The organism is Providencia sp. Me31A (assembly GCF_050487165.1).
Lineage (GTDB): Bacteria > Pseudomonadota > Gammaproteobacteria > Enterobacterales > Enterobacteriaceae > Providencia.
Genome location: NZ_JBKQGZ010000017.1, coordinates 57,672 through 115,342 on the forward strand (window position 1 = coordinate 57,672; position 57,671 = coordinate 115,342).

Annotated in this window: 48 protein-coding genes (2 of these 48 cut by a window edge); 14 read left to right on the forward strand and 34 right to left on the reverse strand. The window is 41.8% G+C overall.

Going from position 1 to position 57,671, the window contains the following annotated elements:
- The 3 genes from ACLPIE_RS14845 to ACLPIE_RS14855 all read right to left on the reverse strand — a co-directional run.
- Positions 1–826 carry the 5' portion of a Dyp-type peroxidase gene (locus ACLPIE_RS14845; protein ID WP_430262560.1) on the reverse strand. The gene continues 74 nt to the left of window position 1, outside the view, so the window shows 826 of its 900 coding nt (coding positions 1–826); it begins with the start codon at positions 824–826; its stop codon lies beyond the left edge, outside the window.
- A 240-nt stretch (positions 827–1,066) separates the two neighbouring features.
- Positions 1,067–1,672 (reverse strand): RpoE-regulated lipoprotein, encoded by a 606-nt coding sequence (locus ACLPIE_RS14850; protein WP_430262561.1) that lies wholly within the window; start codon positions 1,670–1,672, stop codon positions 1,067–1,069.
- 91 nt (positions 1,673–1,763) lie between these two features.
- Complete coding sequence (locus ACLPIE_RS14855; protein WP_430262562.1) at positions 1,764–2,195, reverse strand: GNAT family acetyltransferase; 432 nt, start codon at positions 2,193–2,195, stop codon at positions 1,764–1,766.
- A gap of 136 nt (positions 2,196–2,331) precedes the next feature.
- On the opposite strand from ACLPIE_RS14855, the gene hemF reads away from it, so the two are divergent.
- Positions 2,332–3,249 carry an oxygen-dependent coproporphyrinogen oxidase gene (gene hemF / locus ACLPIE_RS14860; RefSeq protein ID WP_430262563.1) on the forward strand — a complete coding sequence of 306 codons (918 nt, stop codon included), beginning with the start codon at positions 2,332–2,334 and terminating at the stop codon, positions 3,247–3,249.
- A gap of 158 nt (positions 3,250–3,407) precedes the next feature.
- Positions 3,408–4,544 (forward strand): M4 family metallopeptidase, encoded by a 1,137-nt coding sequence (locus ACLPIE_RS14865; protein WP_430262564.1) that lies wholly within the window; start codon positions 3,408–3,410, stop codon positions 4,542–4,544.
- 118 nt (positions 4,545–4,662) lie between these two features.
- Here ACLPIE_RS14865 and rluF read toward each other — a convergent pair whose 3' ends face one another.
- The 22 genes from rluF to trmJ all read right to left on the reverse strand — a co-directional run bounded on the left by rluF (position 4,663) and on the right by trmJ (position 31,973).
- The gene (rluF, locus tag ACLPIE_RS14870) at positions 4,663–5,532 is read right to left on the reverse strand and encodes a 23S rRNA pseudouridine(2604) synthase RluF (protein WP_430262565.1); all 870 of its coding nucleotides are present in this window, start codon (positions 5,530–5,532) and stop codon (positions 4,663–4,665) included.
- Positions 5,533–5,695: 163 nt separating this feature from the next.
- Positions 5,696–7,174: a ribosome biogenesis GTPase Der gene (gene der / locus ACLPIE_RS14875; RefSeq protein ID WP_430262566.1), complete on the reverse strand. Its 1,479-nt coding sequence runs from the start codon at positions 7,172–7,174 to the stop codon at positions 5,696–5,698.
- A gap of 130 nt (positions 7,175–7,304) precedes the next feature.
- On the reverse strand, positions 7,305–8,477 hold the full coding sequence (gene bamB / locus ACLPIE_RS14880; protein ID WP_430262567.1) for an outer membrane protein assembly factor BamB: 1,173 nt from the start codon (positions 8,475–8,477) through the stop codon (positions 7,305–7,307).
- Positions 8,478–8,500: 23 nt separating this feature from the next.
- Positions 8,501–9,121 carry a YfgM family protein gene (locus tag ACLPIE_RS14885; protein ID WP_430262568.1) on the reverse strand — a complete coding sequence of 207 codons (621 nt, stop codon included), beginning with the start codon at positions 9,119–9,121 and terminating at the stop codon, positions 8,501–8,503.
- 10 nt (positions 9,122–9,131) lie between these two features.
- A complete protein-coding gene (hisS, locus tag ACLPIE_RS14890) occupies positions 9,132–10,409 on the reverse strand; it encodes a histidine--tRNA ligase (RefSeq protein WP_430262569.1) in 1,278 nt (425 codons plus the stop codon).
- A gap of 216 nt (positions 10,410–10,625) precedes the next feature.
- The gene (gene ispG, locus ACLPIE_RS14895) at positions 10,626–11,744 is read right to left on the reverse strand and encodes a flavodoxin-dependent (E)-4-hydroxy-3-methylbut-2-enyl-diphosphate synthase (RefSeq protein ID WP_430262570.1); all 1,119 of its coding nucleotides are present in this window, start codon (positions 11,742–11,744) and stop codon (positions 10,626–10,628) included.
- 158 nt (positions 11,745–11,902) lie between these two features.
- Positions 11,903–12,835, reverse strand: a complete 933-nt coding sequence (rodZ, locus tag ACLPIE_RS14900; RefSeq protein WP_430262571.1) for a cytoskeleton protein RodZ — start codon at positions 12,833–12,835, stop codon at positions 11,903–11,905.
- Between the two features lie 201 nt (positions 12,836–13,036).
- Positions 13,037–14,218 carry a bifunctional tRNA (adenosine(37)-C2)-methyltransferase TrmG/ribosomal RNA large subunit methyltransferase RlmN gene (locus ACLPIE_RS14905; protein ID WP_430262572.1) on the reverse strand — a complete coding sequence of 394 codons (1,182 nt, stop codon included), beginning with the start codon at positions 14,216–14,218 and terminating at the stop codon, positions 13,037–13,039.
- Positions 14,219–14,382: 164 nt separating this feature from the next.
- Positions 14,383–14,808, reverse strand: coding sequence for a nucleoside-diphosphate kinase (ndk, locus tag ACLPIE_RS14910; RefSeq protein ID WP_430262573.1), 426 nt, complete (start codon positions 14,806–14,808; stop codon positions 14,383–14,385).
- A 280-nt stretch (positions 14,809–15,088) separates the two neighbouring features.
- Positions 15,089–17,410, reverse strand: coding sequence for a peptidoglycan glycosyltransferase PbpC (gene pbpC, locus ACLPIE_RS14915; RefSeq protein WP_430262574.1), 2,322 nt, complete (start codon positions 17,408–17,410; stop codon positions 15,089–15,091).
- 74 nt (positions 17,411–17,484) lie between these two features.
- Complete coding sequence (locus tag ACLPIE_RS14920) at positions 17,485–22,524, reverse strand: alpha-2-macroglobulin family protein (protein ID WP_430262575.1); 5,040 nt, start codon at positions 22,522–22,524, stop codon at positions 17,485–17,487.
- 314 nt (positions 22,525–22,838) lie between these two features.
- Entirely contained in the window at positions 22,839–23,291 is a 453-nt protein-coding gene (locus ACLPIE_RS14925; RefSeq protein ID WP_430262576.1) for an enhanced serine sensitivity protein SseB C-terminal domain-containing protein, read from the reverse strand.
- A gap of 125 nt (positions 23,292–23,416) precedes the next feature.
- A complete protein-coding gene (gene pepB / locus ACLPIE_RS14930) occupies positions 23,417–24,712 on the reverse strand; it encodes an aminopeptidase PepB (RefSeq protein WP_430262577.1) in 1,296 nt (431 codons plus the stop codon).
- A gap of 172 nt (positions 24,713–24,884) precedes the next feature.
- Entirely contained in the window at positions 24,885–25,085 is a 201-nt protein-coding gene (iscX, locus tag ACLPIE_RS14935; RefSeq protein WP_004912658.1) for a Fe-S cluster assembly protein IscX, read from the reverse strand.
- Between the two features lie 439 nt (positions 25,086–25,524).
- Complete coding sequence (gene fdx, locus ACLPIE_RS14940) at positions 25,525–25,860, reverse strand: ISC system 2Fe-2S type ferredoxin (protein WP_042844637.1); 336 nt, start codon at positions 25,858–25,860, stop codon at positions 25,525–25,527.
- 2 nt (positions 25,861–25,862) lie between these two features.
- Complete coding sequence (gene hscA, locus ACLPIE_RS14945) at positions 25,863–27,713, reverse strand: Fe-S protein assembly chaperone HscA (protein ID WP_430262578.1); 1,851 nt, start codon at positions 27,711–27,713, stop codon at positions 25,863–25,865.
- A gap of 12 nt (positions 27,714–27,725) precedes the next feature.
- A complete protein-coding gene (gene hscB / locus ACLPIE_RS14950) occupies positions 27,726–28,247 on the reverse strand; it encodes a co-chaperone HscB (protein ID WP_430262579.1) in 522 nt (173 codons plus the stop codon).
- Positions 28,248–28,338: 91 nt separating this feature from the next.
- Positions 28,339–28,662, reverse strand: a complete 324-nt coding sequence (gene iscA, locus ACLPIE_RS14955) for an iron-sulfur cluster assembly protein IscA (RefSeq protein WP_004264913.1) — start codon at positions 28,660–28,662, stop codon at positions 28,339–28,341.
- Between the two features lie 213 nt (positions 28,663–28,875).
- A complete protein-coding gene (gene iscU / locus ACLPIE_RS14960; protein WP_004264914.1) occupies positions 28,876–29,262 on the reverse strand; it encodes a Fe-S cluster assembly scaffold IscU in 387 nt (128 codons plus the stop codon).
- Between the two features lie 24 nt (positions 29,263–29,286).
- Positions 29,287–30,501 carry an IscS subfamily cysteine desulfurase gene (locus ACLPIE_RS14965; protein WP_430262580.1) on the reverse strand — a complete coding sequence of 405 codons (1,215 nt, stop codon included), beginning with the start codon at positions 30,499–30,501 and terminating at the stop codon, positions 29,287–29,289.
- A gap of 123 nt (positions 30,502–30,624) precedes the next feature.
- Positions 30,625–31,122 carry a Fe-S cluster assembly transcriptional regulator IscR gene (gene iscR, locus ACLPIE_RS14970; RefSeq protein WP_430262581.1) on the reverse strand — a complete coding sequence of 166 codons (498 nt, stop codon included), beginning with the start codon at positions 31,120–31,122 and terminating at the stop codon, positions 30,625–30,627.
- Positions 31,123–31,241: 119 nt separating this feature from the next.
- The gene (gene trmJ / locus ACLPIE_RS14975) at positions 31,242–31,973 is read right to left on the reverse strand and encodes a tRNA (cytosine(32)/uridine(32)-2'-O)-methyltransferase TrmJ (protein WP_430262582.1); all 732 of its coding nucleotides are present in this window, start codon (positions 31,971–31,973) and stop codon (positions 31,242–31,244) included.
- 123 nt (positions 31,974–32,096) lie between these two features.
- Between trmJ and suhB the strand changes: the two genes are divergently transcribed.
- Positions 32,097–32,900: an inositol-1-monophosphatase gene (gene suhB / locus ACLPIE_RS14980; protein ID WP_430262583.1), complete on the forward strand. Its 804-nt coding sequence runs from the start codon at positions 32,097–32,099 to the stop codon at positions 32,898–32,900.
- Positions 32,901–33,067: 167 nt separating this feature from the next.
- Here suhB and ACLPIE_RS14985 read toward each other — a convergent pair whose 3' ends face one another.
- Together ACLPIE_RS14985 and glyA are read right to left on the reverse strand one after the other, a co-directional pair.
- Entirely contained in the window at positions 33,068–34,219 is a 1,152-nt protein-coding gene (locus tag ACLPIE_RS14985; protein ID WP_430262584.1) for a 3-phenylpropionate MFS transporter, read from the reverse strand.
- Positions 34,220–34,298: 79 nt separating this feature from the next.
- Positions 34,299–35,552 (reverse strand): serine hydroxymethyltransferase, encoded by a 1,254-nt coding sequence (glyA, locus tag ACLPIE_RS14990; RefSeq protein WP_430262585.1) that lies wholly within the window; start codon positions 35,550–35,552, stop codon positions 34,299–34,301.
- 462 nt (positions 35,553–36,014) lie between these two features.
- Here glyA and hmpA point away from each other — a divergent pair, with 462 nt between their 5' ends.
- Positions 36,015–37,214, forward strand: coding sequence for an NO-inducible flavohemoprotein (gene hmpA / locus ACLPIE_RS14995; protein ID WP_430262586.1), 1,200 nt, complete (start codon positions 36,015–36,017; stop codon positions 37,212–37,214).
- Between the two features lie 180 nt (positions 37,215–37,394).
- On the opposite strand, the gene glnB is transcribed toward hmpA, so the two are convergent.
- The 5 genes from glnB to ACLPIE_RS15020 form a co-directional block, all read right to left on the reverse strand.
- Positions 37,395–37,733, reverse strand: a complete 339-nt coding sequence (gene glnB, locus ACLPIE_RS15000; protein ID WP_004912721.1) for a nitrogen regulatory protein P-II — start codon at positions 37,731–37,733, stop codon at positions 37,395–37,397.
- 12 nt (positions 37,734–37,745) lie between these two features.
- Entirely contained in the window at positions 37,746–39,368 is a 1,623-nt protein-coding gene (locus ACLPIE_RS15005) for an NAD+ synthase (protein ID WP_430262587.1), read from the reverse strand.
- Between the two features lie 88 nt (positions 39,369–39,456).
- The gene (gene glrR / locus ACLPIE_RS15010; protein WP_430262588.1) at positions 39,457–40,797 is read right to left on the reverse strand and encodes a two-component system response regulator GlrR; all 1,341 of its coding nucleotides are present in this window, start codon (positions 40,795–40,797) and stop codon (positions 39,457–39,459) included.
- A complete protein-coding gene (qseG, locus tag ACLPIE_RS15015) occupies positions 40,784–41,611 on the reverse strand; it encodes a two-component system QseEF-associated lipoprotein QseG (RefSeq protein ID WP_430262589.1) in 828 nt (275 codons plus the stop codon). Before qseG ends, glrR begins: the two co-directional genes overlap by 14 nt.
- Positions 41,611–43,050: a sensor histidine kinase gene (locus ACLPIE_RS15020; RefSeq protein WP_430262590.1), complete on the reverse strand. Its 1,440-nt coding sequence runs from the start codon at positions 43,048–43,050 to the stop codon at positions 41,611–41,613. Before ACLPIE_RS15020 ends, qseG begins: the two co-directional genes overlap by 1 nt.
- A gap of 994 nt (positions 43,051–44,044) precedes the next feature.
- On the opposite strand from ACLPIE_RS15020, the gene ACLPIE_RS15025 reads away from it, so the two are divergent.
- The 6 genes from ACLPIE_RS15025 to fbpC all read left to right on the forward strand — a co-directional run bounded on the left by ACLPIE_RS15025 (position 44,045) and on the right by fbpC (position 51,967).
- A complete protein-coding gene (locus tag ACLPIE_RS15025; protein WP_430262591.1) occupies positions 44,045–44,671 on the forward strand; it encodes a response regulator in 627 nt (208 codons plus the stop codon).
- Positions 44,672–44,678: 7 nt separating this feature from the next.
- Positions 44,679–46,205, forward strand: a complete 1,527-nt coding sequence (locus tag ACLPIE_RS15030; RefSeq protein WP_430262592.1) for an MASE1 domain-containing sensor histidine kinase — start codon at positions 44,679–44,681, stop codon at positions 46,203–46,205.
- Positions 46,206–46,311: 106 nt separating this feature from the next.
- A complete protein-coding gene (gene uhpC / locus ACLPIE_RS15035; RefSeq protein WP_430262593.1) occupies positions 46,312–47,637 on the forward strand; it encodes an MFS transporter family glucose-6-phosphate receptor UhpC in 1,326 nt (441 codons plus the stop codon).
- Between the two features lie 14 nt (positions 47,638–47,651).
- Positions 47,652–48,683: an ABC transporter substrate-binding protein gene (locus ACLPIE_RS15040; RefSeq protein WP_430262594.1), complete on the forward strand. Its 1,032-nt coding sequence runs from the start codon at positions 47,652–47,654 to the stop codon at positions 48,681–48,683.
- Between the two features lie 139 nt (positions 48,684–48,822).
- On the forward strand, positions 48,823–50,901 hold the full coding sequence (locus ACLPIE_RS15045) for an ABC transporter permease (protein WP_430262595.1): 2,079 nt from the start codon (positions 48,823–48,825) through the stop codon (positions 50,899–50,901).
- Between the two features lie 16 nt (positions 50,902–50,917).
- On the forward strand, positions 50,918–51,967 hold the full coding sequence (gene fbpC, locus ACLPIE_RS15050; RefSeq protein WP_430262596.1) for a ferric ABC transporter ATP-binding protein: 1,050 nt from the start codon (positions 50,918–50,920) through the stop codon (positions 51,965–51,967).
- 114 nt (positions 51,968–52,081) lie between these two features.
- Here fbpC and ulaG read toward each other — a convergent pair whose 3' ends face one another.
- Together ulaG and ulaR are read right to left on the reverse strand one after the other, a co-directional pair.
- A complete protein-coding gene (ulaG, locus tag ACLPIE_RS15055) occupies positions 52,082–53,149 on the reverse strand; it encodes an L-ascorbate 6-phosphate lactonase (protein WP_430262597.1) in 1,068 nt (355 codons plus the stop codon).
- 114 nt (positions 53,150–53,263) lie between these two features.
- Complete coding sequence (gene ulaR, locus ACLPIE_RS15060; RefSeq protein ID WP_430262598.1) at positions 53,264–54,019, reverse strand: HTH-type transcriptional regulator UlaR; 756 nt, start codon at positions 54,017–54,019, stop codon at positions 53,264–53,266.
- Positions 54,020–54,421: 402 nt separating this feature from the next.
- Between ulaR and ACLPIE_RS15065 the strand changes: the two genes are divergently transcribed.
- The 4 genes from ACLPIE_RS15065 to ACLPIE_RS15080 all read left to right on the forward strand — a co-directional run.
- Positions 54,422–56,191 carry a PTS ascorbate-specific subunit IIBC gene (locus ACLPIE_RS15065; protein ID WP_430262599.1) on the forward strand — a complete coding sequence of 590 codons (1,770 nt, stop codon included), beginning with the start codon at positions 54,422–54,424 and terminating at the stop codon, positions 56,189–56,191.
- Between the two features lie 72 nt (positions 56,192–56,263).
- On the forward strand, positions 56,264–56,731 hold the full coding sequence (locus ACLPIE_RS15070; RefSeq protein WP_430262607.1) for a PTS sugar transporter subunit IIA: 468 nt from the start codon (positions 56,264–56,266) through the stop codon (positions 56,729–56,731).
- 50 nt (positions 56,732–56,781) lie between these two features.
- Positions 56,782–57,612 carry a Cof-type HAD-IIB family hydrolase gene (locus ACLPIE_RS15075; RefSeq protein WP_430262600.1) on the forward strand — a complete coding sequence of 277 codons (831 nt, stop codon included), beginning with the start codon at positions 56,782–56,784 and terminating at the stop codon, positions 57,610–57,612.
- Positions 57,609–57,671, forward strand: partial view of a 3-keto-L-gulonate-6-phosphate decarboxylase UlaD gene (locus ACLPIE_RS15080; protein WP_430262601.1) — the start only. Its footprint extends 585 nt past the window's final position; the window shows 63 of its 648 coding nt (coding positions 1–63); its start codon is at positions 57,609–57,611; its stop codon lies beyond the right edge, outside the window. Before ACLPIE_RS15075 ends, ACLPIE_RS15080 begins: the two co-directional genes overlap by 4 nt.

A 57,671-nucleotide genomic window follows, 5' to 3' on the forward strand; every position in this document is an offset into this window, starting at 1 on the left:
AATCGTCGTATTTACCATCTTTCTCACCGAACATGCTTAATAGCTGCTGTTCGATATTGTGTAACCGTGCACAATAAGCAATAAAGAATAAACCGTGTTTACCGCTTGCTGTACCATATGGCAAGCTGTGGCGCATTACTGAAAGCTCTTCGCCATCTTCTTCAATAACAACACGTGATACATGAGAGGTCACATTGCGTACGTCTTCATCTAATTCAACACTGTCTTTTTTAGTACGACCAATCATTTTTTCTTGTTCATGTTCAGAAAAACGATCCCATTTTCTTAAATCGTGCTCATAACGTTGAACTAAAACGTAACTTCCGCCTTTATCATCACCCTCTTCAATCAGTGTAACTTCCGCAATCTCTTCCCCTTGCGGGTTTTCAGTACCATCAATAAAACCACTAAGATCCCTATCGTCTACCCAACGGAAACCGTGGATCTCTTCAACCACATTGATAGACTTACCAAATGCTTTGAGTGCAGCTTGAGCTAAAGAGAAGTTAATATCATGACGTAGCGATTGAATATGAATAAACATATCTCTTTGCGTCGCCGGTGCAAGCCCTTTACCTAATGTCTGAAACGGCTTCAATTCCGGCGCACTTTGCGCATGTCCCAATTGCTTCCATATATCCGAACCAAATGCAATAACGGCACCAAGACGATCATCAGGATACTGTGCTTGCAATTTGGTCAATGCATCAACAAAGCTCTTACATCCAGATTTCACGTCATCCAGAGATCTCTCTTGCACTTGTGCTTCAATAAAAATACCAAAACGGCTATGTTCTTTCAAAATACCACTTTGAGAATGAGACATACGGTAAACCTCGTAAAATTAATATGTTATATAACCTAATTTTTATATAAACGATGATGCTATCGTATCTTATCGTTATGATCTTCACTTTGTTTTAACGCAAAGGTCTATAGGTTTGATTGCCTATTATAAGAAAGAAAGTTTAAGAAAGGGATCATTTCTTTAAGAACAAAAGATCGGTCTGTTTGGAGGAGGTACCGCCAACGTGATAGTCATCAGCGATACTATTTAAAAATCAGATCATTTATGCCAAATAATCTGTGATATCTTCCAAGTTTGTAAATCATCATCAGAAGGCATTAAGTCTTCAGGCCCCTGCCACTTACCCGTAAAGCGGTAAATCACCTTGGTAGACTGAGGTGCATTACATTCGATGGTAGCTACATCATTAACTCGCTCACCAAGACCACAAACACCGAATGCTTTTTGATAAATTTCACTAAATTCAGTACCGATTTTTGGCCCCCACTCGGTGACAATATCGGAGTCATTCACAATAATACGTGATACATAACCATGCTCAGGGCCTATGATTTCCAATTTAACTTCATCATCATTCAGGCCTTGAAAAACAGTCACAACATCGCCATTTTCCATTTGCATGCCAGAGCGAATAATATATCGATCATTGAGCTTATCTTTGACCACATCCGCTTGCATAGGGGTGAAATTGGTGACATCACCTAGTCCAGAACTTGAAACAGTAAGTGGACCACTGAACCAAGTTGATGGCGAAAAAACTTTCACGCCAGCACACCCCGATAACAGCATTACTCCACAAAGTAGAGATACTTTGAATAACGGTACAAAGCCACTATGATTATTCAGCATTGCATGTTGTGACATATCATCCTCTTTAATGAGTCGCATAATGCATATTGTGACAATCTATTTGCCAAAACATTCACATCAACGTTTAAACAAATAGCCAACTAACCTAAAAATCCATTTCGCGAGTTAATTTTTTTGCGTAAATCAAACGCTCAGGCTGTTCTTCTTCATATAACATTTTTTCAAACATACAGATAGCGGCATCTGATTCTTCACTAACTAATAATTCAATTCTTCCACACCCTCTGGCAATTAGCTTTTTTTCAAGTCGACTTACCAAAGCATTAGCAATACCACGACCACGATACTCAGGATGTACGGCAAGGTAAACCGCTGTGCCACGAATACCATCGTATCCACCCATAATGGTGCCAACGACTTCTCCTGCAACCTCAGCGACTAAAAATAAGTCTGCTCCGCATTGTAATTTACGTTCGATATCAAGCTCAGGATCACCTGAGTACTCATTAAGAGAACAACGCTCCCATAACGTCAGTACATCTTCGTAATCACCTTGGCGAAAAATCCGTATTTCCATAACATTTGCTCGTCTAAACTAATCTTTCTATCATTATCACTGCTTTTACCACACAATCAATATTCAATATGCCTTTTTTCATGTAAAGGGGTATACTTTAACCATTATTTTTTACTTATGGTTTTATTATAAAACAATGAATTACCCAGATATCAGTCGTGTAAAAGCCTATTTACAAAGCTTGCAAGATACTATTTGCCAAAAAATCACTGAACTAGATGGTAAAGAAACTTTTCTAGAACAAACATGGGAACGCTCTGAAGGTGGTGGTGGTCGCAGTCGAGTATTAACCAATGGGGAATTATTTGAACAAGCTGGCGTTAATTTTTCACATATTAAAGGGGAGAAATTACCCGCTTCAGCTTCAGCGCATCGCCCTGAACTGGCTGGTCGCAGCTACCAAGCAATGGGGGTTTCACTCGTCATTCACCCTCTCAATCCATATTTACCGACAACTCACGCTAATGTTCGTTTTTTTATTGCTGAAAAAGAAGGCGCAGAGCCTGTTTGGTGGTTTGGTGGGGGCTTTGATTTAACACCTTATTATGCATTTACTGAAGATGTCATTCATTGGCATACCGTTGCGCGCGATTTGTGTCAACCTTATGGTGATGACGTTTATCCCAAGTACAAAAATTGGTGTGATGAATACTTCTTCTTAAAACATCGAAATGAGCCTCGGGGTATTGGTGGGCTATTTTATGATGACCTCAATCAAGGTGGATTTGAGTCTTGTTTTAGCTTTACTCAAGCCGTCGGAAATGGTTTTCTACAGGCTTATGTCCCTATCGTTGAAAAACGCCGTGATCATTCATGGGGTGAACGTGAGCGCCAGTTTCAATTATATCGTCGTGGTCGATACGTCGAATTCAATTTGGTTTGGGATAGGGGCACACTCTTTGGCTTACAAAGTGGAGGCCGTACAGAGTCAATTTTAATGTCAATGCCGCCGCTTGTTCGTTGGGAATACGATTATCACCCTGAGCCTAATACTCCAGAATCAGCCCTCTATACTGATTTTTTAATTTCAGGTAAAGAGTGGGTCACACCATAATTACTAATACGGACTTATGTTTTTAGGCAGAAGCATCACGTTTCTGCCTTTTAATTAAATGTAACATTAATTGATAAAATTAGTTAAATATCAGTTAGTTACACAACACCCAAAACCCATTATGATTCCATCTCAGTCAAATTGTATGGAGTTATAATATGAGTCAAATTCTAGGTCGTTCCTTATTATCACCTTGTCTGATATCCAGTTTAGTCGCTGAAAACAGTGGTTCTGAATTGAAACCCACGCTTATGCATATCAATGATATTATGAGCCGACTGTATTCAGATGAAGATGTGCGTATACAGCGTGAATTATTCTCTAACTGTCCTATTAATATGAAAAAAGGCAATAATCGCCTTATTCGTGATGCGCAACGTTCAGAAGAAAACCCATATCACGACCACTCTAATCTACCGATTTGCCAACGTGATCAACTGACCCCAAATGAACATATGCCACATGATGACTTTGCTATCATAATGCAAGAAGGCGATGTCAAAGCGCCTTCGTTAGTTGCAGCTATTGTCTACGATTCAATTGGCACTATTCGCTCATTTTTTAAGGATAAATTAAATATTAATCAAATATTTGGCTGTACTGCTGATATCAATGCGATTATTCATTATGGAACAAACTATGCCAATGCTTTCTGGAATTCTCAGGCTATTTTCTTTGGGGATGGAGATGGAACAACTTTTGGTCCATTCTACAATGATATTGACATAATCGCTCATGAGTTATCCCATGGTTACATTAATTCAAAAGCAAATTTTGAATATATCTACCAATCAGGCGCATTAAATGAATCTGTCGCTGACGTTTTAGGCATCATGGTGAAACAATTCGTGCGACAGGAAACCGTAGATGAATCTAACTGGCTAATTGGTGAGAACTTATTTATTGATAGATATAGAGCGTCAGCTTTGCGTTCAATGGCCAATCCTGGTAGTGCATACCGCTTATCTGATACAAATAGAGACCCACAAGTAGGCCATATGTCTGAGTTTCGCAATTTACCTTACTATGTTGATAATGGTGGTGTTCATATAAATTCAGGTATCCCAAACAAAGCATTTTACTTGCTTGCCATGGAGTTAGGAGGTTACAGCTGGGATATTGCAGGAAAAATATGGGTGGCTACCGTATCTGATCCAGAAATCAATGAATCATCAAATTTTATTGATTTCGCAACGGCGACTGTCTGGAATGCCAAAAATTTATTTGATGGCAATATTGCGTTGAAGACTCAGCAGAGTTGGGAAAGTGTAGGGTTGCCCTTAAGCAACAGATAAACTCGACATAACCTTAAAATGTTAGGTACTAAATACACAAAAAGGCCAGTGTTTAAGCGCATTATGCGCCCAAGCACTTAGCCTTATGTTCTACTTTATTTGAAACTAAACCCACACGTTAGCGTTTTTTCTTCTTTCTACCTGGTTGTGTAAATTTCTTACGTGTTGGGTTCTCTGGCTTCGCTTTTGGCTTACTCGCAGTACCTTGCTTCACACTGCTCTTATTTGCCGATGGTGATTTTTGTGCTTTTTTCGGTTTCACATTCGACTCTGATTTTTCCATCATATCAAATAGCTCAATCAATTCATCAGCGGTTAAATCGCGCCATTCACCAACAGGGATACCTGTCAGTTTAATATTCATAATTCGAATACGTTCAAGTTTTGTGACCTCAAAACCAAAGTGCTCACACATGCGACGAATTTGGCGATTTAACCCTTGAACCAGGGTAATACGAAATACAAATGGTGCTTCCTTTTTAACCTTACATTTTTTGGTCATGGTACCTAGAATGGGTACCCCTGCCCCCATACCGCGAATAAACTCATCGGTAACGGGCTTATTGACAGTGACTAAATATTCTTTTTCATGGGAGTTTCCCGCACGTAAAATTTTATTCACCAGATCCCCATGATTTGTCAGAAAGATCAACCCTTGAGAATCTTTATCTAAGCGACCAATAGGGAAAATACGGGTACTATGATTGACATAATCGACGATATTATCTTTTTCACCACTTTCTGTGGTACTGACAATACCCACTGGCTTATTCAATGCAATTAAGACTAAATCTTCTTCATTTCGCGGCTCAATGAGCTGACCATTGACCTTAACGGTATCTCCGGCAAAGACCTGATCACCAATAGCTGCGCGCTTTCCATTAATAAAAACATTGCCTTGTTCAATATAACGGTCAGCTTCACGCCGTGAACAAATACCACTTTCACTGATATATTTGTTTAATCGCGTAGAAGAACGAGTATCCATAATTTCCCTCAATCATTTATTCCCCTGCTGTTCCATTGTTATCTATTTTGGCAACACAGGCACAATGTTTAGTTTCCAAGCTTTCGCAGTAAGTAATATAGTAAAAAGCCGTAACATAATCATTTTGTTACGGCTTTCTATAAGGTTAATGAACCTTAATTAACTAGCGTTTTTTCAAGTGCTGCATTAAACGTTTACGTTTACGCAATTGAGTTGGGGTTAATTTATTTTTCTTATCTGCATATGGGTTTTCACCCTCTTTAAACAGAATTCGAATTGGCGTCCCCATCACTTGTAATGAACGGCGGAAATAGTTCATCAGATAGCGTTTATAGCTGTCGGGTAAGTCTGACACTTGGTTGCCGTGGATCACCACAATCGGTGGATTATGTCCACCTGCGTGTGCATATTTCATTTTCACACGGCGACCGCGGATCAATGGGGGCTGGTGTTCATCTTCCGCCATTTTCATGATGCGTGTTAACAGTGCAGTACCGACACGGCGAGTCGCAGATTCATAGGCTTCTTGTACCGACTCAAACAAATTACCTACACCACTGCCATGCAATGCAGAAATAAAGTGAATACGCGCAAAATCAACAAAACCAAGGCGCAGTTCAAGCATGTCTTTGACGTGTTCACGGTCTTCTGGCTTCATGCCATCCCATTTATTCACCGCAATAACTAATGAACGTCCTGCATTGAGGATAAAACCCAGTAACGATAAATCTTGGTCTGAAATACCTTCTCTCGCATCAATAACTAATAATACAACGTTAGCATCTTCAATCGCTTGCAACGTTTTAATAACAGAGAATTTTTCAACTGTTTCAGTCACTTTTCCACGTTTACGTACACCGGCAGTATCGATTAAAATATACTCGCGTTCATCGCGTTCCATTGGAATATAAATACTGTCGCGGGTTGTGCCTGGCATATCAAACACAACCACCCTTTCCTCCCCTAAAATACGGTTTGTCAGGGTTGATTTACCCACATTTGGACGACCAACAATCGCGAGTTTAATCGGGAGCGTGGTTGGGTCAAAATCATCTTCTTCGTCTTCAGCAAGCTCACTTTCCGCTTCTAACTCCGCCCAATAAGCGGCATTTTCCTCTTCTTCCGTCAATTCAACGTCTTCTTCCTCGACGTCAATAAAAGGCTTTAATGATTGCTCGATAAGCTGAGTTACACCACGGCCATGAGAAGCGGCAATTGGATGGATTTCACCTAAGCCTAGTGAATAGAAATCGCCAACCGCAGTATTTACGTCAATACCATCAGTTTTATTAGCAACTAAATACGTTTTCTTTTTACGGCTACGAAGATGTTTGGCGATACCTTCATCCGCAGGCATTAAACCCGCCCTTGCATCAACCATAAACAAAACAATGTCTGCTTCTTCAATTGCCTGTAAGGACTGTGCAGCCATGTGCGTTTCAACGCCTTCTTCAGTCCCATCGATACCACCTGTGTCAATAATAATAAACTCATGCCCTTCAACTTCAGCACGACCATATTTACGATCACGGGTCAGACCTGGAAAGTCCGCCACTAATGCGTCACGGGTACGGGTTAAACGGTTAAATAACGTGGATTTTCCAACGTTTGGACGCCCTACCAGCGCTACGACGGGTATCATTCTTAGATGCCTCACAACTTTTATTAACTAAAGGAATTCTGAGGCTTTCACTCAGAAAACAAAAAAACGAAACGGCTCCTGTCATCAGGAACCGTTGATTTTATCGATAAATTGGCGGTTTGTCAGAAAATTAACGTGTTAACAGATAAACTGTTCCGTTTTTAGTCTGAACCATAAGTTTATCACTTGCCACAACTGGGCGACTATGGATGCCCGAGCTGTTTAATTTATTTTGAGCAACAAACCCACCAGTGCTCATATCTAACCAGTGTAAATAACCTTCTTTGTCACCGACAACAAGGTAACCATTATACATTTCTGGTGCAGATAACCCACGATTTAATAAGTCTTCCTGCGTCCACAAAGTCACACCATCACTCTTGCGCACAGACAATACACGGTCATTTTGGTCAACTAAATAGAGATTTTCACCAGACAGTACCATATTATTAACTGAGCCTAATTCACGCTTCCAAATAATTTGGCCTGAACGCATATCAAGTGCCGCCAATGTGCCATTGTACGCAATGGCATAAACCTTACCGTCATCAATAATTGGCGTCATATCAACATCATTCAAGCGACCAATTTCAGTTGAACTGGTTACCTGAGAAATACGTTGTTGCCAAATTAATTGACCTTGGGACAATAAAACGGCATTTACACGACCATTATCACCACCTACTATCGCCGCGCCAAACGCGACAGCGGGTGCAGACTCACCACGTAATGACAGTGATGGCGTGTCCATATTAACGGTCCACTTAATTTCACCGCTGTTGACATCTAGTCCCTGTAGCTGCCCGTTACTGGTATGAATGATAACCAAATCATTGCTGACAACGGGTTTTGACAAAGCTTCGCCCGCCACTTCAACGTCCCAAACGACTTGACCATCTTCTTTGTTTAACGCAATAACCGTCCCACGCTCTGTCCCGATAAAAATTTTATCGCCATCAACAGTTAAACCACCAGAAAGTAAAGCCGATATGTTAGCTGAAAGGAAACCTGTACGCTTAGACAAATCAACCGACCAAATCTCTTTACCGCTATCTAGTTCAAGTGCTTTTACTAAGCCTTTACGATCTGCCGCATAGACTGCTGAGCCATCCCAAGCTGGGGACAATTCAGAATAAAATTGTTCAACACCATTCCCAACAGATTTATCCCAAACAATTGTTGGAGTGAATTGATTTTCAACCTGTGGAAGTGGCGCCATGATAATAGAGTCAGTTTCGCTGGAACAACCGGCAAGTAAAGCTGAAGCGACTAGGCCAACCAAAAGAGTTTTGCGCAACTGCATGTTTGTCGTTTCCTTTCTTCTTATTAATTAGATACGTTGTTCAATTTCAGAGTTAAAATGCTTCTAAGAGATTGAGAACCTTCACTTTCTAACCCCTGAGTGTACGCTGCTTTCGCTCCCGCTTTATCACCCTTATGGAGTAATGCATCGCCACGGACATCCTGTGCCGTTGCTTGCCATGACTTACCTTTGATATTTGCCACAGAGGCTATCGCACCATCAGCATTGCCTTGCGCTAACTGTACACGAGCCAAACGCAAGTTAATTAAATCTTGCATATCAATGGATTTCGCTTTAGCTAATGCATTAGTCAATGCCGTCTGCGCACGGGCTAAATCACCTTTATCAACCGCAATCTGAGCGAGCTCTAAGCTCATCATCGCACTGTAAACATCATCCGTCTCAGCTGCAAATTTCTGTGCAGAGGCAATCCCCTCTTCAGAACCCGAACGTAACTGTATATTCACCGTTTCAAATTTTTGTGCACTTTCTTGCAGCGTATTGGTTTTATGAGTTTGCCAATAATTCCAGCCAAACACGCCACCAACACCAATAACGAGACCAACCACTAATGCAACACCATTATTAGCAAAAAAACGTTTGATTGCATCAACTTGGTCATTTTCGTTTGTATAGACTTCCACTCGTCTCTCCTTAACCTAATAGCTCAGCGATACGCGAGGCCATTAGTTGCTGTGAAATGGTTTCTTGTTCGCCAGTGCGTAAATCTTTTAATGTAACTTGGCTATTATTAATTTCGTCTTCACCCAAGATCAGCGCAATTTTAGCGCCTTGTTTATCGGCTCTTGCTAACTGTTTCTTGAAGTTACCACCACCGTGGTTAGTCATCAGGCGCAAGGTTGGTAATGCATCACGAACCTGTTCAGCAACCAATAAAGCAGCTTGTTGGCTATTGTCGCCAAATGATGCTAAATAGACATCCGCCACAGAGGTATCGGCAGTAAACTCAGGGTTTACTTGCTGCACTAATAACACCATGCGCTCCATACCCATAGCAAAGCCCACCGCTGGGGTTGCACGGCCACCGAGTTGCTCTACAAGGCCATCATAACGGCCACCAGCACAAACCGTCCCTTGTGAACCTAGTGCGGTTGTTACCCATTCAAATACAGTACGGTTATAGTAATCAAGACCACGAACTAAACGTTGGTTGACTCTGTATTGAATACCCGCTGCATCTAACAATTTGCATAAACCATCAAAGTGTTCACGTGATTCGACATCAAGGTAGTCAAACAGTTCAGGTGCGTCGTTTAATAAAGCTTGGATGTCTTGGTTTTTAGAATCTAGTACCCGTAATGGGTTAGTATACATGCGACGTTTGCAGTCTTCATCTAGCTTGTCTTTATGTTGTTCTAAGAAAGCAACCAATGCTTCACGATAATTCGCACGCGCCTCTAATGAACCAATAGAGTTCAGCTCTAGTGTGACGTGTTCACTAATCCCCAAAGCTTTCCACCAACGCGCCGTCATTAGAATCACTTCGGCATCGATATCTGGCCCAGCAAGACCAAATACCTCAGCACCTAATTGATGGAATTGGCGATAACGGCCTTTTTGTGGGCGCTCATAGCGAAACATTGGCCCTAAGTACCACAAACGCTGTTCCTGATTGTACAGCAAACCATGCTCAATACCGGCACGCACACAACCTGCGGTATTTTCAGGGCGTAATGTCAGACTTTCATCGTTACGGTCATTGAAAGTATACATTTCTTTTTCAACGACATCCGTCACTTCACCAATCGCTCTGCGAAATAGCGGGGTCTGCTCTACAATCGGGGTACGAATTTCGCTAAAGCCATAACCCTGTAAAATATTTTTCAATGTTGCTTCGATTTTCTGCCATACACGCGTGTCAGCTGGTAAGTAATCATTCATACCGCGAATGGCTTGGATATTTTTTCCCACTTTATTTCTCTATTTTCAGAATTACATAAGTTTGATTATAAGAGCGAAATATCATCAGATTCAATCAACAAACACCTATTACCGATACTAATCGGGATTTATCTGTTGATTTGGACTATGAGTGACCGATTTTAGAAAAAAACACGGCGAATTAACACCATTAATCCTCTGATAAATGCAAAAACTGGCTCTACTTGAGCCAGTTTATCTATCTAATTAATTTTTTTGGCTAATTTCAATCCGATTGTTTTCATCCATCATGGCAGCTTTCGCACGAATTTTTGCTTCTAATTGGTCGATAATATTGTCATTATCGAAACGTTCCTTTTGGCGTTTACCATCTTCATAAAAGCCACTTTTCGTTTTCGCCCCAGCAACCCCTAGAGTCGACACCTCAGCTTCCCCTGGACCGTTAACCACACAGCCAATAATAGAAACATCCATCGGGGTAATAATGTCTTCTAAGCGTTGCTCTAGCTCATTGACAGTGCCAATCACATCAAATTCTTGGCGTGAGCAAGTTGGGCAGGCAATAAAGTTGATACCTCGCGAGCGAATACGCAATGATTTTAAGATATCAAAACCCACTTTAACCTCTTCAACTGGATCAGCGGCTAAGGAAATACGCAGCGTATCGCCGATACCTTCTGACAAAAGCATCCCCAAACCAATTGCAGATTTAACAGAACCCGCACGAGCACCACCTGCTTCGGTGATCCCTAAATGTAGCGGTTGGTCAATCTTCGTGGCCAATAGACGATAGGAACCCACGGCTAAAAAGACGTCAGACGCTTTTACACTCACCTTAAATTGCGTGAAATTCAGCCTATCTAAAATATCAACATGGCGCATTGCTGATTCAACTAATGCTTCTGGCGTTGGCTCACCATACTTTTCTTGGATATCTTTTTCTAGGGAACCTCCATTCACACCAATGCGAATGGGAATGTTATAATGGCGAGCACAATCAACAACTTGACGAATTCTTTCTTCGCTACCAATATTACCTGGGTTTATACGCAAACAATCAACGCCGTACTCAGCAACCTTAAGTGCTATCCGATAATCAAAATGAATATCAGCCACTAACGGCACATTGACCTGTTGTTTAATCAATTTAAACGCTTCTGCCGCATCCATCGTGGGAACGGAGACACGGACAATATCCACGCCAACGCGTTCAAGTGATTTAATTTGGCGAACCGTTGCTTCAACGTCAGTGGTTCGTGTATTCGTCATGGATTGAACGGCAATAGGTGCGCCATCGCCAATAGGCACGCTGCCTACATTGATACGGGTTGATTTACGTCTTTTTATCGGTGATTCATTATGCATTTTTCTTTAACTCTCCGAACGTCCATGTGCTCTTTAATACCGTGTTATAGTGATAACATTAACGTGTGACTGACCTCACTATACACAAGAAAGCAAACTATAACCTATCATAAAAGACATTTTGGGATATAGTTTGCTTCTTTTTATTTGTAATCTTTTTAAGCTTCAGGTAGCTTCAATTTTGCAGGACGTTTCGCCTTGATGAAGCGGCTTAAATCAACCGCATTACCTTGGAACTGGATAGCAACGTTCGCTGGCGCACCAATATTCAAGCGATAGGGTTGTGCACCATCTAGCTCCAGCTTGTCACCATTATTCTTTGTGCCACTAAATAAGATTTTATTATTAGCATCACGAATTTCTAACCAGCACTGCCCCGTAAAATTTAAGACCAATGCACTGCTGCTAGGAGCCACTTCAGTGTTTTCCGTTGATTGCGTTCTTTCTTGTGCAACAACTGACTGAGGTGCATTTGGTAACGGTATTGTTCTTACTGGGGCTTCTTCTGCCACAGTATTAACTGGTGTAGGATTTTGAACCAACGTTTCAGGCGGGTTTTCCAATGTATTGACTGGTGCGTCATTAATTGAACTCGGCAAATCAACGGGATTCGAGTTGTTATCTTGCTGAGATAAAATTAAATCACTTTGATTGGCCATAGTGACTAACTCGTCTTTTTGCGCATTATGATCTTGCCACCACCAAATACCTACCATCGCAATCAGTATAATGACTATCAGCCACGTTAATTTCATTAACCAGCCTTCACGTTTTTTACGCTTTTTGCCTAATGAATAACTTTGCATTGGTGATGCTTTAACTAAAGGGATATCTTCTTCAACTTTCATTAGCGTTTTAATGTCGCTTTCCGCTATCCCTACCATACGTGCATACAGACGAATGTAGCCCCGTAAGAATGTCGGTTCCACGCCAGCTGGAGCAATATCTTGTTCTATCTCTTTTACCGTACTCGTTTTAAGGCACAATCGTTCTGCAACAACGTCTTGTGTTAGCCCCATGCGCTCACGTGCTTGCGCTAATAATTGTCCTACTGTTACAGTAGTTTGTTCGGTATTATTTTCGATAGTCATTTGCTGGCAACATTATTTCCAAGTTTAAAAGATATAAAGCAAGTCTAGACCCACTTTATTCGTCAGAATCTATCATAGCGTTGAAACAACAATTAAATTTATGTTATTACTTTTACTATTGTAGGTGAACGAAGGCGTTTTTCATAACGCTAAAACGCCCTAGATCATAACCTAATTCACTGATTTGAGATTATCTATAAATCAGACTGTTTTTACCTTGATAGGTTCCCCAGCTAAGCGTTTTTTCAGAGTTCGTTTTGTTCTATCGATCACATCTCCTGCTAATTGACCACATGCAGCGTCAATATCATCGCCACGCGTTTTACGAACTATAGTCGTAAAACCGTATCCCATCAATACTTTACAGAAGCGATCGATGCGACTATTTGAGCTACGACCATACGGAGCTCCTGGGAACGGATTCCACGGAATTAAATTAATTTTACTTGGTGTGTTTTTTAGACATTCCGCCAATTGGTGTGCTTGCTCAACACTATCATTAACGTGATCCAACATCACATACTCAACGGTTACCCGCCCTGCGTTCGCATTTGATTTGGTTAAATAGCGATTTACGCTGTTTAGGAAAGTTTCAATATTGTACTTTTTATTAATTGGTACGATATCGTCACGAATGTCATCCGTTGGAGCATGTAATGAAATGGCTAATGCCACATCAATCATATCCCCTAATTTATCCAACGCCGGCACGACACCTGACGTTGAAATCGTCACGCGTCGTTTAGATAGACCAAAACCAAAATCATCTAACATGATTTCCATTGCTGGAACCACATTATTTAAATTCAATAATGGCTCGCCCATCCCCATCATCACGACGTTGGTAATGGGGCGTCGGCCACTGGATTTCAGTGAGCCAATAATTTTGGCTGCACGCCAAACTTGTCCAATAATTTCTGACACACGTAAATTACGGTTAAACCCTTGTTGTGCAGTCGAACAGAATTTGCACTCTAATGCACAGCCTACTTGTGAAGATACACACAGTGTGGCGCGATCCGCTTCAGGGATGTACACCGTTTCAACCAATTGGTCTCCGACTTTAAGTGCCCATTTGATGGTACCATCCGCTGAGCGTTGTTCCTCAGAGACTTCTGGAGCACGGATTTCCGCCACTTCCTTCAGTTTTGCTCTCAGGACTTTATTAATATCGGTCATTTGGTCAAAATCATCATAGCAATAATGGTAAATCCATTTCATAACCTGATCGGCACGAAAAGGTTTTTCGCCCATTTGCGCAAAGAATTCACGCATTTGCTTGCGATTTAAATCCAGTAGGTTGGTTTTTTGATTCGTTTTATCTGGTGTGACAGAAATAGCGGAAGAAGTTGCACATTGTGCATCAGTCGTCATATCGGACATGTGTATTGCCTCGTTGTTACACTTTCGGCAGTGCTAATATTTATTGTAGCACGACGTAATTTTTGCGGTCTTAAAATATAATCGCCCCGCTAATCATAGCAGGGCGTCGCATTGTACAAACTTTATAATAATAATGCTAATGCATTATCGTTATGCAAAATGTATTAGCGTGGGCAGATTTCATCAGCCGTGAAGAAATAAGCGATTTCTCGTGCAGCAGACTCTTCAGAGTCTGAACCGTGAGTTGCGTTTTCTGTGAAGCTGTCTGCGTAGTCTGCACGTAAAGTGCCTGCTAATGCGTTATCTGGGTTAGTTGCCCCCATCAGGTCACGGTGACGTTGAATTGCGTTTTCACCTTCTAAAACTTGCAGCATGATAGGACCTGAGGTCATGAATTCAACCAGACCTTCAAAAAAAGGACGGCCTTTGTGTTCAGCGTAGAAGCCTTCAGCTTGCTCGCGAGTTAAGTGCATCATTTTAGCAGCGATGATAGAAAAGCCTGCGCTTTCAAAACGATTGTAGATAGCACCGATGACATTTTTTTTCACTGCGTTTGGTTTAATAATAGAAAATGTACGTTGAACAGTCATAAATAACCTCTTAGCGATTCATTAGGCCTTTTATTCTTTGCTCTTCCCTGTAACTTAGGATTCAAGAACGTAAAATAGGGGCATGTTGTAGTTTTTTATAATATTTCTAATTCCGATATTAGGTTTTTAAACTTCAAAACTTAACTCACTTAGGAAAAAGAAAAATAAGGCGATGATTATAGGGGCTCTGGTTACAATTTCCTACAGTCACAACAACATTTTGTTAAACTTTTTATAGCAAAAAACACTATTTTTTAGGCTAAGTCACGTTTTTCTCCTGTTACTTAACTCTAAAGTTAATTGCGGTGACTTGGCCACTTAAATCTAATACCGATATTTGGTAACCGCCGCTTTTATCAAAGGTTAGCAAAATCGAACCATTCTGTTCTGTGGTGTTTACTTGTTCACCGTTTAAGAACCACCATTTTTGCCCTTGTCCACCTTGGGTAACTAAACGTAAATCCAAACTGGTTTTCCCCGGTAGACGCTGCAAAACCTCCCCATCTCGCACCCCCGAAATCAATAACGGTGGCGTTTCTAACTTCATAGGCGGACAAGCTAAATCTGCCTTAGGTAAACGGTTCTCACGTTTTTCACTTGATGGCAGCCAAGATTCAACAGTAATAGGCCATAAATGTATTTCTTTTTCTTGCGCATTGGGGCAATCAGCAGCGACCTGAAGCCCTTTTTCATTAACCCAAATCGTTTGTCTAAGCCCTAATAACGACTCTTGATCCCTTGCCATTAGCGTCGGAGGAATTGTGTTATCGAGTATCCAACTTAAACGCCTTTGACGACAATTATTATCCTCTTTCAATAATGAAGTGCCACCCGGCCAGCAAATGACCGCTTGACTAACACTGGCAGGTTTAGTGTCTTTGGGTAATGGCTCGTGAGATTGGTAAATTTTACTCAGTAGCATCCCGTTGACTTGATTCAGAATGGGGATCGCCGTTGCAACCCCTAATTGCCCTGCCACAGGCGTTGCATCTGGCCGCCCAACCCAAACACCAATAGTATAGCGGGGGTTAACCCCTATTGCCCAAGCATCACGGTAACCGTAACTGGTTCCTGTTTTCCATGCCAAGTTTAATTGCCCCGATAAGTTAGCATCCGGCACAGGGCGCGCTTCTCCCCCCATAATGCGACGAACAATCCACGCAGCGCCTGGAGAGATTAAAACTCTATCTCGAATTTCATCAGTCGGCTTAAAGCGCAAAGGCGAGACTTTTCCTTCGCGGGCAAAAGCACTATAGGCAGACACTAAATCTTCCATTCGTGTCGCTGTACCGCCTAAAATTAATGACAAGTTTGGCTCACTACCTAAAGGAAAGCGTAATTCAGTCCCAACATTGCGCAGCTGGGCAGTAAATCGTTTACTGCCATACACATCTAACAGTTGAACCACCGGCAAATTCAATGAACGGACTAATGCGTCGCTAACACTAACAGGGCCATTAAACCCACTGTCAAAGTTCCCCGGCCGATAATCATTAAAACGTCTAGGCACATCTTGCAACAATGATTCGGCATGAATCAGCCCATCATCCATCGCCAATGCATATAAAAAAGGTTTTAGCGTTGAGCCGGGCGAACGCCATGCGCTGATCATATCTACATGACCAAAACGGCTATCATCCTGAAAATCAATTGAGCCAATGTAGGCTTTTACTGCCATATCCGTATGATCGACCACCAAAATACCCAATGATGTTTGTTTCGGTAGCTGGTTCTTCCAGTTCATTGCCATATCTTCCAGTTGTCTTTGCAAACTGGCATCGATGGTCGTCTCAATGATGGACTCTTGTGTATTTTTGGTGACTCGCCTTGCAAGCAGTGGCGCAGAGTGTGGGTTTTTCCGCGGCGCCAGCCAGATTTGCTCTTGTTTAATATCCGCGACTTTTTCTGGACTCCAAACTTGGTACTCCTGTAGTCTATCTAGCACTTTATCGCGTGCAGCTTGTGCCCTTTCTGGATATCTGTCCGGTCTTAAACGGCTAGGGGCTTGAGGTAATACGGCAAATAGTGCCGCCTCACTGGCCGTAAGTTTTGCGGGGGATTTATTTAAATAGACCCAACTTGCCGCGCCGATACCCTCAATAGTTCCCCCATAAGGCGCTCGGTTTAAATACATTTCAAGAATGTCATCTTTCGAATAATGATATTCAAGCTGCGCTGTACGCCAAAGCTGTTTGAGTTTCCCCCCTAACGTTCTTTCATGTGGGTCAATCAAGCGTGCGACTTGCATGGAAATGGTACTTCCCCCTGATACAATGCGACCAGAGCTAACAAACTGCCCTGCCGCTCTGACCAATGAAAGCGGATTTACGCCGGGATGGCGATAAAAATGGCGGTCTTCGTAAGTTAATAGTGCCTCAATAAACTCTGGAGAAACCTCATCAAGCTTGACAGGAAAACGCCAAATCCCATCGCTATCGGCAAAGCGCCATAATGGCGTGCCATCCGCAGCCACTACAGTTCGAGCCATTTCAATTTGCTTAATCGGCAAAGGCCATATTTTATCTGCCACTAAAAAAACCAGTGGCAAGACAATAACCAACAGAAGCAGTGTAATGCCTGTGCGGCGAAACCATTTTTTCATTGCTGGGGGTACCGAAATGATAAATTAAGAAAAGCCCTTATACTAATGTCTAATATAAGGGCTTTAGGAGGTGATTAGCGAACGATTTCTAACTGTCCATCAGAATAACCTGTCGCACGCCACTCAGGGACATACATAGACTCCACTTGTGGAACAGGAATGCTATAGACCCCAGGGGTCACAGCACGAGCCAAGTAAACTAATGTAGTTGGGCGGTACTGTTGAACTTCGACCGCAGCGACAAAGCGGTCATCACGGTATTCCATGTGACGAATTTGCGACTGCTGCATATCATCAATCAGTTCCTGCAAGTTTGGCGCTGAATCACTTAAGTTTGCACTGCTGTTCGCTAAGTTTTGGTTTTCCAACTCTAAACCTGCCGGTAATAAGTCAACCACTAGCGCGTCAGGCACGCTTTGGGATGCTTTAACGTCCAGTTTAACCACGACCATTTCACCGCTTCTTAATCTATCTAATGAAATGCGATTGCCTTTCATATCATAGTAGCTACGCGTGATCCCTAACACGTTCGAACTTGGTTTCGGTGAGTGCTGCGGATAACCAACTACATTTAGGCGCGTGTACAGGGTATTGGTTCCGCTGTTTTCAATGCTATAACCTGTTTGCAGTTGATCTTTGCTTAAAAATTCACTCACTGGCTTATCTGAAACCATCGGTGGCTCTTGACCATTGATCGTCGCTTTCCACGGAGCTTCACTTTCATTTAAGTAAAAACGACCCGCTAAGTACAACGCATTACTTTCTTGCGTCGAGAAATAACGCTGAGAAGTCAAATTATTAGACAAAATTTGCAGTTTTTGATCGCGGGATTTTGGCATTAAATTATATTCATTTAATAACGCAATAATCATCGCATCATCACGGATCACCGAACCGTAATCGCCCACATAACTATAGCGATTACGTTGTTTTTTCAGTCCATCAATAACCGCACTTTCACCGCGAGATTTATCCCCCATCAGGTTCAATGCAACCCCTAACTGAACGAGTGGTAAGCCACTTGCAGCAGAGCTTCTTTGGTTATAAAGCTGGCGTAATGCACCTAAAGGTGCTTTTTGCTGTGATGCTAAGACTAATCCCGCATAAGCCTGAGAGGCAAAACGAGCGCCTTCTTGGTTTTCCGTATATGGATAGTTGATTTGGCTGCCATCTTGTAAATAGCTAAGTAAACGCGTATTTGCGTTACTGATTGCCTCTTGAGGTACAGTAAAACCACGCTGATTGGCTTTATTCAAGAAATCGGCTGCATATGCAGTTAACCAATACTCCTCTCGGCCATTTCTATCCCATAACGAGAAACCACCATCATTACGTTGCATGCTTAACAAGTGTGGAATACCAATTTCAATCGCTTTATGGCGATCGGCATCCGTTTGTGTTTTGATGCCTAACTTATTCAGTTCAGCCTGTGTTGAGAACAATGATGGATATAACCCACTGATCGTTTGTTCCAAACAACCGTATGGATAAGCAAATAACTCTCGGATATAACGTGAGATATCTAATGGCGGACGGCTCGTTAACAGGACTTGCCCTTCAATGGTATCAGGTTGCAGGCCTGCAATTTGGTTCGTTGGCAGTGCCCATGTATTACCCGGCTCAATGGACGTTGCAAAAGAAACGGTTTCTGCAGGTTGTGCAGGACGAACCCCCACTTTCCAGCTATTACTGTAATCTTTATTCGCTTCGCCTTGGATTTTCACACCATTAATGGTCATTGACACTTCACCCTCGCCAAAGCCATAGTCCGCTCTGACTGGTAAATTAATGGTGGTGCGTTTACCTTTTGGTAGCTCTAACTCACGGCTGCTGACGCCATCGAGTTTCACCATTCCTGAAGCCTTGAAGTTAACCGTCACATTTTGCGTGTTATCCGTCATATTAGTCAAATCAAGGGCAAAGTAAGACTTATCGCCCCCAGCCATAAAGCGTGGCATCGACATTTGCGTTACTAACGGTGCTGCGACAATGACCTTACTATCTGCATGGCCGAACTCTTTTTCATTCCATGCTTGAGCCATCACACGTAATTCCCCGTTAAAATCAGGGATAACAAGGCTAATTTCACCTTCACCATTTTTATCTAATGTGACAGGCTTGGCCTGCTCAGCAATGATTTGGACTTCAGTCAAAGGCTTCATACCACCACGCTCTAATGCTGCCTCTTCGCTGTCACCACCAAAGCGCAGGTTAGCCACCTTGCCTTGTCCTTCAATCAGATGGCCATAGACATCATACTGATCAACGCTATAGCGCTTGCGACCAAAGAAAGCATCATAAGGGTCTGGCGTTTTGAAATCCGTGATATTTAATACACCCGTATCAACCGCAGATAACAGCACATTCACTTTTTCAGGTAATGGCTTACCGTCTTGGGCTGTCGCTTTAATTTTTACCGTTAAATCTTGGTTTGGACGCATTTTATCCGGCGCAGTGAGTGCCAATGCAATCTTACGGTTTTCATCTGCAATGGGTAAATGCAGTACGCCCACTGCGCGTTTTACCGTTGCTTCTTTAGAATCGTCTCCTGGGCGAACCACGACTGCTGAGACATAGAGGTCATGACGAGCCCATTCTTTATTCACTGGAATTTCAACGTCTAAGCCTTTTTCTGGCACGTCAATTTCTTGCCACCACAGCGGGCCATTACTCGATTCGAGTAACACATAACCTTTACCTGCTTTTGGTGATTCAATGCGAACTTTGGCTTTTTCACCCGGTAAATACGCCGGTTTATTCAGACTGAGTTTCACTTGGTCAGGACGAACTGAACCGCTTCCCCCCGTATTATCTTGCCATGAATACCCCGCCCAGAACTGGACGCTAGAAACAAGCTGATTTTCTGGGTTTAATACCTCTAAACGGTATGCGCCCCAATCTACAGGGAAGGACACTTTTGCCGTCCCATCTTTAGCGATAGCAATGTTTTCATTCGCCATGACGAGGTCTTTTTGATCATAATTTGAAGACCAGCCACCACTTTCAGACCAACTCCAATAATAATCACGACGTTCATACACTAAACGCACAGTTAGATTTTCCGCCGCCAATTTATTACCCGCAGCGTCTGCCATCACCAATTCAAATTCAGCTAACGAGTTTTCATCCACGTTATGGCGTTTTACATAACGATCTGTGCGGTAATCATAAATTTCTTTCTTCGCAAATAATGGGCGAATACCCACCAGTTTTTCCGCTGGCCAAATCGCCTGTTCAGCACGGCGCGTCACAGGACGGCCACCTGCCTCTAGTAAACTCGCCTGTAAAACAGCTGAAATCGGTGAGCGAGTTGAACTCCAATTACTGTTTGGAATGGAAATCACAGTTTCGCCATTGCTGTCCAGTGTCAGGTCAAACTCGTCCAACTTACGCGGTAAGCCTTCTTCATTCACCGCACCGAATTCAAAGCCCGGTAGTTTCGCTACCGCTTCGCGATCTGCTTTTAATAAAATTTGCCCTTGCAGTTGGTTATCTGCCGCTGGCGCACCATATAAATAACGCCCTTGAATATCAAAATCCACTGACTGGCCAGTTAAACGCGGTACATCGCTACCAACGATTTCTAACGCCATACGTTCGGGCATGAAATCTTCAACATTAAATTTGTAATAGCGCAGTGGTGACCCATCACCTAAATCAAAACGGAGTGACCAGCCTCCCGTTTCTGCATTCTTAGGAATTTCAAGTTGGTACTGGTATAAACCATTTTGGTTTTCATCTGCTTGCCAAACAAAGCTTCTGACCACTTGACCATCGGTTTTTAATACATCAACTTTAACAGGTTGGGTTTTAACAGGGTTACCGTCGCCATCACGCAGTAAACCATTGACCAACAGCAATTCACCTGGGCGATATAAATCACGCGGCCCAAAGGTAAAAAATTGTTTTGCATAGCCTTCCGGCCCTGAAATGTCGAATTCAGATAAATCAAGTGCTGGCTGCGTTAAATCAATCATACTGGTTTGCCCTTCATGAGTTGCCAGTAATAATTTTCCACCTGCTAATTTATCCAATTGAGCATGACCGTCACCGTCCGTTGTGCCTTTAGTCACTAACTGACCTTTTTCATCTAATATACGCAATTCAACGCCCTTAATGGCAGAGCCTTTCGCTAAGGATTGCGTGAAGATGTCCACTCGGTCTTGGTAACTGTGTAGGGAAACGCCAATATCACTTAATGTGAAAACAGTTGCGGGAAATTGATAACTATAGCTGCCTGCTTTTTGCATGATGGCTAAATACACGCCATCTTGTTGTAATTCTTTAATATCTTTTAATGGCAGTAAAATAGTCTGACGGGTGTTTTTATCTGGGTTTAAATCAAAGCGGCCTGTATAAGCCAACTCCACTTTGTCTAAAAATTCTTCTGAATACCAATATTCATAATTACTGCGATATTGCCATTGCGCTAAAAATTGTGGTAACTGTTTTTCATCCACACGGAAGAAATTGACATCGACTTTATCAACATTCAACGCAATTACAGGCAAGCCTTGAGCAACCTTACTCGGTAATAACGAGCCTTTACTCGCAAAACCGACTGTTGGAATAATTTGCGCTGTAGTGAGTTTTTTCTCAAAACTTTCAGCGGTCGTTCGCTCATTAACCGCTTTAATACCGGGGTTAATGGTTAAGTTTAATTCTTTAGACGGCGGAAGGTGGCGGAAACGTAGCTCCATCTGGTTATCAGACAACTCCCAAGCACCATCCAATTTTCCCGATTTAACATCAATTAGATTGATAAACTGACCAAAATCTTGGTTTGCTTCCAATGGCACCGAAAATGTCACCACCATTGCACTCGCGCCATCTAACTGTAGTTCAGATGCATCCAAAATGGTTAAATCTTTCCCTGCATATTTTTTTATCATTTCTTCAGTGGAAAGCTTTGGTACTGCTTTTTTCGGCTCTGCAACTGGCGCTGTTTTGGTTTGGTTTTCTGGTGCAGTCATGGAAATATTTGGCTCATTTTTGGTTGTTTCTTCTGAATTATCACAACCGGCCAATACCACTACCGATGCCAACGCCATCGCTAAATAACGTTTTTTGGTTTTTAGACCCGCCAATGAAGCCCAACTTGATTGTTGTTTCATTACCGCCCGCCCTTTAATTAGTTAAAATTTCTTTTGTTTTTTTAGGTTTTAACAGGAGGTTAAAACCCACTATCTACTTGGAAATGGCTAAAATTACGTATAAATGAATGTTGCTGATATTGTTTCAATTATCGATATAATTTAACAGAATGTGATTAAAACACCTATCAGACAAAACGGAAAAAAACAGCAGAAGTAAAAACAGAGAAAATGCGGGATATTTTATAAATAGAAAGCAGAATATGAGTTTAATTATTTACCAATAATTTGCAGATGAGTGAGAAAAACAATTTCCCCACTCTATACAATCTTTATCACGTATTTTTTACAGGGATGGTATCACGTAGGAAGCTACCTAAACGACGTTGATAAAATGGCTGAACGTGCTGGGTAATAAAGTGGCTAACCCCTTGCTCATTTTCATTCACGACACAAAAATCGATTGACTCATTGTCAGCTAAAAACTCACAAGCAAGAGTCCCCGCAGCTTGAATAATTCCATCAATATTTTCAGCTACTGCTGTAAATTCCAATGCTATCATCAAGATAGGTGATTCTTCAGCATCGTCATTTTCTTGTGCGGAGACCATAAAAGCACGTCTGACAACCTTGTGCTGTTTAAAAAACTCCGTAAGTGTCTCAACGATGACCTGTGGCTGTTCCTCTAACACACTTAATTTAAGTGATGAACCTTTTGGCATCGTTAACTCAGTAAATTGGATCTCAGTTTCTTGGTTGGAACTGTTATTATTCGATTGCTGCGACATTGCCAATCCCCTGCTATTAAAATAATTGCTTATTATACGCGTACTTTCGTTGAGGTAAAATTTGTTCAGGTAAAAAAATAGGCACGTAAAGTCGCCTTTCCGTGCCTTTTATCAATAAATACGAGTTATTTTGATTTACTGATTAACAAGTTCGCCAGTGTTCTCACGCCAATACCCGTAGCGCCCTCTGCCCATAAGCTAACCGGAGATTTACGGTAAGTGGCTGAGCAATCAATATGTAACCAATTTTGACGATAATTTTCGACAAAATGAGATAAGAATGCCGCTGCGGTACTTGCGCCTGCGGTATGCGATGGTGCCGCAATATTGTTCAAATCTGCAAAACCAGACGGCAATTGTTGGCGATGGAACTCTGCCAATGGTAAACGCCAGAACAATTCAAACTCTTCATCCGACGCGCTCATTAAAGCAGCGACTAGTTTATCATCAAAGCTCAATACCGAATGGTAGTCGTTACCCACCGCTGTTTTAGCCGCTCCCGTCAAGGTTGCCGCATCAATAATCAACGTTGGTTTTTCTTTGCTTGCATCAATTAAACCATCGGCTAACACTAGACGGCCTTCCGCATCCGTATTCATAATTTCAACGGACTTACCATTACGGTAGCGAATAATATCACCTAGTTTGAATGCATTGCCGCTAACCATATTGTCAGCAATACACAAGAACATTTTCACTCGTTTTTGTAAGCCACGCGAAATAGCCAGTGCTAATGAACCCGCCAATGTTGCCGCCCCTCCCATATCCGCTTTCATTGAATTCATGGAAGAAGATGGCTTGATACTGTAACCCCCTGAATCGAAAGTAATACCCTTACCTACTAACGCGGCAAAAACAGGGGCATTTGGATTCGCACCTGGGTTGTAATCTAGCACTAAAAATACGGGTGGACGACTTGAGCCACGACCAACGGTATGAATACCGGTATACCCTTGCTCTAATAAATCATCACCTTTAATAATACGGTAACTAATGTCTTCGGCACCAACGGTACAAAGCAAGTCGATAGCACGCTGTGCTAATTGCTCAGGTCCTAATTCTTCCGCCGGTGTATTAATCACGTCACGCACCCAATCAATAGTACGAATACGGCTTTCTAACTCTTTGCGATCTGCTTCAGGCAATACTGGCCATTCAATGGTTCTTGCCCCTTTTGGAGCACGAAAACCTTGCCAAAACGCCCAGCTTTTGTCCAAATCCCAATTGTCACCCGTCAGAGCAACATTACGGATACCTTGGCTATCTAGTTTACGGCCAGCACTTTGTACTGCACATAATTTCCCTGCATGTTTCAGGTGAATTGTTATTCCTTTATCATTAGAGCTTAACAATGCGCCTTCTCCCCAACAAGGTGCCGCAGGCTCACAAGAAATCATTACTGGCATAATTTGTTTTGTCATCGTTTTTCTCACTTTGTCTATTTTTATCAACAGAAAAAACCCAATAAACTATCGGCAGATGCCCTTACCTTAACTGATAAATAGCGCTAGGGGTATCATTATAGTGCTGAGAAAAAATAAAAAACCGAGCATATTTTCTAATATTTGCTCGGTCTTTAATATTAATTACTAATTATTCGAACTCATCCAGCCAAACTAACAAAATGGCTTCAAGGATTTTTTCATTCGATTTTTGCGGGTCATCATCAAACTCTTCTAAGTCGCAAATCCATTGGTGCATATCCGTAAAACGCACCGTTTTAGGGTCGACATCGGGAAATGCGTCATACAGTGCTTCACCAATTTCACGGCTATTTGACCATTTTAAACTCATGTTATCTCACCAATTTGATTATCAATCTCTCACCAGCAACTCAACACACTAATCTCAATCATGCTCTAAATAGTTCGTGTTGTAGGTAGGCAACAAATTAAGCTAATCCCTAGGGGCATACATCAGTATGTGACCCGAGTACTTGAAAGAAGCCCCCTACAACGCGAAATATGACGAACCATGCAATGCACTAAATAGTTCGTGTTGTAGGCAGGCAACAAATTAAGCTAATCCCTAGGGGCATACATCAGTATGTGACCCGAGTGCTTGAAAGAAGCCAACCCTCCTACAACGCGAAATATGACAAACCATGCAATGCACTAAATAGTTCGTGTTGTAGGTAGGCGGCAATTGAAAGTATCTCGGGGAGCATACACAAGTATGTGACCCGAGTACTTGAAAGAAGCCAACACCCCTACAACGCGAAATATGACGTGCATTAGTGTTCGCGAGCGTGGTTGATAGTATATTTTGGAATCTCCACCACTAAATCTTCATCTGTCACTAGCGCCTGACAACTTAAACGGCTTTCAGGCTCTAACCCCCACGCTTTGTCTAACATGTCATCTTCAAGTTCACTGCTTTCTTCTAGTGAATCAAAACCTTCACGAACGATGCAATGACACGTTGTACAAGCACAGGATTTTTCACATGCATGTTCAAGCTCAATACCGCTGCGTAATGCAACATTTAAAATAGACTCGCCTTCTTGTGCTTCAACAACAGCACCGTCTGGACACAAATCACTATGAGGTAAAAAAACTATTTTAGGCATAATTATATCTCATCCACAGAATGGCCTGACAACGCTTGGCGAATGGACGAATCCATACGACGCGCTGCAAACTCCTGTGATTGCTTATCCAGTTGTTTAATGGCATTTTCAATTGCAATTGGGTCTGTACCTTCAACCGCTTTAATTAACTCATTGACCGCATTATCAATTTCTGACTCTTCTTCGGGGGTCAGTAAATGGCCATCTTGGGCTAATGCGCTCGTTAAACTTTCAAGCACTCTTGCAGCTTCAACTTTTTGCTCCGCTAAGCGGCGCGCGTTTAAGTCATCTTGCGCGTTAGTCATTGAATCTTTAATCATGTTTGAAATTTCGTTATCCGTTAACCCATACGATGGCTTAACTTGAATAGAGGCTTCCACTCCTGTAGATTTTTCCATGGCACTAACACTTAACAGCCCATCCGCATCCACTTGGAAAGTGACACGAATATGCGCCCCACCTGCTGCCATTGCTGGGATATCACGTAATGTAAAGCGAGCTAATGAACGGCAATCTGCCACCATTTCTCTCTCACCTTGCACCACATGAACACTCATCGCCGTTTGACCATCTTTAAACGTGGTAAACTCTTGAGCTCGAGCAACAGGTATTGTTGTGTTACGAGGGATTACTTTTTCCACTAACCCCCCCATTGTTTCCAAACCAAGAGAAAGCGGGATCACATCTAACAGCAGCATTTCACTGTCAGGTTTGTTCCCCACTAAGATATCCGCTTGAATGGCAGCACCAATTGCCACCACTTTATCTGGGTCGATGGAGGTCAGCGGTGACTTACCGAAAAAATCACCCACTTTCTGGCGCACTAATGGCACACGAGTCGAACCGCCTACCATCACGACATTCAGAACTTCTTGCGCCTCAACCCCTGCATCTTTCAATGCACGGCGGCAAGCCATCAATGTGCGTTTCACATAGTTTTCAATCAATATTTCAAACTGCTCACGGCGGATTTCTCCTTGCCAATTAGCCAGCTGGATAGTCACCGTTTCGGCATCGCTAAGGGCGACCTTAGTTTCTGTCGCCACATTCAATAATTGGCGATTTAACTGGTGGTTACCTTGTAATGAAACCCCTGCCTGCTGTGCAATCCACTCGGCCAATGCTTGGTCAAAATCATCACCACCGAGCGCAGTATCACCACCTGTAGCTAAAACTTCAAAAACACCGCGACTCAGGCGTAAAATGGACACATCAAACGTCCCACCACCAAGATCATAAACGGCTATTACGCCCTCCTGCCCAGAGTCTAATCCGTAGGCAATTGCAGCGGCTGTCGGCTCATTCAATAGGCGTAATACGTGCAAGCCCGCAAGGCGTGCTGCATCTTTCGTGCCTTGGCGCTGCGCGTCATCAAAATACGCAGGTACGGTGATCACCACCCCATCCATTTCCCCACCTAACGTTGCTTCAGCACGTTTTGCTAACGTTTTTAGGATATCGGATGACACTTGGATTGGGTCAACTTGCCCCGCCACCGTTTGGATAAATGGCAAACCATTCTCACTGGCAGTCAATTGATAAGGTAAATCAGGGTAACGTTTTTGGATATCAGCCAATGAACGCCCTATCATGCGTTTCACTGAAATAATCGTATTTACAGGATCTTGTTCAGCTAGTGATTTAGCTTCCCAACCCACTTGTTTGCTAGCAGATTGATAATTAACAACGGAAGGAAGTAAATGACGCCCTTGCTCGTCAGGTAATACCGCAGCTTCACCACTTCTTACGGTGGCAATTAAGGAATGTGTGGTTCCCAGATCAATCCCAGCTGCTAATTTACGTTGATGCGGTGCAGCAGTCATACCCGGTTCACTGATTTGCAATAAAGCCATAATCGTTTTCTCTTAAAATTCGTCTAGTAACCGTTCTTCGAGTTGCTCAGCTTGCTGCTGTAACTTATCGAGAAAACGCAGTTTGCGTACGGTATCAGCGGCTTTTTCCCACTGCATGGCGTCTAATTCTGTGACCATCAATGCACTTCTTTCTTGCTGCATTTGTTTGACGTTTTTCGTAAATTTAGCCAAAAGATCAAGTGCATCAGCACTGTTCTCAATATTGTCTAATTCTTCACGCAGCTCCAACTGTTCCATCAAAAATACCGTATCATGCAGGGTATGTTGCTCGTTATTAATATCGAAACCATGCAATGAAAGCATGTATTCCGCACGTTTTAGCGGATGACGAAGGGCTTGATACGCAGCGTTAATAGTGGCTGCTTTTTGTAGTGCTTGCATTTTTTCCTGTTCAGAACAGGTCGCAAAGCGATCAGGATGGTATTGACGCTGTAAATCTTGAAAGCGTAGCATCAGCTGTTCGCTATCAATATCATAAGCGGGAGTTAACCCGAAAAGAGTAAAATAATCCATAAGTGCTCAGTGTCTCGAACCGGTTACCAATGTAGCTAACAACCTCATATTGCTAGTCAAATTGGTGGAAAATTGTGCTTATCTGAAGCCATTATACGTGAAAACTTTCACCGCATCCGCATTCGCTATTAACGTTAGGGTTATTAAATTTAAACCCTTCATTTAAGCCTTCTTTCACAAAATCCAGTTCGGTACCATCAAGATAAACAATGCTTTTGCCATCAACGATAACTTTCACACCTTTATCTTCAAATACTGTGTCTTCTTCATTGATTATATCGGCAAACTCAAGAACATAAGCCATACCTGAACAACCAGAAGTTCTTACACCTAAACGCAAGCCCTCACCTTTCCCACGGTTTTGCAGAAAAGATTGAATGCGCTGCGCTGCACTTTCTGTAAGAGAAATAGACATTGCAAACCTCACTTTAGAAACAAACAAGGCAGATGCTACACATAAGTCGCATCCGCCTTCAAATTATTTTGTATCCTTCATTCAGTTAGCTAATGAGTTTTCAGGACTCAGCGATGTTCAGCTCAAATGAATGTGGATATTTTTACCAAATATAGGGCGATAACTTTTTGTTATTTATTGATATGAATTACCCTATACACTGATACTCAAGCTTTATTTGCTTTGGCGTTTGCTTTTGTAATCTGCAATAGCAGCTTTAATTGCATCTTCCGCCAGAATTGAACAGTGAATTTTCACTGGTGGCAATTCTAACTCCTCAGCAATCGCTGTATTTTTGATTGACTCCGCTTCGTCCAAACTTTTGCCTTTCATCCACTCAGTAACCAGTGAACTTGATGCAATTGCTGAACCGCAACCATAGGTTTTAAAGCGTGCATCTTCAATAATGCCGTCATCATTTACTTTAATCTGTAATTTCATGACGTCACCACAAGCAGGTGCACCCACCATACCACTACCTACACTTGGGTCGCTGTTGTCAAACGAACCCACGTTGCGTGGATTTTCATAATGATCGATAACTTTTTCACTGTAAGCCATTTTTAAACTCCTGAAACCGTCTGATTAATGGTGAGACCATTCGATGCTGTTAAGATCTACGCCGTCTTTAAACATTTCCCATAAAGGAGACAGCTCGCGTAAGTGGCCAATTGCGCCATGAATCATTTTGATTGCATAGTCAATTTCTTCTTCTGTCGTGAAACGACCTAAAGAGAAACGGATTGAGCTGTGTGCTAGCTCATCATTCATCCCTAAAGCGCGCAGTACATAAGAAGGTTCTAGGCTTGCAGAAGTACATGCAGAACCTGAAGATACAGCCAAATCTTTTAATGACATCATCAGTGATTCACCTTCAACATAGTTGAAGCTGACGTTCAGAATGTGCGGCGCACCGTGTTCCAAATCACCATTGAGGTAAACTTCTTCAATATCTTTAATGCCGTTCCACAAACGTAAGCGCAGGGCACGCAGGCGTTCAGATTCTGCCACCATTTCTTCTTTAGCAATACGGTAAGCTTCGCCCATACCAACGATTTGATGTACAGGTAATGTCCCTGAACGCATACCACGCTCATGACCACCACCATGTTGCTGCGCTTCAAGGCGAACACGTGGTTTACGGCGAACATACAGTGCACCGATACCCATTGGCCCATAAAGTTTGTGAGCAGAAAATGACATCAAATCCACTTTTAACGCACTCAGATCGATAGGTAATTTACCCACGCTTTGTGTTGCATCAACATGGAAGATAATGCCTTTGCTACGGCATAATTCACCGATTGCTTCGATATCCTGAACAACACCAATTTCGTTATTAACATGCATAATCGAAATTAAAATAGTGTCTTCTCGGATGGCGTCGATAAGGTCTTGCATGGCAATTAGGCCATTGCTTTGTGGTGACAAATAAGTCACTTCAAAACCTTCACGCTCTAGCTGGCGGCAAGTGTCTAAAACGGCTTTGTGTTCCGTTTTACACGTAATAATGTGCTTGCCTTTCTTTTGATAGAAATTGGCAGCGCCTTTAATCGCTAAGTTATCAGACTCTGTTGCGCCTGATGTAAACACGATTTCACGTGGGTCAGCCCCCACTAATTCTGCGATTTGATTACGAGCAATATCCACCGCTTCTTCAGCTTGCCAGCCAAAGCGGTGTGAACGAGAGGCTGGGTTACCAAAGTTCCCATCCATTGTTAAACATTGCATCATTTTTTCAGCAACACGCGGATCAACCGGTGTTGTTGCTGAATAATCAAGATAAATTGGTAATTTCATTGCTCACATACTCCAAAGGACAAATTAGCTTGCCTTTAATTTTTAAAGATACAACAGGCGGAAAATAGCTCTTCGTCCAAATTCTCACCGCGTTGTATCGACTGCAATTTTTAATATATTTTATTAAGCACGTACATTGATAATAGATTCAGCTGTAATGCCATTTGGCATGGTTTTACGCTGTTCATTATCTTGTCTATCAGCTACAACCATAACTTCTTGGTTTTTAACTAATTCATCAAGGCTGATACTGCTAAGAAAACTGGTGATGCGATCACTTAAGTCACGCCATAAAGCATGTGTTAAGCAACGGTCACCATTTTGGCAACCTTCTTTATTACCTTGACAACGAGTAGCATCAACAGATTCATCAACCGCAGCGATTACCTCAGCAACAAAAATTTGGTCTGCGTCGCGGCCAAGCAAATACCCACCACCCGGCCCGCGGACACTGGAAACTAGCTCATTTTTGCGTAAACGAGAGAAAAGTTGCTCAAGATAAGAAAGGGAAATTCCCTGACGTTCAGAGATGTCCGCTAAAGGAACTGGACCTGACTGAGAATGTAACGCAACATCTAGCATTGCTGTTACTGCATAACGCCCTTTGGAAGTGAGTCTCATAACATATTACTCCGTGGTAAATTATGGTCAGATTGTGACATTCCTGAGTAATTTAGTCAACTATTTACCTGACTAATTTACTCAAGTATTATTTACCTACTTTCACCACGGATTTAGCCTCACTTTTTTGCCCATTTTTCCATCGATGTTAAGATACCGCGTAGAATGTGCAGCTCTTGAGTTTCGATATGTGCACGCGTGAATAAACGACGTAACTTATTCATAATTAAGCCTGGATGAGCTTTGCGAATAAAACCCGATTCATTTAACACGCTTTCCAGATGAACATAAAAGCGCTCAACATCTTCTGACGGCGGGTATTCTACCTCATCGTCTGGTGATATCACTGCATTTTTTTCATCCTGAGCTAAATAAGCCATGCGGATCTCATAACTGACTAACTGCACCGCCATGGCTAAATTCAATGAGCCGTATTCAGGGTTAGTCGGAATATAAAGATGGTATTGGCACTTTTGCAGTTCTTCATTTGTTAAACCGACACGTTCACGACCAAAAACGATCGCTACCGGTGATTCTTTTGACTGATTAACAGACTTTACGCCACATTCGCGCGGCTCAACCATCGGCCAAGATAACGTCCGAGAACGTGCGCTGGTACCGATGACCAACTTACACCCTTCTAAGGCTTCATCGAGGGTTTTAACTATCGTCGCATTACCAATAACGTCACTAGCGCCCGCAGAGAGTGCGATGGAATGTGAGTCAGGCTCAACAAGTGGGTTGACAAGATAAAGATTAGACAGCCCCATGGTTTTCATCGCTCGGGCCGTTGAGCCCATATTACCAGTGTGTGAAGTCTCAACAAGAACAATACGGATATTATCTAACATGGTTTATACGTTTAATGAAAAAAATATCGCAATAGCTTAACACAAAATTGCTTATTGTGACGAACATCTATATACTTCGGCACTCAAGTTTTTCGTTCTTTAACATTCCAGTGGAAAAAGCCCATGCATCCGATGCTTAACATCGCCATACGTGCAGCACGTAAGGCCGGTAATCACATAGCTAAAAACTATGAAATGCCTAGCAATATCAAAGTCACTCAGAAAGGCACTAACGATTTCGTAACTAACGTAGACCAAGAATCTGAGCAATTGATTATTGAAGTCATCCGCAAATCATATCCAGACCACACAATTATCACCGAAGAGAGTGGTGAATTATTAGGTAAAGACGATGATATTCAATGGGTAATTGATCCACTGGATGGCACTACTAACTTCACAAAACGTCTTCCCCATTTTTCTGTTTCTATCGCTGTGCGCGTTAAAGGCCGCACAGAAGTTGCGGTTGTTTACGACCCAATGCGCAATGAATTATTCAGCGCAGTGCGTGGCCAAGGCGCACAACTTAACGGTTACCGCATCCGTATTGATGAGAAACGTGATCTTGATGGCGCTATCGTTGCGACAGGCTTCCCATTCAAACATAAGCAGCATTCCCCTGTGTTTATGAATATCATGACGGCAATGTTTGATAAATGTGCAGACTTCCGTCGCACCGGCTCTGCTGCTTTAGATTTATGCTATGTGGCTTCTAGCCGTGTTGATGCATTCTTTGAAATTGGTTTGAAACCGTGGGATTTTTTAGGCGGTGAGCTTATCATGCGTGAAGCTGGCGGGATCATGACTGATTTTATCGGCGGCCATAACTACATTGCTTCTGGCAATTTAGTCGCAGGTAGCCCACGTGTTGTTAGAGATATACTTTCTGTGATGAAAGACGAATTATCGGAAGCACTTAAGCGCTAATACAACAGTATCTTAAATGACAATACCCACACTATTTCGCTATTTAGTGTGGGTATTTTGCTTTTTAGAAAAAGACTGTAACTGCTTTAATAAAAAATCATTCTTTTATCTAACAATTATTAATCGCTTTATTATTAATAGAATCAACTAAATTGGCTCTAGAAAATTTAAGATTGTGCAACAATTTTAGGGCGAATAAATAATGCAGGAACTGCAAGTAGAGCCATCAAATAGAACACGACGCCATGATGAGCAGGAACGCGTTCATAAATATAACCCACGATGATGGTTAATACGGCTAATCCCCCACCCGTAGCTAGAGCTGAATAAACCCCTTGTAGTGGAATAATTTCATTTTCTTTACGTGCACTAATAAAACGCATAGCCGCAAGGTGACAAATGGTAAAAGTCCCACTGTGAAGAATTTGCACCACGATTAATACCGGTAGTGCAGTAAACGCGCCCATCAAGCCCCAGCGGATAATGCCACAAAAAGCGGATAACAATAATAGGTTACGAGCACTCCAACGTCTAAATAAACGATGGCTTAACATAAAAACAATCACTTCAGCGACAACACCGAGCGACCATAAATTACCTATCACTAAATCGGAATAGCCAGCCTCTTTCCAAAATAGAGAAGCAAAACCATAATAAGCGGCATGCGCCCCTTGCAATAACGTTACACAAATCAAAAACCTAACGACGTTCTTATCTGCAATCAGTTGCTTGAATGTCACTTTGTTGCCATTATCGGCTTTAGCGACTCCCGCTGGCATGATTTCTGGCCTTAACATTGCCCCCAACAATAAGGCTAAACAACTGATCACCAGCGCAATCATAATGGATTTATGGCCCCAGACACCCGCTAAATAGCCCATTAATGAAGACCCAATAATAAAGGCTATCGACCCCCAAACGCGGATTTTACCGTAATCAAATGTAAACTGCTTTTGCCATGTCCCTGCCAGTGAATCCCCTAATGGAACCATTGGAGCAAAAAATAAGTTAAAACCAATCATCACAAAGAGTAACCATGCCCAATGTGAACCAAAGGCAAAGCCAATTGAAAAGATTAAGGAAGCTGCGGCTAACAACCGCAATGCTGTAATTAACTTAGAAGGCTCTTTAACTAATGGCGTGATAAACATCGCACCAAGAAAACGAGCTGCTAGGCCAACTCCAAGCAAAACACCTATCATTTCGGCATCAATACCCTCACCTTGTAGCCAGACTGACCAAAATGGCAAGAAAATACTGTAAGCAAAAAAATAGGTAAAATAATCAATTGCTAGCCAGCGCGTTGATGGAATGACCATCCCTCCTCCCTTTTTTCGATGCAAAAAACCCGCTTATACAAAGTGTAGAAGCGGGTTTTGATAACTAATTATTTTTAATTTATGCGTAAACTGGGTATTTTTTGCAAATTGCTAATACTTTTTGTTTCACGCTCTCAATGGTCGCTTCGTCATTGAGGTTATCTAGAATATCACACATCCAGCCAGCTAGCTCGCGTGCTTCTGCTTCTTTGAAACCACGACGTGTAATAGCAGGAGAACCTATACGTACACCTGACGTGACAAATGGGCTCTTTGGATCGTTAGGAACGCTGTTTTTGTTAACAGTAATATTCGCACGACCCAATGCAGCATCGGCATCTTTACCTGTAATATTTTTGTCAACTAAATCAACTAAGAATAAATGGTTTTCAGTACCACCAGAAACGACTTTATAGCCGCGTTGTTGGAAAATTTCTACCATCGCTTTCGCATTTTTCGCAACTTGCTGTTGGTAAACTTTAAACTCTGGCTCCATTGCTTCTTTTAGAGCAACCGCTTTACCTGCAATAACATGCATTAAAGGGCCACCTTGAGAACCAGGGAATACGGCTGAGTTGATTTTTTTGTATAACTCTTCGTCGCCACCTTTAGCTAAAATCAATCCACCACGTGGACCCGCTAAAGTTTTGTGCGTTGTTGTTGTCACCACATGTGCATGAGGAACTGGGTTTGGATAAACACCCGCAGCAATCAGGCCGGCAACGTGAGCCATATCAACAAATAAATAAGCGCCAATACCGTCTGCGATTTCACGCATTTTTGCCCAATCAACCACGCCTGAGTATGCAGAGAAACCACCGATAATCATTTTTGGTTTGTGTTTTTCAGCTTGCGCTTTGATATCGTCGTAGTCAATTTTACCGCTTTCATCGATACCGTAAGGCACGATGTTGTACAATTTACCAGAGAAGTTTACAGGTGAACCGTGCGTTAAGTGGCCACCGTGTGCAAGGTTCATACCCAGAACGGTATCACCTGGTTGCAACAGTGCCATATAAACCGCTGCGTTCGCTTGTGAACCTGAGTGTGGTTGTACGTTCGCGTAATCAGCACCGAATAATTCTTTTGCACGGTCAATCGCTAGTTGCTCAACCACATCAACGTACTCGCAGCCGCCATAATAGCGCTTACCCGGATACCCTTCGGCATATTTATTAGTTAGCTGAGAACCTTGAGCCTGCATGACTCGTGGACTGGTATAGTTTTCAGAAGCAATTAATTCAATGTGTTCTTCTTGACGTTGTACTTCTTGCTCCATTGCTTCCCATAGTTTTGGATCATAGTCTGCAATATTCATTTCACGCTTTAACATTCGCTTCTCCTGCCTCAGCAATTCAATAGGTTGAAAATCGATTCATCGCAATGACACACAGTGTAAACTCTTTTTCCTTATTGAGATAGCCCTAAAGAAAAAATATACGCAAACGATTGCATTAATTTTTTTCATTTCAATTTGCTTCTGCCACCCTCCATATAAAATAGCCTAAATTTAAATTTTAAACGTACGAATAGCTGGATTTGTTACACCCTTCTCATTATGTGCCTATTTCCCCCATATTTTATGTGTTTGAGTATTTACAGAAACACGTAAATATTATAAGTTGTATTTAAAATGCATGTTTATAAATAAACTTTATGTTCTTCAAAAAAAGATTGTTTATTACAACTTAATGGCTCTACTCCAATGAAAATAAAATGTTATTTATCATCATAGGAAAAATAGACCGCGATAATAAGCATCAAAGGAACATGAAAATAATTCAGGAGCACTTGTATGTTAGATAGCCAAACCATCGCCATTGTTAAATCCACTATTCCCGCTATTGCAGAGACGGGACCAAAGCTTACTGCTCATTTTTATGACAGAATGTTTAAACAGCATCCTGAATTAAAAGATATCTTTAATATGACCCACCAAATGAATGGCGATCAGCGTGAAGCATTGTTCAATGCTATCTGTGCGTATGCTGTTCACATTGAAACACCAGAAGCACTGATTAGCGCGGTTGAAAAAATCGCACAAAAGCACGTTAGCCTGAATATCAAACCTGAACATTACCCTATCGTTGGCGAAAATTTGTTGGCTGCAATTGATGAACTTCTCAACCCAGGTCAAGAAGTGCTTGATGCGTGGGGCCGAGCTTATGGGGTACTTGCTGACATTTTCATCGGTCGTGAAGCGGCCATTTACCAAGAAAATAAAGAAAAGTCAGGGGGATGGGATGGGCTGCGTGAATTTAAACTGAAACAAAAACAACCACAGAGTGATGTTATCACTAGCTTTGAGTTTGTGCCTGTTGATGGAAAACCTGTTGCTGATTATCTACCCGGCCAATACATTACAATTTATGTAAATGATGATCAATTTGAAAACCAAGAGATCCGCCAATACTCACTCACTACTTCACCAAATGGCCATAGCTACCGTATTGCTGTAAAGCGTGAAGACCAAGGTGCCGTTTCGAATTTCTTACATCAAAAGTTAAATGAAGGGGATAGCGTGCAACTCGCGCCTCCATGTGGGGATTTCTTTATCAATGTTGATAATACAACGCCAGTGACACTTATTTCAGCAGGTGTTGGTTTAACCCCGATGTTAAGTATGTTAAATCACCTCACAGAGCAAGGCCATGATGCTCAAGTTAACTGGTTACATGCGGCAGAAAATGGTGCTGTCCACGCTTTTAGCCATGAAGTTCAACAGTTAATGGCAAAACAAAAAGCGGGCAAGTCCGCGATTTGGTTTAATCAACCTAGAGAAGAAGATCGCCTAGGCTTTGATTATCAATGCCAAGGTCTCATGAATTTAGAGCAAGTCAGTGAATGGATTAAACAACCTAATATGCAGTTTTACTTTTGCGGCCCAATTGGCTTTATGCAGCACGTTGGTAAGCAATTAATTGCTATGGGTATCTCTCCAGAAGCTATTCACTATGAGTGTTTTGGCCCACACAAAGTATTGCCACTTAATTAATTGAAAAAATGCTCTTCTGCAAAGAAGAGCATTCCATAAAACTCACCAGCCAAAGTAACTTGCTTTAATGGTTTGGTCGTTATAGTTTTTTAACAATTTAGCGGTAACGGGCTCGCATAATAAATACACTGTTCTAATCCCATTCCTGTGTATTTTCCGTTACCGCTTTTTCAATTTATTTTAAATCGCTTCTTCGTCTTGCTCACCGGTACGAATGCGGATCACACGAGCGACATCATAAACAAAAATTTTGCCATCACCAATTTTACCAGTTTGTGCAGTTTGCATAATGGTCTCGACACAGTTTTCAACAATGTCATCTGGAACAACAATTTCAATTTTGACTTTAGGCAAAAAGTCGACCATATACTCTGCACCACGGTAGAGTTCAGTATGCCCTTTTTGGCGACCAAAACCTTTTACTTCAGTCACGGTCATTCCTGTAATACCGACTTCGGCTAATGCTTCTCGAACATCATCAAGTTTGAATGGCTTTATAATTGCATCAATTTTTTTCATAAATAATTCCTGTTATGACCAGTTTTTACGGCCAAAACCTGAGGTGATCGGATAACGGCGATCTTTTGTGAAATTACGCATAGTAATACGTGGGCCAACCGGAGCCTGACGACGCTTATATTCATTAATATCAACAAGACGCACAACTTTACGCACCACATCTTTATCAAAACCTAATTTGATTAGGTCATTAACAGATAAATCTTTTTCTACATAACCTTCTAATAATGCATCTAGCACATCATAAGGTGGCAGACTGTCTTGATCTAACTGACCCGGTGCGAGTTCCGCTGAAGGCGGTCTATCAATGACACGTTGTGGAATCGCGGGAGATAGTGTATTTCGATATTTAGCCAGCTCAAAGACAAGGGTTTTAGGCACATCTTTTAAAACATCAAACCCGCCCGCCATATCACCATACAACGTTGAATAGCCAACAGCTGACTCACTTTTATTACTGGTTGTCAGTACCAAACGGCGACGTTTATTTGACATCGCCATTAAAATAACGGCTCGGCAACGTGCTTGTAAGTTTTCTTCGGTTGTATCAACCGCAGTTCCTTCAAACATAGGTGTTAACTGTGCCATAAAAGCATCAAACATCGGTTCAATAGACACAATATCAAACTCAACACCAAGTAAATCAGCTTGTTCTTTGGCGTCATGAATGCTCATTTCAGAGGTATAACGAAACGGCATCATGACCGCTTGTACATGCTCTTTACCAATTGCATCCACCGCAATAGCCACGGTCAGCCCTGAATCAATTCCCCCAGATAGTCCTAAAATCGCGCCATTGAATCCATTTTTATTAATATAATCACGCGTTGCCATCACCAAGGCTTGGTATACCTGTGCAATAGGGTCATTCTCAATAAATAGCCCGCCGTCACTCACTAATGCAAGCTCATCAAATTGCACGGTGATAACCTGTTCTTTAAATTCTGCCAATTTAAAGATTTGTTTGCCTTTATTGGCGATGATTTTAGAACCACCATCAAAGACTAACTCGTCTTGCCCTCCAACCTGATTAAGGTAGACGATAGGCATATGAGTGCGTTGACAATGTTCGACTAATAAATCACTTCTGATATGTTCTTTATGAATGTCATAAGGAGATGCATTAATGGTTAGTAATAACTCAGCTCCTGCTCCTTTAACAGCATCTACCGGTTCGTCATACCAAATGTCTTCGCAAATTAACAAGCCTAAACGGTAGCCTTTGAACTCTACCACACAGCTTTTTTCAGCAGCAGTAAAGTAACGAGGCTCATCAAACACCCCATAGTTTGGTAACTCTTGTTTGAAATAGCGAGCAAGTAATTTACCTTGATAGAAAAATGATAGCGCATTATAGATATCATCCCCTTCATACCAAGGGTGACCTACAATAATCGCTGTCTCTGAACTCGCTTTTTGTAAGCGCTCTAACTGTGCTACGCAGCGGTCTTCAAAATCACCACGGAAAATCAAATCTTCGGGTGGATACCCTGTCAGAGATAACTCTGAGAACATCACAATATCTGTCTGTGATGCTTGTTCACTAACAACTTGCAACATGCGATCGCAGTTGCCTTCGATATCACCAACTAACCAGTTGAGTTGTGCTAGTGAAATATTAAGCTTACGGCTCATAAGGTGTTTTCTCTCCCGGAGCATGAATATGAATAGCCCTATACCACATAATTTAATCTATAAAATTCACGCGGTAAATAATTCTCATTTATTCTTTAAAATCATTGGCTTCTAAATCATGCCTACCAAGTAATTTATAAAATTCAGTGCGGTTTCGCCCCGCCATCCTAGCGGCTTGAGTCACATTTCCTTTAGTCATTTGCAATAGCTTGCGTAAATAATTCAATTCAAATTGGTTACGAGCTTCGACAAAAGTTGGTAATGCGGTATTTTCCCCTTGCAATGCTTGGCTAACCAGTGCTTCACTGATTACAGGGGATGTTGTGAGAGCGACGCACTGTTCAATCACGTTAACTAATTGGCGCACATTTCCTGGCCAGCTCGCTGTGATTAAACATTTCATAGCATCACTTGAAAAACTCCGTACAAAGGGTTTATGGCGAGATGCTGACTCACGTAATAAATGATTCGCTAGTAATGGAATATCTTCAGAGCGTTCATTAAGCGCAGGAATACGTAAATTAACCACATTTAAACGATAATAGAGATCCTCACGAAACTCATTTTTTTCCATCGCTTTTGGTAAGTTACGGTGAGTCGCTGAGAGAATTCGTACATCAATATCAAGATCACGATTACTGCCTAAAGGACGCACTTTGCGTTCTTGTAGCACCCGCAATAATTTGACTTGCAGGGGCATTGGCATATCACCAATTTCATCTAAAAATAACGTCCCGCCACTTGCAGCAAAAAACAAACCTTCTCGACTACTTACTGCACCGGTAAAAGCCCCTTTTGCATGACCAAAAAGTTCAGACTCTAATAATTGCTCAGGTAATGCACCACAATTAATGGCGATAAATGGCTTACGTGCCCGTGGGCTAGCTTTATGGATGGCTTGAGCCAACACTTCTTTACCTGTACCACTTTGCCCATTGATAAGTACGCTCACATCAGATTGTGCCACCATGTGCGCCTGTTCTAACAGACGGATCATAAGAGGACTGCGAGTGACAATACCTGAACTCCATTCTTCATCGCTCATTGGCGTAGATGACAGAGCCAGTGCTTCTTCAATCGCTTTATACAAAGCATCTTTATCGACAGGCTTGGTGAGAAAGCTAAAAACGCCACGCTGTGTTGCAGCTACCGCATCGGGGATTGAGCCATGCGCTGTTAATATGATAACTGGCATGTTGGGATGCGCTTTTTGTATTTCATCAAATAGCGCCATTCCGTCCATTTCATCCATTCGCAAGTCGCTGATCACTAAATCTAACTTTTCTTTTTGTAAGATTTTAAGTGCTTCCGGGCCACTTTCTGCTGTCGTAACTTTAAATCCCTCACTACTAAGGCGCATACCAAGGAGTTTAAGAAGACTGGGATCATCATCAACTAGCAGCAAACTTGCTGATTTACGGTTTGTCATTAGGTGCACTCCCCGTTGCAGTTAAACCTGTCGCATCGCTAGACGGTTGAACGTTTGGAGCCGTCATTTTTTCCCCTTCCACCGTACTTTCAACTTCTTTTTCCGTTTCATTGGTGCTTTTTTTGCGAGATGAAAGCTGACGCTCGATATCTGTTAAGTTTTCTAATTTACGCGATGTTGTACTAAGTTCAAAAGCCAACTTAGCATTGTCTTCTTTTAGGCGATCAAGCTTGCTATCCATTTCTTGTTGTAAACGCTTATAGCGCACGCCCGCATCTGACAGATTAATAATTTGTACTTGTTGTTCACGCCAAAGTTGTAACAATGGACGTACCGCCGTTGGAAAGCTAAGACTATATGTATTGATGCTATCTAGCATTTTTCTGCGTTCTGCCGTGGTTGGGTCGGCTGCATTCAATAAGATGTTTTGTTGAAAGGCCGTTGACCAATCCGTTACGGTTATTTGCGTTGCATCATTTCGTGCTTGGGTTATGTCAACCCTATCAGCACAGTCCATCATACGCAGCCAAAACAACGCATTTTCTCGAGCAACAGGCTCGTCATTATCCCAAATAGTGTCACATGATGCATAACGATAATCAGTAACTTTCACTTCAGGCACAACCACTTGAGATAATGTTTCAAGTGGCGATTGACCATTTTTAGTAACACACCCCGTTAGAAAAAGGGTAAAAATAACTGCGCCAAAATTTACAGCCGTACGCCGCATCGCGTAATAGCTTGCTAGTTTTTGCTTATTTGGCAGTACGTTATGACAAAGTACTGCTAAGAATTCTGTAGACCGATTTAACATTATTCATTCTCTGCTGTTAGCGGCAGTTCAATTCTAAAACAGACATCAGCTGATTTATTAGGGACCAAAGAAAGTTCGCCACCCATTTGTTTGATACAATCTTGTGCGATACTTAACCCCAAACCACTACCTTTAACTGCACCTTTTCTTTGTAATGACCCTTGATAAAAAGGTTCAAATATCATGCTTTTTTCAGAATCTGGGATTGGGGTACCTGTATTTGCCACTTCAATCAGGAGTTTATTGTCTATCCTACGACTAGAAACCCAAATATTACCTGATTCACTACCATAGTGCACCGCATTGGAGTAGATATTATCAATAACGCGACCAAGAAGTGTAGGCTCAGCTAAACAGCTACCTACTTTCAACCTTACTTCAGTTTTAATATTTTTTGCTCTAGCGGGCAAATTATGAGCATTTACAATATCATCAACCAGTTTTTGCAAATCAACTAATTGTGCTTCTGGCGGGTTATCCACCAGCTTGCGGTTATAATCAAGTAACTGTTCAATCAGTTGCTGAAGATGCTTGCTGCTATTATCTAAAATCTCAACAACTTCTCGTTGAGAAACCGTTAACGGCCCAGCGACTTCATCCGCTAACAATTCTGTACCCTCACGCATGCTGGCTAAGGGGGTCTTTAATTCATGGGAAATATGCCGCAAAAATTCATGACGTTGAGACTCAAGCCATGCCAAACGCTCACTGAGCCAAATAATTCGCTGTGCAATAGTCCGCAATTCTCTGGGCCCTTTAAATCGTTCAATATTGCTAGCAAGTGTCCTCCCTGTCCCCAGACGATTAATCATTCGCTCGATAACTTTTACAGGGCCGATGATCATGCGAGTAAATAAAGTCACTAATAGCGCACTTAATAAGAACAAAATCAAACTTTGCCAGCCAAATAATTGGCCTTTATTCGCAATCGCTTTTTGTAATTGCTCCCCACGACTGAAAATAACATCTCGCGTTTCTTGCACTAACTGCGTGTTATCACTCGAAAATTGCTCCAGTGCTTGAATGACTTTATGAGTTGGCTCATTATTTTCACAACTCACTATTTTAAGTTGCTCGAGTGCGTTAGTAAGACCGGAAGTATCCGATTCTTGAGAAAGGATGGTTCGTTGGCGTTCAAGCATCTGCTCATAATCAGCGAATTGCTTTTGATATTGCGTTTTCAGTGTCGCATCTTGCAAAACACAATACTGCCTATAGCTACGCTCCATTTCCAAGGCGAGGCTGCTCATCACCTCACTTCGCCTTGCGTCGAGTAGTGTTGTTTTATTGATATTGGCCGCTTGGTTACTCAACTGTTCAAGGCTTTGATATGCTTGATAAGCTAATACCAGTAATGGTAAAAGAACTAACCAAAATGCCATAACGACTAACTGGCGCAAGGAGCGCGGGAAAAAACGCCATTTACTCAATACATTCATCTCATCCCCATTAAACGTATTTCAATGGTAACAGAACTCCTCGTCATGCGAAAAGCACAATCCAACTTCTGCGCCCCATAGCGTTAAAATCAGACTAAGTATAATGATGAGATAGCAATGAACGTGCCAATCTAGTCAATAAAATTGAGTATTTTCAAATAGGTATATTGGTGATTAGATGGGGGAAAGTTGAAGAGTCAATGATGAGCATAAAATTAGGAAGGCGGAATGAAGTATTGAGCTTCACCCCGCCAGCGATAACAACTTCTATGTAACTTGTTCTATGTAACTTGTTCTATGTGACTTACTACTTTTCTATATGACTATGTCTTTACATTAAAGATAACCATATAGGTGGTGCCTCACTCCACGTGTCGCCCTGTGTTTGATAAGGCCCGAAGGCGAGTATCTGTGCTGTTGGACGGTAGGCACCTTACTTTGGCGTCATTCTTGCTTTATGTGGTATGTACCCAACTAATTATGGACCTACATAATAAATTGAATGAGCAACTGCATATTATTATGCACAACTCATGCCAACCTTTCAAACTATTTTTTATCTAATTGAATATAAACAAAATTTATTTTTAACCGTACGTTAACCTCTTTCCAGTACACGTTATCTGTTTAATACTTTTGCCTAACTGTCGCTAATTTATGACACCCTCAGAGCGCATTTTTTAATTCCTTAAATATCAATTAGATAAATGTCTCCTTTTGACGACAGCTAAATATCTCTTTTGTCGTTGATTTTAGACATGCTATTTTTAACCGTAAGAAAATAAATAATATATCCTGAAAACAATAAGTTGCCATTATCAATTCCGTTATTAGAACACACGCCACCTCTTCATGCCGTCACTGCCGAAAAAAGACTAACTCATACTCTAAATTGGGTTTATCTCTGAATTTTACCTTCTGCTGGTAGCTAATCTTTCTCTATATTGATATAAGATTTCCCAACACCCGACCCATTATATGTTTATAAAGTCGCATGATAAAAATAGCCTTAATTGATGACCATATTGTTGTTCGTTCCGGTTTTGCACAGCTTTTAACCCTAGAGCCCGACATTTCAATTGTTGGACAATATGCCAATGCTCAAGAAGCTTGGCCAAATTTAATCAGCCTCGACATTGATGTCGCCATTATGGATATTTCCATGCCAGATGAAAATGGCTTGCAATTATTGACGCGTTTGCGCCAAAAAAAACCTGATTTTCGCACGATTATTTTAAGTATTTACGATACTCCGGCCTTTGTTCAAAGCGCCTTAGATGCAGGAGCCAGCGCCTATTTGACTAAACGTTGTGGCCCCGAAGAATTAGTTCAGGCGGTACGCTCCGTGCATCAAGGGGGGTGTTACCTCTGTTCAGATGCCATGCGAGCTTTACGTCATTCCCCCCAGCAACAAACCGGCGTTCAAGAACTGACTCCTCGTGAACGTGAAGTGTTTGATTTACTTGTGGCAGGGCTGAGTGTCAAAGTGATCGCTGAGCAGCTTGAGTTAAGCCACAAAACGGTGCATGTTCATCGAGCCAATATATTGGGTAAATTACAATGTGAAAATACCATCGACTTAGTTCATTATGCATTAGAACATAACCTGATTGTTCGGTAGCTTCTAGATGAATAAAAGCCTACGGTTAACACTGCAATCCATTTTTTTGCTTTTTACCTATTCATTATTATGGATTGGATTATGGATTATTGGCTTTTATCTCAGTCAAAATAGTTTTCAAGCAACATTATTTCTCCCTCAAGGTTTAAGACTCGCCCTGATGATCATTCTTTGGCGACGCTATTGGCTAACTTTGTTGCTCAGTGAGGGCATACTTAACCTTTGGTTATCAGAAGAACAACTGTTATTCCAGCCCATTCTATTGCTTTCACCATTACTTAGCCTCGGTGTAGCTTTCGTTATCCAAGGAATTTGGTGGCGATATACATTATATTGGCAGCGGTTGCTTTTATTATTAGCCGGTGTCGCTGCCAATAGTGTCCTGCATGCGTTACTGTTTGGCTGGTTATCCCCCTACTCTATTAGCCAACTCTTTTTGACCACATTTACCGGTGGAATATTATTATCCCCTTTTGTTTATCTTATTTATGAATACCTGCATGAACAGCATTATCAAATGCTACTCGATTACGGTACGCCTGATAAACAATTGCGCACTTCATTAATAGTATGGTGTTTTTTATTTTGTGTGGTGGGGCTCAGTGCCCAAGTCTTTTTCGCCCCTGAAATTGAACGTTTGATTGTTTTATTAGTTTTTATCCCTAACGTTTTTATGGCCTACCGATATGGTTGGCAGGGTGGCGTGTTATCTGCATTATTAGGTAGTTTAATTATTACCTTTGCACGGCAATTTCACGGCGCATTTGCGGACTTAGAAGAGTTAGAGATGTTTTTAAGCACCCAAGCGCTAATAGGAATTGGTCTTGGTATTGCCATTAGCCGCCAAAAGCAGCTTGCCAGTAACTTGCAGCGTTATCGCCAACGCTTGGAGCAAGAACTAAAAGCCCGCCGTGACCTGATGCGCCAACTTGTCCACACTGAAGAAGACATTAAAAAGGCGATTGCCCGCGAATTACATGATGAAATTGGCCAAAATATTACCGCAATTCAAATTCAATCGATGCTTGTGAAAAAAACGGCAGAGGATTCATTGAGCCATCAGGCCGCAAGTCAGATCAATGAATTAGCTCAGCAAATCCACCAATCTACACGGCAGCTATTACGCCAATTACGCCCTCCTGTGTTAAACGAAATGTCCCTTGAAAATGCTCTTAAGCATTTAATTGCTGAGTTTTCATTTCCACAGAATAATATTCAGTGTCACTTTCATTATGGCTTACAAGAAACACCGATAAATGAAACCGTGTTGTTTACACTTTACCGCCTCGTACAAGAACTCCTTAACAATATCAGCAAACACGCAAAAGCCACTCAAATCCACATATCACTTGAGCAATTAGGTGACTCGATCCAGCTTGTTGTTAGTGATAATGGAGTTGGTATTCCATTTAGCAAACGTAGCAGTGGCTTTGGTTTACGCGGCATTGAGGAACGAGTGAGAGCCTTAGGCGGTGACTGGACGCTGACAACGCAAAACGGTACACAAATAAGTGTTAACTTGCCCACATTTTGAGATAAAACATCGTAAAACTAGGAATAATTCCTAGCTCTCTAATACCTTCTCTCATCCTTTTTGTTAAAAACTTGATTACATTTCGCCTAACAAGAGAAACCATCCAATGACAGGTAAAGACACGTTGAGTCTGGATAACAGGTATCGTTTTTGGCGTCGCCGCTTAATGCTATCAATGATTATTGGTTATGCCACTTTTTACCTCACGCGAAAGAGTTTTAACTTCGTGATGCCAGTCATGCAAAACGAATTATTTCTCGATAAAAGTGACATCGGCTGGATAGCGACTTCGTTTTATCTAACTTATGGTATTTCTAAGTTTCTATCAGGAATTTTCCACGATACCACAGGGTACCGTTGGTTTATGGGTGCCGGTTTAGTGATGACAGGGTTACTCAACATCATTTTTGCCTATTGTTTATCGTTTCCAGCGTTATTAATTGTATGGACATTAAATGGTTTTTTCCAAGGTTGGGGCTGGCCACCTTGTGCTCGCATTCTAACGCATTGGTATTCACGTAATGAACGTGGTTTTTGGTGGGGGTTGTGGAATATCTCCATCAACCTTGGGGGAATGTCACTGCCCTTGCTAACCGCATTGTTAGCAACCCAATACAGCTGGCAAATGGCCTTAATTGTTCCTGGCGTCATTGGTGTCATTATTGGCCTTTGGTTGTGTCGTCAATTACGAGGCACACCACAAGAAGAACAACTGCCAAGTGTCGGGCAATGGCGACAAGATCTGTTGGAATTACGCCAAGAGCGTTTATCACCGCCAATGCCAATGTTAGTGATATTAAAAGATGCCATCATTTTTAACCGTATGATTTGGTTATTGGGTTTCTCCTATATTTTGGTTTATCTCATTCGTATGGCGATAAATGATTGGGGAAATTTATGGTTAACGGAAACACATGGCACCAACTTACTCAGTGCCAATGCAACATTATCGCTATTTGAGTTAGGTGGGCTATTAGGCGCAATCTGCTCTGGTTGGGGTTCTGATATTTTATTTCGCGGGCAACGAGCGCCAATGATCCTTCTGTTTTCATTAGGGCTCTGTGTTTCGGTGAGCGCCTTATGGTTAACACCCATTCATCATTACGCTTTATTGGCCGTATGTTTCTTTGCGATTGGATTTTTTGTTTTTGGACCACAAATGTTAATCGGTCTAGCTGCAACAGAATATTGTCATAAAAAAGCAGCTGGGGCGGTAACAGGTTATCTGGGGTTGTATGCCTATTTAGGGGCTGCAATTGCTGGATGGCCACTCTCTCAAGTCATTGCACATTATGGTTGGTCAGGGATGTTTTCCTTGCTAGCAAGTGCCGCGGCTTTGATGGGATTACTGCTAATGCCTCTTTTGATTGCCAATGTCAGCAAACGAGAGCATTTGGTAGGCACTGTTTCACCCTCTGATAATAAAACCTGAATAAAGGACTGACAATGAAACTGAAAACTCTCTCTACACTTGTCGCTGCGGGTTTATCCCTAGCAGCTATTACTACCACTGCAAATGCTGCGGGACGTTTAGTTGTTTACTGTAGCGCCACTAACGCCATGTGCGAAACTGAAACCCAAGCTTTTGCTAAAAAATATGATGTCAAAACCACGTTTGTGCGTAATGGTTCTGGCAGTACTTTAGCGAAAATTGAAGCAGAGAAGCGGAATCCACAAGCTGACGTCTGGTACGGCGGTACATTAGACCCTCATTCACAAGCAGGAGAAATGGATTTACTGGAACCATATAAGTCGCCAAACCTGTCTGAGATCATGCCTCAGTTCCAAGATCCTGCAAAACGTAAGGGGAATTATTCCTCCGCTGTTTACATTGGTATTTTAGGATTTGGCGTCAATAAAGACCGATTAAAAGAAAAAGGATTACCGATCCCAACTTGCTGGAAAGATTTAATTAAACCTGAATATAAAGGTGAAATCCAAATCGCAGATCCCCAAAGCTCGGGAACCGCTTATACCGCATTAGCCACTTTTGACCAGCTATGGGGTAATGAACAAGCCTTTGATTATCTGAAAAAGCTGAATTCAAACATTTCACAATATACCAAGTCGGGTATTGCCCCTGCCCGTAACGCTGCTCGCGGCGAATCAGCAATTGGTATTGGCTTCTTACACGATTATTCATTAGAAGTGGAAAATGGTGCGCCACTTGAGCTTATCGCGCCTTGTGAAGGTACTGGCTATGAAATCGGTGGGATCAGTATCCTGAAAAATGCACGTAATATGGATAACGCAAAACTGTTCGTTGATTTCGTATTATCGAAAGAAGCTCAAGAATTAAGTTGGAAAGAAGGTAAATCTTATCAGATCTTAACCAACACAACGGCGGAGTCCTCTCCTGTTTCATTAAAACTCAATGAGTTGAACCTAATTAATTACGATATGGATAAATACGGTGATGCTGATGTCCGTAAAAACCTTATCAATAAATGGGTTACTGAAGTCAAAATGAGCAAATAGCCATTAAGTGCGGTACTCAAACGCCGCACTGAGCACTTACTTAACTAAAATAAAAATCAATTTAATTAAGCTTCGAATTATTTCAATTGTTACTTCTCAATGAGGTAGTAAGCAAAATATGACGAGCTTAGGGGGAACTATGTCTCAAACCCTAACCTTATCAACTCCAACCAAAAAGGATAGTATATTCCTTTGGCTGCTGGTTGCTTGGCTAGGTTTCGCGTTGCTGCCTTCTTGGAGCCTAGACTATGGCGTACTTGACTCAACACAAGACGAAATCATAGCGGCTTATGGTTGGAGCAGCCTAAACATTAGCTGGCTTTGGTGTTTATTGCCTTCTATTTTATTTATTCGCCCGCTAACACCTGCGGATCGTTATCATAAAACTCGTCATTATTTCGATATTGGTATTGCGGCTGTCACTGCCGTGACGGTGATATTAACCTCTTATTTTGAAGGTAAAGGGTTAGGCTACTCAACTATCGTGCTGTTTATAGCGCTTGGCATGATAATAACATTGGCGTTAACCCGCCTTGAGTGGCTCGGTGGAGACCAGTTCGTTATTGGGTCGCTGATCACCGTTGTTGCGTTGATAGCCCTATTCATTGTGTTTCCAAGTGTCGCTATCTTCATACCGATGTTTACTGATGGAAATGGGGATTTTGCACCATTTGCCTTTGTCGCCATTTTAACACAATCGCATATTGTCCAAGTTATTATTAACTCCGTATTTTTATCGTTAGCCGTCGGTGCGGGTTGTACGTTCTTTGGCTTAATTTTAGCCATTTATACCTCGCGCATCGCTAAACGTTCCGCCATCCTTGGTCGCGTTTTTTCTATTTTACCTATTGTCACCCCACCATTTGTTGTTGGGCTAGGGGTCACGTTGATGATGGGCCGCTCGGGTTATATTACCGAGTTCCTTGCCGCCTATATGGGTCTTGAGAACACTAACTGGCTGTATGGCTTTACGGGGATTTGGTTAGCCCAAGTGCTGGCATTCACTCCTATGTCATTCATGATCCTAGATGGTGCGATTAAAACTATTCACCCATCTTTAGAAGAAGCGTCTTATACTTTACGCGCAAATCGCTACCAAACTTTCTTTAATGTGTTTATGCCATTATTGAAACCTGCTTTGGCAAACGCATTTTTAATCGTCATCGTACAATCACTGGCTGACTTTAGTAACCCGTTAGTTTTAGGCGGTAACTTCGACGTACTGGCAACACAAATTTACTTCTATATCACGGGTTCGCAGCTGGATTATCAAGCCGCGAGTACCTTGGGGGCATCATTATTAGTGTTCTCACTATTAGTGTTCTGCGTTCAATACATGTGGATAGGCAAACGCTCCTATGTCACCGTGTCTGGGAAATCTTACCGTGGTGATGTCCAGCCGCTACCAACGTCATTAATTGCCACCGTGACTACCTTCTTAGCTATCTGGGTTGCATTTAACGTCTTGTTATACGGCAGTATTTTCTACGGTAGCTTTACCGTTAACTGGGGTGTCGATTACACCTTAACTTTCGATAATTTCATCAAATTATTTGGTCAAGGTATGAGCGATGGTGCGTGGCCATCATTGTTAGATACCCTTCTATATGCAGGTATCGCAGCGCCTATCACCGCTATTCTTGGCTTGCTTATCGCTTATATTGTGGTTCGCCAAGACTTCCGTGGTAAAAAGACGATTGAATTTACCACTATGCTGTGCTTTGCCGTACCGGGAACTGTTGCTGGGGTGTCATACATATTAGCCTTTAATGACTCACCGTTTTATTTAACGGGGACTGCCGCTATCGTCATTATTTCAATGACGATGCGTAATGTTCCTGTCGGTATTCGTGCAGGTATTGCAGGCTTAGGCCAAATAGATAAATCGTTAGATGAAGCGTCACTCAGCTTAAGGGCGGGGTCAATGCGCACCATCTTCTTTATCTTACTGCCACTGTTGCGCCCCGCCATTCTATCCGCGTTGATTTATAGCTTTGTCCGTGCAATCACCACGGTTAGTGCGATTGTATTCTTAGTGACTCCTGATACTCGCGTCGCAACCGCCTATATTTTGAACCGTGTAGAGGACGGAGAATATGGTGTTGCCATTGCCTATGGCTCAATCCTCATTGTCGTCATGCTGGCAATTATTTTCTTATTTGACTATTTGATTGGCGAAGCCCGTGTTTCACGCTCCAAAGCCAAAAATGCAGAGTAATCAGGGAGTAACTGATATGACACAACATAATTTTGTTGAATTAAAAAATGTGACTAAGCGCTTTGGCAACAATACCGTCATCGATGATTTAAGTCTTTCCATTCCGCAAGGCAGCATGGTCACCCTATTAGGCCCATCCGGTTGTGGTAAAACCACGGTATTACGCCTAGTGGCAGGGTTAGAAAAGCCTACTGAAGGCCGCATGTATATTGATGGCGAAGATGTTACAGACCGTTCAATTCAACAGCGTGATATTTGTATGGTATTCCAATCCTACGCCCTATTCCCACATATGTCCTTAGGCGATAACGTCGGTTATGGCTTAAAAATGCTAGGGTTACCTAAAGCGGACATTAAAAAGCGGGTTGATGAGGCATTGGAATTAGTGGATTTAGCAGGCTTTGCTGACCGTTTCGTTGACCAAATCTCAGGTGGTCAGCAACAGCGTGTTGCCTTAGCGCGTGCGTTGATCCTAAAACCCAAAGTGTTGTTATTTGATGAGCCATTGAGTAACTTAGATGCGAACTTGCGTCGTAGCATGCGTGAAAAAATCCGGGAATTACAGCAACAATTCAATATCACCTCCTTATATGTCACCCACGACCAAAGCGAAGCCTTTGCGGTTTCTGACATGGTACTGGTTATGAATAAAGGGAAAATCATGCAGTTAGGCTCTCCACAAGCGCTCTACCGCCAGCCAGCGTCAAAATTTATGGCCAGCTTTATGGGGGATGCCAATATTTTCCCTGCTACACTAAGCGCTGATTCGGTGAATATTTTCAATTATTGTTTACCACGCCCAGAGCAGTTCGCAACGGATAAAACGCAAGTAACCGTTGGAGTGCGCCCTGAAGCTATTACACTAAGTTTACAGGGTGAAGATAGCCAACGCTGCACTGTGACTCATGTTGCTTATATGGGACCTCAATATGAAGTCACTGTTGATTGGCATGGTCAATCAATGTTACTGCAAATTAATGCGACACAGTTGCAACCTTCTGTTGGTGAGAACCTTTATTTACAAATTCACCCATTCGGCATGTTTATCTTAAACGAAAACGAATAATTCCTAATTCAATAACCTAAACCGCTACTGATTGTGGCGGTTTTTTCATTATTACATCCAAATAAAAAAGCAGAAGAGCCTCCCCCTTCTGCTTTTCTTAATAAGCTCACTTAATTATAAAAATGCTTTGTATGGCAGCTCCGGTTCATTTTTGAAAATATCGCTAAAGCCGCGGAAATGTTGATAATGCATACGGTCTTTATCGGTTGGATAAGTGTATTTTCCACCCACTTGCCAGAAAAATGGCGCAAATTTATATTGTAGGCGCTCTTTTTTCATCTTCCATAAAACTTCAATTTCACGAGGGTCATTTTGGAAGTTAGCCCATATATCGTGATGGAATGGGATCACGCGTTCACAGTCTAATGACTCCGCTGCGCGTAAAATGTCGGATGAGGTCATTTTGTCCGTCACGCCACGCGGGTTCTCACCATAGGAAAGTAACGCTACATCAATATTGTAACGATTTCCATGAGCCGCATAATAATTTGAATAATGCGAGTCTCCTGAGTGGTAAACAGACCCCCCTGTTGTTTCAATTAAATAGTTAACCGCACGCGAGTCCATACCATCTAGAATTTGCTTGTCATAAGAAGAAACTCCTTGCGGCAATGTCACTAATGCAGTTCGGTCAAATGAATCTAATACGCGGATTTTCATGTCGCCAATGTCAATCACATCACCGACTTTTGCCACCACACAGCGCTCTGTAGGAACCCCCCATTTAGTCCATAAATCGACACACGCTTGTGGACCAATAAATTTAACGTGATCACCACAATTTTGTAGCACCGCCGCGGCAACATTAACATCAATATGGTCTGCATGGTCATGGGATGCCAAAATCGCATCAACTTGCTTTATTGCAAATGGATCAAGCGGAAAAATAGCGGTTCTTAAGTTTGGCTGTAAGGCTTCAACGCCTCCCATGCGCATCATTTGGTGTTGCTTATTCATTAGCGGATTTTTCTGTGTTTTTTTCCCTGTTCCACACCAAAAATCGATACAAAGATTGGTATTTCCTTCACTTTTTAACCAAATTCCAGTACATCCAAGCCACCACATGGAGAAGGTTTTCGGCTCGACTACCGTTTTTTCGATTTCTTCATTTAGCCAAGTTCCCCATTCAGGAAACGTACTTAAAATCCAAGATTCGCGTGTAATTTCATTAACTTTACTCATAGTCATAATACCTTTTTCTAGAATTTTAAATGTAGGGAACCTGATGCCTTAATGTAAAAATTAAGGCATTTGAACCAGATATGTTTAATTCAATAAAACCGATATGTTGTGGAGCTAGACTAATATAACGCGTGTTCCTTGTGCTTTTATGGCCTTGATCACTTCTGGGTTAGCATTTTTCCCTGTGATCAGAACATCGATTTTATTAACGGGACAAAATAACATCCCTGTCCGATAACCCACTTTAGAACTGTCCACTACCACCACGAGTTTATCGATTTGATCGAGCATTTGCTGCTCAGCGACTGCGGTTAGCATATCCGCTTTATATAAACCCGCTTCAGTTAATCCTTTACCCGATGTGAACATCCAATTACCTGCATAGCCCATTAAGGTATTCAGAGCCGGGTTCAAAAATATATTTTGAGCTTTGTTATATTGGCCACCAATCAAAATGACATCGTCATGGTCTTGGTCAATTAAATAGCTGGCTAATGGAAAATAGTTGGTGACGATCTGAACATTTTTCCCACACAACTGCTGTCCGAGTAAAAAAGCCGTTGAACCACAGTTGATCACCGCACTTTCACCGGGGAGGCATAACTCTGCGGCTTTAACCGCAATTTGCGATTTCTCTTCATAGTGGTCAGTACTGTCAATATTCAACGGTGTCCACTTACGTTTTTTACTTTCAATTCGCTCAGCACCATTACGAACTTTCCGCAATTTTCCCTGCTCATCCAATTTAGAAATATCGCGACGAGCCGTTGCAGGAGACACATTAAAATGTTCTGTAATTAGAGAAACGTTAATCACCCGATTACTTTCTAATAAAGACAATATTTCATTGTGTCTTTGCACTTCATTCATAACTATCGTCCTATTAATAAATAATCACCTGTACGATTCATAATGACTACAAATGATTATTTGTGATTGGTTTTGATTCTATTTATCCCAATGACAGTTGTCAACCTTTAAGACCCCAAAAAAATAACATTGAGAAAAAATACAATCAACATATTGATTTTAATCATTAATTAAAATATTACGTGATCGAGTCGTCATTTATTTATTTTTTAACTGGTAAAAAAATGCACAAATGCAAACAATCAAAAAAGAGCAATGCGTGATTACACTTGATCACTTGTGATTTCTAAGTGAGCACTTATCAGCTTAGAATGATTATATCGCAACAACACCACATACGATCAATATGATTAATCTCTGCCCTATATAAATTACAAATACAATTTGATTAGAGGTAAAAATATGGATTTTTTATATAACGCTTTCTATATTTTTTACAGCCAAGTAATGACCAAAGCGCCTCTACTGTTAGGCTTAGTCACATTTATTGGTTACTGGTTGTTAAAGCGTGATGGCACCACAATCTTAAAGGGAACAATTAAAACGATTGTTGGATTTATGTTAGTTGGCGTTGGTGCCAGTACCTTAGTCTCAAGCTTCAAACCCGTCATTGAAAAAATGTCTGAATACCATGGGCTTACTGGCTCAGTTATTGACCCTTATACGTCCATGATGGCAACAATGGAAGCGATGGGCGATAACTACTCATGGGTCGGTTATACCGTTTTATTAGCCCTCGCGATTAACATATTGTTGGTGCTATTTCGCCGTATCACAGGTATTCGTACCATCATGCTAACGGGCCATATTATGTTCCAGCAAGCCGGGTTAATTGCCGTTTTCTATTTTGTACTCGGCACGAGTATGTGGGAAACCATTATTTATTCTGCAGTATTAATGGCGCTATATTGGGGAATTTCTTCCAATATTATGTTCAAACCAACACAAGAAGTGACTGGCGGAGCAGGGTTCTCAATTGGCCACCAGCAACAATTTGCTTCATGGATAGCCACTAAAGTTGCGCCTAAACTCGGCGATAAAAAAGACAGCGTTGATAATTTAAAACTGCCGAAATGGTTGCATATCTTCCATGACAGTATCTCCGCCACCGCCATTGTAATGACCTTATTTTTTGGTGTTATCTTAATTTCCTTTGGTATCCCCAACCTACAAACGATGGCAGGAACCACCCACTGGACCATTTATATTATTGAAACTGGCTTAAAATTTGCTGTTGCCATTCAAATCATTGTTACTGGTGTACGTATGTTTGTGGCGGAATTATCTGAAGCTTTCAAAGGTATTTCAGAGCGTGTGATCCCCAATGCTGTGCTTGCGATTGACTGCGCCGCCATCTATGCGTTCTCCCCTAATGCGATGGTATTTGGTTTCATGTGGGGCGCTATCGGACAATTTGTTGCCGTACTCGGGATGTTGGCTTTCAACTCCCCCATAATGATTATTCCAGGCTTTATCCCTATGTTCTTCTCGAACGCGACTATCGGTATTTTTGCCAACCATTTTGGTGGCTGGAAAGCCGTCATGAAAGTATGTTTCGTGATGGGGGTTATTGAAGTCTTGGGCTCTGCGTGGGCAATCAGCTTAATTAACAGCCAAGGCACTGACTTTAGTGGTTGGATGGGAATGGCAGACTGGGCTCTCGCCTTCCCTGTTATCATGCAAGGCCTTTCAATCTCTAAAATGTTCTTCTTTGTCATTATTGCCTTAGCCGTTGTGTATATGTACTTTGCCTCCAAAGCCTTGAGAGCAGAAGAAGATGCACAAGCTATCACGAATGATAACAATCGGTCAGAGGACGACCATACCGCGAATGAAGATGATGAAATAGTATTCGAAAACAATGAAGCAAAACCTGTCAGAATCCTTGCCGTTTGTGGTAATGGCCAAGGTTCGTCGATGATGATGAAAATGAAAATTGGCCAATATCTTGAAAAGAAAGGTATTCCTCATGTAATGGACTCCTGTGCGGTATCCGATTATAAATCCAAATTACCTGCAACCGATATTATTGTTTCCTCTAAGCACCTGAGTGCAGAAATGGAACCAGGAGAAGGCAAGTTTATCCTTGGTGTGCAAAATATGCTCAATCCAAATTCATTTGGTGATGAACTACTCAATATTATTCATACCAACTTTATCGGAAAAAAATAGCATCACTCATAGGAATAGATATCGCTCACCGCTGTATCTATTCACTTAACGTAGAAAAATAGGAAGGCAATGATGGGATTCAAACAATCATTAATCGACAATAATTCGATACAGTTACAAGCATCCGCTGACAACTGGCGTGATGCCATTAAGATAGGAACAGACCTGCTTATCGCTTCAGGGGCGATAAAACCTAGCTATCACGAGGCTATTATTAGCAGTGTTGAAAAACTTGGACCTTATATTTGTATCGCACCTAATTTAGCCCTCCCACACGCAAGACCTGAAGATGGTGTGGTCAAAACTGCATTTGCCTTAGTGACATTGAAAAAGCCGATTGTTTTTGATGGAGAAGATGAACCTGTTGACGTACTAATCACTTTAGCGGGGAGTTCTTCCGATGAGCACATGGAAGGGCTAATGGAAGTCACTCAGGTACTGGATGATGAAGACAGTGAAACTGGCGTTGATCTTGAGAAGCTACGCCGTTGCCGTACGATTGATGATGTTTATCAGGTTATTGATCAAGCATTATGCTAAATTAATGATAATCAAAAAGAATCATTAATTAGCAATAGGGGTAATCAACTATGTATAAAGTATTAGCACTTGATTTGGATGGAACGGTTTTAACTCAAGAACATACGATCCACCCTTCGGTCAAACAAGCCATTCAAGCAGCAGCAAAAAAATGCCATGTTATGATAGTCACAGGCCGCCACCATACTGCCGCCCGTCCCTACTATGATGAGCTTGGGCTAACCACGCCAATTATTTGTTGCAATGGTACTTATATCTATGATTACCAAAATGAAAAAGTTATTACGCACAATGCTCTCTCTAAAGAGAATGCACTCACCTTTATTGAATTAGCACAACAAAACAAGTTGAAAATGGTGATGTATATTACCGATGCCATGGTGTATTCAAAAATCGATCCTATCGATTACATGAGTGTGATGGAACAGTGGGCTAAAGATCCCGCAATGAGCCATCCACCAAAAATTTATCGCATTGATTCATTTCAAAAACAAGTCAAGCAGGCTGACTACATTTGGAAGTTTGTCGTCGAAGGTGAACCCGCAACGTTAGAACGTTTCTTAAGTACTCCTTGGATTAAACAAACTTTTAATGCAGAAAAGTCATGGTCAAACCGTTTCGACTTTGCCGCAAAAGGCAATAACAAAGGAACACGTTTGGCTGAATATCTTGACTCCTTGGGTTATAACTCAAACCAAGTTATCGCTGTTGGTGATAACCACAATGATATCTCCATGATTGAGCTAGCAGGCCTAGGCGTTGCAATGAAAAATGCGGATGACACGGTGAAATCCCACGCTAATTCCGTCTGCGCGACAGATAATAATGGTGATGGTCTTGCGCGTCTAATACATGAACATATTTTAGGACAGCCACAATGACAAAACCTTTGATCCAAATTGCATTAGACCAAACTGACTTACAATCCGCTTTAAATGTT

What these genes read in the sequence shown, in the direction of transcription:
- ACLPIE_RS15005 (WP_430262587.1), bottom strand. Translation starts at nt 39,368, where the DNA reads ATGAGCCGTAAGCTTAATATTTCACTAGCACAACTCAACTGGTTAGTT.
- bamB (WP_430262567.1), bottom strand. Translation starts at nt 8,477, where the DNA reads ATGCAGTTGCGCAAAACTCTTTTGGTTGGCCTAGTCGCTTCAGCTTTA.
- glyA (WP_430262585.1), bottom strand. Translation starts at nt 35,552, where the DNA reads ATGTTAAAGCGTGAAATGAATATTGCAGACTATGATCCAAAACTATGG.
- ACLPIE_RS15020 (WP_430262590.1), bottom strand. Translation starts at nt 43,050, where the DNA reads ATGAATGTATTGAGTAAATGGCGTTTTTTCCCGCGCTCCTTGCGCCAG.
- hscB (WP_430262579.1), bottom strand. Translation starts at nt 28,247, where the DNA reads ATGGATTATTTTACTCTTTTCGGGTTAACTCCCGCTTATGATATTGAT.
- hmpA (WP_430262586.1), top strand. Translation starts at nt 36,015, where the DNA reads ATGTTAGATAGCCAAACCATCGCCATTGTTAAATCCACTATTCCCGCT.
- ACLPIE_RS15040 (WP_430262594.1), top strand. Translation starts at nt 47,652, where the DNA reads ATGAAACTGAAAACTCTCTCTACACTTGTCGCTGCGGGTTTATCCCTA.
- ACLPIE_RS14925 (WP_430262576.1), bottom strand. Translation starts at nt 23,291, where the DNA reads ATGTCGCAGCAATCGAATAATAACAGTTCCAACCAAGAAACTGAGATC.
- ACLPIE_RS15075 (WP_430262600.1), top strand. Translation starts at nt 56,782, where the DNA reads ATGTATAAAGTATTAGCACTTGATTTGGATGGAACGGTTTTAACTCAA.
- iscU (WP_004264914.1), bottom strand. Translation starts at nt 29,262, where the DNA reads ATGGCTTACAGTGAAAAAGTTATCGATCATTATGAAAATCCACGCAAC.
- ACLPIE_RS15030 (WP_430262592.1), top strand. Translation starts at nt 44,679, where the DNA reads ATGAATAAAAGCCTACGGTTAACACTGCAATCCATTTTTTTGCTTTTT.
- ACLPIE_RS14905 (WP_430262572.1), bottom strand. Translation starts at nt 14,218, where the DNA reads ATGTCCGATATGACGACTGATGCACAATGTGCAACTTCTTCCGCTATT.
- pbpC (WP_430262574.1), bottom strand. Translation starts at nt 17,410, where the DNA reads ATGAAAAAATGGTTTCGCCGCACAGGCATTACACTGCTTCTGTTGGTT.
- pepB (WP_430262577.1), bottom strand. Translation starts at nt 24,712, where the DNA reads ATGACAAAACAAATTATGCCAGTAATGATTTCTTGTGAGCCTGCGGCA.
- ACLPIE_RS14850 (WP_430262561.1), bottom strand. Translation starts at nt 1,672, where the DNA reads ATGTCACAACATGCAATGCTGAATAATCATAGTGGCTTTGTACCGTTA.
- ACLPIE_RS15025 (WP_430262591.1), top strand. Translation starts at nt 44,045, where the DNA reads ATGATAAAAATAGCCTTAATTGATGACCATATTGTTGTTCGTTCCGGT.
- glrR (WP_430262588.1), bottom strand. Translation starts at nt 40,797, where the DNA reads ATGACAAACCGTAAATCAGCAAGTTTGCTGCTAGTTGATGATGATCCC.
- hemF (WP_430262563.1), top strand. Translation starts at nt 2,332, where the DNA reads ATGAATTACCCAGATATCAGTCGTGTAAAAGCCTATTTACAAAGCTTG.
- ACLPIE_RS14920 (WP_430262575.1), bottom strand. Translation starts at nt 22,524, where the DNA reads ATGAAACAACAATCAAGTTGGGCTTCATTGGCGGGTCTAAAAACCAAA.
- ACLPIE_RS14855 (WP_430262562.1), bottom strand. Translation starts at nt 2,195, where the DNA reads ATGGAAATACGGATTTTTCGCCAAGGTGATTACGAAGATGTACTGACG.
- ulaG (WP_430262597.1), bottom strand. Translation starts at nt 53,149, where the DNA reads ATGAGTAAAGTTAATGAAATTACACGCGAATCTTGGATTTTAAGTACG.
- fdx (WP_042844637.1), bottom strand. Translation starts at nt 25,860, where the DNA reads ATGCCTAAAATAGTTTTTTTACCTCATAGTGATTTGTGTCCAGACGGT.
- iscX (WP_004912658.1), bottom strand. Translation starts at nt 25,085, where the DNA reads ATGAGTTTAAAATGGTCAAATAGCCGTGAAATTGGTGAAGCACTGTAT.
- ACLPIE_RS14965 (WP_430262580.1), bottom strand. Translation starts at nt 30,501, where the DNA reads ATGAAATTACCAATTTATCTTGATTATTCAGCAACAACACCGGTTGAT.
- ulaR (WP_430262598.1), bottom strand. Translation starts at nt 54,019, where the DNA reads ATGAATGAAGTGCAAAGACACAATGAAATATTGTCTTTATTAGAAAGT.
- ACLPIE_RS15070 (WP_430262607.1), top strand. Translation starts at nt 56,264, where the DNA reads ATGGGATTCAAACAATCATTAATCGACAATAATTCGATACAGTTACAA.
- rluF (WP_430262565.1), bottom strand. Translation starts at nt 5,532, where the DNA reads ATGGATACTCGTTCTTCTACGCGATTAAACAAATATATCAGTGAAAGT.
- ACLPIE_RS14865 (WP_430262564.1), top strand. Translation starts at nt 3,408, where the DNA reads ATGAGTCAAATTCTAGGTCGTTCCTTATTATCACCTTGTCTGATATCC.
- ACLPIE_RS14985 (WP_430262584.1), bottom strand. Translation starts at nt 34,219, where the DNA reads ATGGTCATTCCATCAACGCGCTGGCTAGCAATTGATTATTTTACCTAT.
- suhB (WP_430262583.1), top strand. Translation starts at nt 32,097, where the DNA reads ATGCATCCGATGCTTAACATCGCCATACGTGCAGCACGTAAGGCCGGT.
- uhpC (WP_430262593.1), top strand. Translation starts at nt 46,312, where the DNA reads ATGACAGGTAAAGACACGTTGAGTCTGGATAACAGGTATCGTTTTTGG.
- iscA (WP_004264913.1), bottom strand. Translation starts at nt 28,662, where the DNA reads ATGTCTATTTCTCTTACAGAAAGTGCAGCGCAGCGCATTCAATCTTTT.
- glnB (WP_004912721.1), bottom strand. Translation starts at nt 37,733, where the DNA reads ATGAAAAAAATTGATGCAATTATAAAGCCATTCAAACTTGATGATGTT.
- der (WP_430262566.1), bottom strand. Translation starts at nt 7,174, where the DNA reads ATGATACCCGTCGTAGCGCTGGTAGGGCGTCCAAACGTTGGAAAATCC.
- hscA (WP_430262578.1), bottom strand. Translation starts at nt 27,713, where the DNA reads ATGGCTTTATTGCAAATCAGTGAACCGGGTATGACTGCTGCACCGCAT.
- ispG (WP_430262570.1), bottom strand. Translation starts at nt 11,744, where the DNA reads ATGCATAATGAATCACCGATAAAAAGACGTAAATCAACCCGTATCAAT.
- iscR (WP_430262581.1), bottom strand. Translation starts at nt 31,122, where the DNA reads ATGAGACTCACTTCCAAAGGGCGTTATGCAGTAACAGCAATGCTAGAT.
- qseG (WP_430262589.1), bottom strand. Translation starts at nt 41,611, where the DNA reads ATGTTAAATCGGTCTACAGAATTCTTAGCAGTACTTTGTCATAACGTA.
- ACLPIE_RS15045 (WP_430262595.1), top strand. Translation starts at nt 48,823, where the DNA reads ATGTCTCAAACCCTAACCTTATCAACTCCAACCAAAAAGGATAGTATA.
- ndk (WP_430262573.1), bottom strand. Translation starts at nt 14,808, where the DNA reads ATGACTGTTCAACGTACATTTTCTATTATTAAACCAAACGCAGTGAAA.
- fbpC (WP_430262596.1), top strand. Translation starts at nt 50,918, where the DNA reads ATGACACAACATAATTTTGTTGAATTAAAAAATGTGACTAAGCGCTTT.
- trmJ (WP_430262582.1), bottom strand. Translation starts at nt 31,973, where the DNA reads ATGTTAGATAATATCCGTATTGTTCTTGTTGAGACTTCACACACTGGT.
- ACLPIE_RS15065 (WP_430262599.1), top strand. Translation starts at nt 54,422, where the DNA reads ATGGATTTTTTATATAACGCTTTCTATATTTTTTACAGCCAAGTAATG.
- rodZ (WP_430262571.1), bottom strand. Translation starts at nt 12,835, where the DNA reads ATGACTATCGAAAATAATACCGAACAAACTACTGTAACAGTAGGACAA.